Consider the following 49,098-nt stretch of genomic DNA (forward strand, 5'->3'; position numbering starts at 1 on the left):
ACATGCTCACCGACACGGCCGACGGCGGCGGACGCGACCAGGTGGTCCTGTCCACCCTGGTGGCCATCGGCGTGGTCGGCTTCGCGCTGGTCCGCCAGCGAGTGGGGCGGAACAGTACGCATGAAGTCACCCCGTCCTAGGGACCGGGCGCTGTAGGGCGACAGCCTGCCCTCGACCGGCGGCGGTGGTGCGCTCCCCCGCACCGCCGCCGCCCGATACGACCCGGACCGCTGATGCGGAACCGCACCCGGGACCGCTTTGCTTCCTGCGCATCGCGTGACGATCAGCGAGCAGGTCTTGCCCGAGTCCCCACTCTCCTAGGTTGCCCCGCATGTCATTCCTGTCGACTCGCCGCAAGGCCTCCCGCATCGTCCTGGAGCTTGACGACGTGCACCTTGGGAAGCTTCTCAAGTCGCTGCGCACCACGACGCGATCGGGCGCGATCGCGAGCACGGATCTGCGCGTGGTGCAGATCGCCGACCTCCTGAAGCACCACTCCCAGGACTGGGACCGCCACACGTTCCGTCTGGCGGTCCTGGCGCATTTCCTGGCGGATACGCCGGTGCCCTCGAGGTGGGCTGAGCGGGAGCCGGACAGCGCCACTGCCCTTGTCCTGCACGCCTGGTCCGAGGTCTTCCGGGCGCGTGCAACGGGGAATGCGGGAGGTGCCTCGCGAGCAAGCGCGAACTGCCTGCGCGCTGCGGATCTCGCCCCGCTGGACCCCACCCCGTGGATCGTCCTGCTGGAGCTGGCGCGCCTGGAGCGCCACCGCGCAGCTGAAACCTTCTACGTCTGGAACGAGCTACTGCTCCGCGACCGCTGGAACCGCGATGCCTACCTGAGCATGATGCGCTATCTGACTCCGGACGAGGCCGGTTCGCGACTGCAGGTACTGGAGTTCGTCGACTCCCTCCGGTCGCGCATGCCCGCCAATGCGCCCTGCGCGGCTACGGAACTCACCTCCCAAGTGCTGCACTATCAATCGATCCGGGCCCGGGGAGGAGTGGAGGGTCTCATGGCACGCACCTACTGGACCGATGTGTATGTCACAGCAGCGCTCGACCGTGCCTCGCAGCACTGGACACAGCCCTCGTTCCTCAGCCATGCAGCTGTGCTTGCCGACCTCAATACGCTCGCCTACGCGCTGATGTCCGCCGATCGCCACCGTGAGGCCCTTCCCGTCTTCCGGGCCATCGGCGGTGCGGTCACCACCTGGCCCTGGCGGTTCGAAGGAGATCCGCTGACCGCGTTCCAACGGGCGCAGGGCCGAGCCGAAGCCGGCCGGTGACACCATCCGGAGATCTTTGACGCTGCGGGTTCCTCACCGCCGTCCGAGCGGCCCGGCCGGCGCGCGTCATGTTCTCCACCAGCGGCTTCCCGATCGATCACGCCGTCGGCGGTGCTGCCGCGACACTGGCCGCCGGTTCCTGGCCGACAGCGGTGAGGTGCCGTACGTCATCGATTCGGTCCGTGAACGCGGTGTGCTGCCCTACCCGACCCGGGCCGACTTTCCCGTCTCCTGGCGTCCCACCTGGACATCACCGATGCCACCGTCGCACTGCTCGAGCGCACGGGCCGGCGCGCCCCTGGTCCGCACACAGTCCGCAGGACACCCGATCAGGACCGTCGCACCCCATCGCCCGCCATCACCAAATGGGCAGCTCAGCGACCTGCGGCACCCAACGCCGCAGGTCACCAACCAGGCCCATTACTAGGAGACCAAGAAGGCCTGACGAACGCCCCGTTCGCGTGGACCCGCCATCGGTGCACCATCGCAGGTCCACGGGCATTCCGAAGGGGTCCGGCCGGCAGCGGCCTGGCCCCTTCGGCTTCTCCCGTGCCGAGGGCTTCGCCGGCGGCCGCCACCCTAGCGACCGCCCACCAGACCTCCGTCGTCGTCCTCCCCCACCTCCAGCAGGCCCGCCGCCGCCCCCACGATCCGCGGATCGGGGCTGCCGACGACCTCCTCGTCCTTGCCGGTGTAGTCGAAGCGGGCGAGCACGCTGCGCATGGCCTCGACGCGGGCCCGTTTCTTGTCGTTGCTCTTGACCACCGTCCAGGGCGCGTGCTCCGTGTCCGTCTCGCGGAACATGGCGACCTTCGCGGCCGTGTAGTCGTCCCAGCGGTCCAGGGAGGCCAGGTCCATGGGGCTGAGCTTCCACTGCCGTACGGGGTCGACCTGACGGATGGTGAAGCGGGTGCGCTGTTCGCCCTGGGAGACCGAGAACCAGAACTTGATCAGGTCGACGCCGTCGTCCACGAGCATCCGCTCGAAGGCGGGCGCCTGGCGCATGAAGCGCCGGTACTCGTCCTCCGAGCAGAAGCCCATGACCCGTTCGACGCCCGCCCGGTTGTACCAGGAGCGGTCGAACAGCACGATCTCGCCCGCGGTCGGCAGGTGTTCGACGTAGCGCTGGAAGTACCACTGACCGCGCTCGCGCTCGGTCGGCTTCTCCAGGGCCACCACCCGGGCACCGCGCGGGTTGAGGTGCTCGGTGAAGCGTTTGATGGTGCCGCCCTTGCCGGCCGCGTCCCGTCCCTCGAAGACGATGACGAGCCGGCGGCCGGTCTCCTTGATCCAGCTCTGCAGCTTGAGCAGTTCGATCTGCTGGAGCCGCTTGTGCCAGTCGTACTCCTTGCGCTCCATGCGGTGCCCGTACGGGTAGTTCTCCCGCCAGGTGTCGATCGGGCTGCCGTCCGGGCGGATGAGCACCGGGTCGTCGGGGTCGGTGTAGTCGACCTTCAGATCGACCGGCAGGGGTGGCGTCGTCATCCCGATGTCCTTCGTGGGTCTCAGTGGAACTGCGGCACGATCAGATAGATCCCGTACGCCACCACGGCCGCACAGGCGAGGAAGCACAGGCCCGCCTGGGCGAGGCCGAGGGACGAGGTCCCGCCGCCGTCCTCGCGGGCCCCTTCGAAGCGGGCGAGGCCGAGGACGCCGAGGGCGAAGACGACGACCACGGCGACGGTGACGCCGACGCTCACCGCGGTGACCTGGCCGAGTGCGTTCCAGTCGAGGTTCATGATGCGAACTCCCCGTGTTTCAGGCGGCCGTGCCGACGCGGGCCGGCGGTTCGGTGCGGAGGGTGACTTCGTGGGCGTCGTTGACGTTGCTCGCGTGCACCGGGTTGCGGCGGGAGACGAGGACGATGCCGGTGGCGACGGCGGCCCCGACCAGCGCGACGACGACCGTGCCGAGGTTGCCGCCGTGCTTGACCACGCTCGCGGAGACACCGCCGACCAGCGCGGCCGAGGGCAGCGTGATCAGCCAGGCGGCGACCATGCGGCCCGCGACGCCCCAGCGGACCTCGGCGAGGCGCCGGCCGAGGCCCGCGCCGAGGATGGAGCCGGAGGCGACCTGGGTGGTGGACAGGGCGAAGCCGAGGTGGGCGGAGGTGAGGATGACGGTCGTGGAGGCCGTCTCGGCGGCGAAGCCCTGCGGGGACTGGATCTCGGTGAGGCCCTTGCCCATGGTGCGGATGATCCGCCAGCCGCCCAGATAGGTGCCGAGGCCGATGGCGAGACCGGCGGAGGCGATCACCCAGACCGGCGGGCCGGCGTCGTGGCCGAGGGCGCCGGCGGAGATCAGGGTCAGCGTGATGATGCCCATGGTCTTCTGTGCGTCGTTGGTGCCGTGGGCGAGCGAGACCAGCGAGGCCGACGCGATCTGGCCGAGGCGGAAGCCCTTGGTGACGGAGTCCTTGCGGCCGCGGGCGGTGAGCTTGTAGGCGAGGTAGGTGGCGATCAGGGCCGCGACTCCGGCCACGACCGGCGAGGCCACCGCCGGGATCAGCACCTTCTCGACGACCTTGTCGAAGTGCACGCCCTGGGATCCCGCGCCCACCCACACGGCGCCGATCAGCCCTCCGAACAGAGCGTGCGAGGAGCTGGAGGGCAGTCCGACCAGCCAGGTCAGCAGGTTCCACAGGATCGCCCCGACCAGCCCCGCGAAGATCATCCCCGGAGTGACGAGGGTGTCGTCCACGATGCCGCCGGAGATGGTCTTGGCGACCTCGGTGGACAGGAAGGCTCCGACGATGTTGAGCACTCCGCTGACGAGCACCGCTGTTCTCGGCTTGAGTGCGCCGGTGGCGATGGAGGTGGCCATCGCGTTGGCGGTGTCGTGGAATCCGTTGGTGAAGTCGAACGCCAGGGCCGTGACGACGACTACCGCCACGAGGAACGTGATGTGGTCCATTCCCTCAGGGGAACAAGCGCTTTCATACGGCAGGCGAACTCAAGGCAAAGCCCGTGCCAGAACCCGGCGCCCGGCCGGTGAGGGTCGTGCGATGCTGACGTGGTGAACCGTGAGGATCTGGTACGCCTGCGACAGGCCCGCGACCGTATGGACCGGGAGTACGCCGAGCCCCTCGACGTGGCCGCTCTCGCGGGCACCGCCCTGATGTCGCCGGGGCACTTCCAGCGCAGCTTCCGCGAGGCGTACGGCGAGACCCCGTACGGCTATCTCATGACGCGCCGCATCGAACGCGCCAAGACCCTGCTGCGGCGTGGCGACCTCACCGTCACGGAGGTCTGCATGGCGGTGGGCTGTACCTCGCTGGGCTCCTTCAGCGCCCGTTTCACCGAACTGGTGGGCGAGACGCCGAGTTCCTACCGGGCCCGCTCGCACGAGGAGAGCGCGGAGATCCCGCCGTGCGTGGTGCGCGCGTACACGCGTCCCAGACGGACATGAGGCCGTGAACGACCTTAGGTTGGACCCATGGACCTGAAACTGCACACCTGTTTCATCGCCGTCGACGACCACGACAAGGCGATCGCCTTCTACTGCGACGTCCTGGGCCTGGAGATCCGCAACGACGTCAAGTACGAGGGGATGCGGTGGACGACCGTGGGGTCGCCGCTGCAGCCGGACGTGTCGATCGTCCTGGAGCCGCCTGCCGCCAACCCCGACCTCTCCCCCGCCGACCGTGAGGCGATGGAGCAGCTGCTGGCCAAGGGCGTGCTGCGCGGGGTCAACTTCACCACCGAGGACTGCGACGCCCTCTTCGCCCGCGTCCAGGAGTCCGGCGCCGAGGTGCTCCAGGAGCCGACGGACATGCCGTACGGGGTCCGGGACTGCGCGTTCCGGGATCCGGCGGGGAACATGCTGCGGTTCATGGAGCGGAAGGGATGAACCGGCAGGTCCTGTGGACCTACGCGTTCATGGACCGGCCGATCGGATCCTTCTCGGCCGCCTGCGAGTTCTGGACGGCCGTCACGGGGTCGCGCCTTTCCGAACTCCGCGGCGAGAACAAGGAGTTCGCGACCCTTCTGCACGACGGGGCCGACGCCTGCGTCAAGGTGCAGGGGGTCGCCTCGGGGCCGGGCGGTGCTCATCTGGACTTCCCGGTGGCCGACGAACGCGAGTTCATGCGGTCGGCGGTGGCTCTCGGGGCCGAGGTGGTCGCCGATCACGGTGCGTGGGCCGTGCTGCGGTCTCCCGCGGGACAGCAGCTGTGCACCATGCCGTGGCGCGCGGAGGCGACGCGTCCGCCCGTCGTGCGGGGCAGCCGCCTCGACCAGGTCTGCCTCGACATCGCGCCTTCCGCGTACGAGGCCGAAGTCGCCTTCTGGAGCGCCCTGTTGCCCGAGTGGCAGTCACGGCCGGGCTCGCTCCCCGAGTTCCATGTGCTCACGCCGCCGGCGGGCCTCCCGATCCGCATCCTCCTCCAGCGTCTCGGCCAGGAACGCCCCGCCGGCGCCCATCCGGACCTGGCATGCGCCGACATCGAGGCGACCCGCGCCGCCCACGAACGCGTCGGAGCGCGGCTGGTCGCCCGCGGCACCCACTGGACGGTGATGCGGGACCCGGCGGGCGGCACGTACTGCCTCACAAGGCGGGACCCGGAGACGGGCGGGCTGCCCGCGCAGGGGGCTCGCGGTTCCTAGGGCCACGCACGAACGCACGCGGCGACCGTGGCCCCGTCCTCGTGCGGGCACGCGGTGGCCTTCAGCAGCGGGGCGGCCGGCTCTCCTGAGGGATCTGCCCGCTCCCAGCGGGCCGGCGGCGGCGGTTCCGCGGAGTCCTGCAGCCACAGGGTGAGCCCTCCCGCGACGGCCACAGCGATCATCCACACCACCACGGCCCACCGCCACGCACGGCGTCCCGATCCCCCCAACCCGCTTGTCATGGACCCACGTTATGGCCTCAACCGTGCGGCCCGCCCCCGCAGATAGCGCTGTTCGGGCAGGCTCAGCGTCCCGACGGCCGCCGACTCGTAGGCGGCGCGGGCCTGCTCGTACGCCCCGGCGCGCTCCAGAAGGTGGCCGCGGACCGCGTCGAGGCGGTGGCCCAAGCCGGGTTCCAGCAGGTCGAGTTCGGCGAGTCCGGCCTGCGGGCCGTGCACCATGGCGACGGCCACGGCGCGGTTGAGGCGTTCGACGGGGCCCGGGACCAGGCGGACCAGCACGTCGTAGAGGCCGAGGATCTCCTGCCAGTCGGTCGCCTGCGCGGACGGCGCCTCGTCGTGCACGGCGGCGATGGCCGCGCGCACCTGGTAGGGGCCGGCGCAGCCCCGGGACAGCGCCCGGGTGACCAGGGCGACGCCCTCCTCGATCGCGGCCCTGTCCCAGCGGGTGCGGTCCTGTTCGTCGAGGGAGACGAGCTCGCCGTGCGGTCCGGTGCGGGCGTCGCGGCGGGCGTCGGTGAGCAGCATCAGGGCCAGCAGACCGGCCACCTCGCCGTCCTGGGGCAGCAGGCGGTGGACGGTACGGGCCAGCCGGATCGCCTCGCCGGCCAGTTCACGGCGCTGCAGGGCCGCTCCGGACGTCGCCGTATAGCCCTCGTTGAAGATCAGGTAGAGCGTGTGCAGGACGGCGGGCAGGCGCTTCTCCCAGTGCTCCGGCCGTCCGAAGCGCAGGCCACGCACCTTCTGCTTGGCCCGGCTGATCCGCTGCGCCATCGTCGCCTCGGGCACCAGATACGCACGGGCGATCTCCGCCGTCGTCAGACCGCCGACCGCCCGCAGGGTGAGCGCGATCTGGGCGGGCGGGGTGAGGTCCGGGTGACAGCACAGGAACAGCAGCGTGAGGGGGTCGTCCTCACGGGGCGCCCGGTCCGGGCCGGTCGCGAGACGTGAGGTCAGCGCCGCCGCCTTCTCCTCCCGCGCCCGCCGCGCCTGCTCCGACCTCAGCACGTCCGTCAGCCTCCGCGAGGCCACCTTGATCAGCCAGCCGCGCGGGTTGTCCGGCACGCCCGCCGAGGGCCACTGCCCGGCCGCGGCCAGCAGTGCCTCCTGTACGGCGTCCTCGGCGGCGTCGAAATGCCCGTACCGCCTGACCAGCGCGCCGAGGACCTGCGGCGCGTGCAGGCGCAGCAGGTCCTCGACCTCGACGGTCGTGCCCATGGATGCTCAGACGTCCGCGGAGCCGCTGTCGATGGGCCGGATCACCACGGGGTAGTTGGTGGCCCCGGCGGGCATGGGGCACTGGATGATGCGCTCGGCGATCTCCGTGACCCGCTCCAGGCTCGCGCAGTCCAGGACCCAGTAGCCGGCCAGCAGCTCCTTGGTCTCGCTGTACGGGCCGTCGGTGATCACGGGCTTGCCGTCCTCGCCGAGGCCCACCAGCCTGGTCCTCGCCGGCTCGGTCAGGCCCTGTCCGTCGATCATCTCGCCGGTCTCGGCCAGATCGTCGTTGAGGGCACCCATGAAGGCGTACATGGCCTGGACCTCCTCCTGGCTCCAGGCCGGGGAGGTCGCACTGGCCTTGCCCTGCATGCCCTCGTAGTCCGCCTGTGTGCACTGCACCATGACCAGGTACTTCATGACTCTGCTCCTTCGGCTCGCGCCGCCCGTGGCAGCGGCTCTCACGGGGGACGTCGGAGCCGGGCCGGGATTCTCGACACGGGGCTCAGGAATTCTTCGCGGCGGGTTCTCCGGGCTCCTGGTCCGGTTGGGCGCCTTCGGCGGCGTACGCCTCGCACTCGGGGTTGCGACAGGGGCCCGGCACCCAGACCGGGACCCACGCGCCCAGGGTCTTGTGGCGCTTGACGACCGTGTCCACAGGCTGTCCGCACACCGGACAGACGTGTTCTGAGCTGTCCATGCCCTCAGCGTAGGCCGGTCGGCGCCGGCGCGCGTGGTTGCGGACGGGGACACCGTTGCCGAGCGTGGTCGTGGCGACGGTCGTGCCGCAGAGGCAGCGGCCGCCGAAGCGGCGGGTCAGCCGCGGGGCTCCCGCCACATCGGCCACATCTGCGGGCCGTTCGGCAGGTCGAGGGGGCGGCCGGTGAGCTGGAAGCCGAGGCGCTCGTACAGCGCGCGGCTGCGGGCGCTGCTCGCCTCCAGGTAGGCGGGCAGACCCACGCGGTCGCAGCGGTCGAGGACGTGCTGGACGAGCGCGCCGCCGATCCCCTCGCCCTGGCGCTCCGGAGCCACGCCGATCATCCACAGGTACTCGTGGGCGCGTCCGGCGGGGTGGATCTCCGCGGTCAGGCGGGCGATCAGCTCGATGCGCTCGTTCCCGGGATCGACGGCGGCGCGCAACTGGGCGGGCCCGTCGTCGGCCGCGTCCTGTTCGGCCTCGTGCTCTGCGGCGGGCACGGACAGCCACAACGCGCACGCGCTGCCGTCCTCCGTGACGTCGATCCAGCCCTCGTCGAGCACGATCCCGGTGAAGGCGGCCATCAGCCGGTGGTGGGTGGCACGGCGGTACTCGTCCCCGGGAAAGATCCAGCCGCTGACCGGATCGCCTTGGAAGGCCTCGTCCAGCAGCCGCACGACCAGCTCCCGGTCGCCCTCGTCCGCCGCCCGGATCGCCACACCCATGTGCCGCCCTTTCACCTCAACCGAGTTCGGCTGTACGGCTGTTGAGCCTATACGGCGGCTGTCCGGCGAGTGAGCCGGAGGGCGCCCGTGTCCCGGCACAGGCTGTGAGGCCCCGGAGGCGAACCGAGCCTTGAGAACGGAGGGCGCGGGCCCCGCACACCGTGGGGATGTGCGGGACCCGCCGGGCCGGAGCCTCGGCGGTCGCGCGGGGTCAGGAGCCGCGCGGCCGCCCCGGTGGGCTCCGGGGTCTGTGAGGGCCGGTGTCAGCCGGTGCGTCGTGTCACGAACTCCGCCAGCGCCAGCAGGCCGCCTGCCTCCTCCGGGTCGGGAACCGCACGGGCCAGCTCCTGCATGGCGCGGGCCATCCGGTCGGCGGCCTGGGCCTGGGCCCAGTCGCGCCCGCCGGCCTGTTCCACGGCGAGAGCCGTCCGCGCGAGTTCCTCCTCGTCCCCTTTCCCGTACGGCATGTCGTACAGCTCGGCCAGTGCCGAGGCCGCCGGGGTGCCCGAGGTGAGCGCGGCGACCACCGGCAGGGACTTCTTGCGTGCCATCAGGTCCGCGCCGACCGGTTTTCCGGTGCGGTGCGGGTCGCCCCATATGCCGATGACGTCGTCGATGAGCTGGAAGGCGAGCCCGGCCTGGCGGCCGAACGCGTCCAGTGCCTCGACGTCCTCGGCGGACGCCCCCGCGTACAGCGCGCCCAGGGCGCAGGCGCAGCCGAGCAGTGCGCCCGTCTTGGCCTCGGCCATGGTCAGCGCCTCGTCGAGGGTGACCTCGCCGGGGCCGCGCCGCTCCATCTCCGTGTCCGCGTGCTGGCCCGCGCACAGCTCGACCACGCAGGCGGCGAGCCGGGCCGCGGCCGGCCCGGACGCCGGGTGCGGGTCCTCGGCGAGCAGCCCGAAGGCCAGTGCCTGCAGGGCGTCCCCGGCGAGGATCGCGTCGGCGTCGCCGAACACGGTCCACGCGGTGGGCCGGTGCCGGCGGGTGGTGTCCCGGTCCATCACGTCGTCGTGCAGCAGCGTGAAGTTGTGCACCAGCTCCACCGCCGCTGCCGCCCGCCTGGCCACCTCGCGCGCGCCGGGGCCGCCGAGGGCGGCGGCCGCGGTGAGGACGAGCGCGGGACGGATCGCCTTGCCCGCGTTGCCCGCCGCCGGGGTGCCGTCCGCGTGCTCCCAGCCGAAGTGGTAGAGCGCGATCCGGCGCATGGAGCCGGGCAACGAGTCGATGGCGGCGCGCAGTTCGGGGTCGACGCGGGACCGGGTGCGCTCCAGGATCGCGGCCGCCTCGTGCCCGTCGAGCGGCTGCGCCCCCGTGGTGCGCTGCTTCGCCTCCGTCTTGAACTCGGCCATGGGATCTCCCTCGGTCAGTCCGCGGACGGTGGCGCTTCCGCTGTGGCTGGGCGCATACGACCGGGGTGTACCCGCCGCACAGGGCGGGGACACGGCTCCCAGGTGCAGAAACGTCACCGCCACCGGCCGATCTCGACGTTCTCCAGCACACCGAGCGCATCCGGCACAAGGACCGCGGCCGAGTAGTACGCCGTCACCAGGTACTTGATGATCGCCTGTTCGTTGATGCCCATGAAGCGCACGGACAGGCTCGGCTCGATCTCGTCCGGGATGCCGGCCTGCTGCAGTCCGATGACGCCCTGCTCGGCCTCGCCGGTACGCATGGCGATGATCGAGCTCGTACGGGCCTCGGAGACCGGGATCTTGTTGCACGGGTAGATCGGCACACCGCGCCAGGTCGGGATGCGGTTGCCGGCCACCTCGATCGTCTCGGGGACGAGACCGCGCTTGTTGAGCTCGCGGCCGATCGCGGAGATCGCGCGCGGGTGGGCGAGCAGCAGCTTGGTGCCGCGCCGCCGGCTGAGCAGCTCGTCCAGGTCGTCGGGGCTGGGCACCCCGTCGTGCGGCTGGAGCCGCTGGTCGTACTCGCAGTTGTGCAGCAGCCCGAACTCGCGGTTGTTGACCAGCTCGTGCTCCTGGCGCTCCTTCAGCGCCTCCACGGTGAGCCTGAGTTGCTGCTCGGTCTGGTTCATCGGCTGGTTGTAGAGGTCGGCCACGCGCGAGTGGATGCGCAGCACGGTCTGGGCGATGCTCAGTTCGTACTCGCGGGGCCTGGCCTCGTAGTCCACGAAGGTGTGCGGGATGTCCGGCTCGCCGCTGTGGCCTGCGGCGAGGTCGACGGCCTTCTCCCCGTACTTGTTGGTGTGCTGCTCCGGGATCGCGCGCTGCCGCTGGAGGTGCTCGCGCAGGGAGTCGCTGCGCTCCGCGACCAGTTCGACGTCCTGACGGGAGAGGGTCAGCACCGTGCACGCGGTGTCCGCGCGGGCCGTGTACTCCCAGATGGCGTCCGGGTCGAGCAGCGCCGCGTCACCGAAGTAGGCGCCGTCGGCGAGCACCCCGAGGACCGCGTCGTCGCCGTACGGGCCCGTGCCGACCTTCTCGACCCTGCCGTGCGCCAGCAGATACACCTCGTCGCTCCGGCTGCCGAACGAGGCGATCACACTGCCCGGCGCGAACTCCTGCTGCCGGCAGCGCTGAGCGAGCTCCGCGAGCACCTCCTCGTCCTCGTACGACCGCAGCGCGGGAAGTTCGCCCAGCTCCGCCGGGATGACCTCGACCCGGTCGCCGGTCTTCACGAACGTGATGCGGCCGTCCCCCACTGCGTAGGTCAGTCGCCGGTTGACCCGGTACGTACCGCCCTGGACGTTCACCCATGGCAGCGTGCGCAGCAGCCAGCGCGAGCTGATCTCCTGCATCTGGGGTGCCGACTTGGTCGTCGTGGCCAGGTTCCGTGCGGCAGCGGTGCCGAGGCTCTGCTGCGGCTTGCCCTGCTCCGAACGGACCTCTTCGCCTACCGACATATGAGAATTGCCCTCCCCGCTCTCGCAGCCGGCGCCGATGTGCGCCGCTGCGTCGATCTCCGCGGGCAAGCCTTCCATCACGGAACGTGTCGGTGCTATTACCCGAAAGAGCGGGAATGGATCACTGCCGACTGGGCACAAATGGGGATCCTGTCCAGCAGCCCGGCACGTACGGAATGGCCGGATCCACTCCCTCACCGCGAACACGATGTGTGACGGTGCCATCACTTTCGGTACAACCCCCTGGACAGGCGGTCGCGCCGGGCGGCCGTCGGCACGGGTAAGAAGGAGGCGGTCATGGCCTCACCCATGTCCGCGAGCAGTTTCCTCGACGGCCTCAGGGCGGAGGGCCTCACCGTCGTCGAGGTGGGCGACTGGGAACATCACAACCGCAACCACAAGGGCCCCTGGGGCCCGGTGTACGGCGTGATGATCCACCACACCGTCACCAGCGGCAGCGAACGCACCGTCGAGATCTGCCGTGACGGCTACGCCGGCCTGCCCGGCCCCCTCTGTCACGGCGTCATCACCAAGGACGGCACGGTCCATCTGGTCGGCTACGGCCGCGCCAACCACGCGGGGCTCGGGGACGACGACGTGCTGCGTGCGGTGATCGCCGAGAAGGCGCTCCCGCCGGACAACGAGGCGAACACCGACGGCAACCGTCACTTCTACGGCTTCGAGTGCGAGAACCTCGGCGACGGCGAGGACCCCTGGCCCGCGGCCCAGCTGGACGCCATCGAGAAGGCCGCGGCGGCGGTGTGCCGGCACCACGGCTGGACGGAACGGTCGGTGATCGGCCACTTGGAGTGGCAGCCGGGGAAGGTGGACCCGCGGGGGTTCACGATGGACTGGCTGAGGGGGCGGATCCGCGAACGGCTGAAGTGACAGGGCGGCACCCCGCCGGCGCGGGTGAGCGACACCCACCCCTGGCAGCAACTCCGGTCACAATGGAGTCGTGATCAGCCTCGGCAACCTGCACCCCCAGCTGCCCTCACCCCTGCAGGACATCGAGGACGACCGTTTCGCTCAGCGCGGCCTCCGCCTCCTCCTCAAGCGAGACGACCTCATCCACCCCGAGCTCATCGGCAACAAGTGGCGCAAGCTGGCGCCCAATCTCGCCGCCGCGGCCGGCCGCACCGTCGTCACCTTCGGCGGCGCGTACTCCAACCATCTGCGCGCGACGGCCGCCGCGGGCCGGCTCCTCGGGCTGCCGACCGTCGGCGTGGTCCGCGGCGAGGAGCTGGCCGACCGGCCCCTCAACCCCTCCCTTGCGCGATGCGCGGCCGACGGGATGCGGCTGCACTTCGTCGACAGGTCGACGTACCGCCGCAAGACCGAAGAGGACGTCCTCGCGCGCGTGCTGCGCACGGCCGGCGCGGAGGGCGCGTATGTCGTCCCGGAGGGCGGCAGCAACGCCGAAGCCGTGCGCGGCTGCCGGGCCCTGGGCGAGGAGCTGCGCGGGCGGGCAGATGTCGTCGGCATCGCGTGCGGTACCGGCGGAACGCTGGCCGGGCTGGCCGCGGGCCTGGCGCCCGGTCAGCGCGCGCTCGGCGTTCCCGTCCTCAAGGGCGGCTTCCTCTCCGCCGACATACAGGAACTCCAGGAGCGCGCTTTCGGCGGCCGGTGCGGCGCATGGGCCCTCGACGACCGCTTCCACTTCGGCGGCTACGCGCGCGTGCCCGGCGAACTCGACGCCTTCGCCGAGGACTTCGAGAAGCGTCACGGGGTGCCGGTCGAGCGTCTCTATGTCGCCAAGTTGCTGTATGGACTTGTCACCCTGGCGGACGAGGGAGCGTTCGCGCGCGGCACGACCGTCGCGGCCGTCGTCACCGGACGGCCCTTCCCTCAGGTCCCCTCGACCGTCTCCCGGTAGGCCGCCGCCTCCTCCAGGTCCAGTCTGCGCAGCAGCGTGCGCAGCATCTCGTCGTCGATGTAGCGGCCGTCCCGCAGCCTGACGAACATCGCGCGCTCGGCGCCGATCATCTCCCGGGACAGCCGGCGGTAGGTGTCGTCGACGGATTCGCCGGTGACGGGGTTGGTCTGGCCGAGCCGTTCCCAGACGGCGTCGCGGCGGCGCTCCAGGGCCTGCCGGAGACGGTCGGCGAGGGGTGGCGGGAGGGCGTTGCGCTCGTCGGTGAGGAGTTCGTCGAGGCGCTGCTCGGCGACCCGGGAGGCCTGCGCCTGGGCGTTGGCCTCGGCGAGGGTCTCGGCCTGTGCGTCCCGGCCGGGGAACTGCAGCAGACGGATCACCGGCGCCAGGGTGAGGCCCTGCACCACCAGGGTCCCGATGACCGTCGTGAAGGTCAGGAAGAGGATGAGGTTGCGCTGCGGGAAGGGGCCGCCGCCGTGCACGGTGAGCGGGATCGAGAAGGCGATCGCGAGGGAGACGACGCCGCGCATCGCGGCCCACGAGGTGACGATCGGCCCTCTCCAGGTGGGGTTTTCCTCGCGTTCCCTGATCCGCGCGGACAGCATGCGCGGCACGAACGTCCCCGGATACACCCACACGAACCGGGTCACGACGACCACCAGGAAGACGGCGACCGCGTACCAGGCGGCGTCCACACCCTCGTACTCGCCGAGGCCCTTGAGGACCACGGGCAGTTGCAGGCCGATGAGGGCGAACACCGCCGACTCCAGGACGAACGCGACCACCTTCCACACTGCCTCCTCCTGGAGGCGGGTGGCGAAGTCGACCTCCCACGCGCGGTGCCCGAGGTAGAGGGCGACGACCACGACCGCGAGGACGCCGGAGGCGTGCACCTGCTCGGCGACGGCGTAGGCGACGAACGGGATCAGCAGGGACATGGTGTTCTGCAGCAGCGCCTCCTTGATGTGCGTGCGCAGCCAGTGGATCGGGAGCATCAGCACCAGCCCGACCACCACGCCGCCGACCGCCGCCAGCAGGAACTCGCCGATCCCGCCGATCCAGGAGGCGCCCTCCCCGACGGCGGCCGCGACGGCCACCCGGTACGCGGTGATCGCGGTCGCGTCGTTCAGCAGGGACTCGCCCTGGAGGATCGTGGTGATCCGGGAGGGCAGCCCCACCCGGCGGGCGACCGCCGCCGCGGCGACCGCGTCCGTGGGCGCCACCACCGCGCCCAGCACCAGCGCCGCGGGCAGGGGCAGTCCCGGCACGACGAGATAGGCGACCCAGCCGACGACGAAGGTCGCGAACAGCACATAGCCGACCGACAGCAGCGCCACCGGCCGCATCGTCGCCCGCAGATCGAGGTACGAGCTCTCGACGGCCTCCTTGTGCAGCAGCGGGGGCAGCACCAGCGGCAGCACGATGTCCGGGTCGAGGGTGTAGTCCGGGACCCCGGGGACGTACGAGACGGCGAGCCCCACCGCGACGAGCAACAGCGGGGCCGGCACCGGGGTGCGCCGGGCCACCGCGGCGATCGCGGCGCTCCCCGCCACCAGCAACAGCAGTGGCATCACGTCCATCGTTCTCGCCCGCCCTCGTTTTTCCGCGCGGTCATCCGCACGCCCGTCGTAATCTGGCAATCATGAAACAGTGCACGCACTCCGACGCGCTGCCGGATCCGGAACCCGGTCCGGTGACCGAGACATGTCCGGAGTGTCTGGCAGCGGGCACGCACCCGGTACAGCTGCGGCTGTGTCTCACCTGCGGCCACGTCGGCTGCTGCGACTCCTCGCCCGGCCGGCATGCGACGGAGCACCACAAGGACTCCGGCCACCCGATCATGCGCACATTCGAGCCCGGCGAGAACTGGCGTTGGTGCTTCGTGGACCACGTTCTCGTGTGACCCTGGACAGCCGGGGGACGACCCGCGATCCGGACGGTTCGACCGTCTGACGTCTGGGTACGTCAACCCGGCGCGCGTTCTTCCCAATTGGAGCCGCAGACCCCTAGACACGGAGCGTGTCCACAGTTTTACTGTGAGTGACGGCAAGGGGTTGGGTCCCGGGGACGGGAAACTGGAGAGCGCGATAGCGTCACCGCTGAACACACATCGCGTTATCCCGGGGGGCGACCCTCGGCCCCGAGAAGCTTGTACCACCTTGGAGGTGAGGGTGTCCCAGATCGCAGGCGAGCCCGCGACCCAGGACTTCGTGGAAGTCCGGCTGCCGGCTGCGGGTGCCTACCTGTCGGTGCTGCGTACGGCGACTGCCGGCCTCGCGGCCCGTTTGGACTTCACCCTCGACGAGATCGAGGACCTTCGCATCGCGGTGGACGAGGCGTGCGCGATCCTGCTCCAGCAGGCCGTGCCCGGCTCGGTGCTGAGCTGCGTCTTCCGGCTCGTCGACGACTCGCTCGAGGTCACCGTCTCGGCCCCGACCACGGACGGCCACGCCCCCTCGCGGGACACCTTCGCCTGGACCGTCCTGTCCGCACTCGCGGGCAAGGTCTCCTCCGCCGTGGACGAGGACAAAACCGTTTCGATCAGCCTCTACAAACAGCGCGGCGCGGGACCCGGGCCGGCGTGAGGACAGGGGACGGGCCGGTGCGTGACGAAGAGCGCGGCACACGAGAGCTGCCGGCCGAGGGCGCAGACGGGTCCCGACGCATCGGGGACTCCGCCGACGGCATCGACGGCATCCCCGAGCAGGCCCGGCCGCATCCGGAGGACGAAGCCGACAGCGCAGCGGCGGTCGGCTTCCCGGACGACGGGCAGCGGGATCGGGAAGGTGCCGTGCAGAGCACGCCTCTGGACGGACGGAACGGGGTCACCCCGGTCCGAGCAGAGGCGAGGGCTCGGAGAAGGGCGACGGGCGGGACGATGAGCGAGCACGAGCGAAACGCCGAGGGCGAGGGGCAGGAAGCGCAGAGCGTGCAGCAGGCCACGCAGCACGACGCACAGGACCGCAGCGGGGCGCGCGCGATGTTCATCGAGCTGCGCAGCCTGAAGGACGGCAGCCCGGAGTACGCGGAGCTGCGCAACAAGCTGGTCCGTATGCACCTGCCGCTCGTCGAGCATCTCGCGCGTCGCTTCCGCAACCGCGGCGAGCCGCTGGACGACCTCACACAGGTCGCCACCATCGGCCTGATCAAGTCCGTCGACCGCTTCGACCCGGAGCGCGGCGTCGAGTTCTCGACGTACGCGACCCCGACGGTCGTCGGCGAGATCAAGCGGCACTTCCGCGACAAGGGCTGGGCGGTGCGGGTGCCCCGCCGCCTGCAGGAGCTGCGCCTGGCACTCACCACGGCGACCGCGGAGCTCTCCCAGCAGCACGGCCGCTCCCCGACGGTCCACGAGCTCGCCGAGAAGCTGGCGATCTCCGAGGAGGAGGTCCTGGAAGGCCTGGAGTCCGCCAACGCGTACTCCACACTGTCCCTGGACGTCCCCGACACGGACGACGAGTCCCCGGCGGTGGCCGACACCCTGGGCGCCGAGGACGAAGCCCTGGAGGGCGTCGAGTACCGCGAGTCGCTCAAGCCGCTCCTGGAGGACCTCCCGCCCCGGGAGAAGCGGATCCTGCTGCTGCGCTTCTTCGGCAACATGACCCAGTCGCAGATCGCCCAGGAAGTCGGCATCTCACAGATGCACGTGTCCCGTCTGCTGGCCCGCACACTGGCCCAGCTGCGGGAGAAGCTCCTGGTGGAGGAGTAGGACCCCGTCGCCCTGCGGCGACCGCGGCACCGCAGGACTACTGCTTGCCGCCCTGCGCACGGCCCGGACCCTTGATCCCGAGGGCCTGGGTCGTCGCCGGATTGACCAGCAGGACCAGCGCCGCGACGGCCACGACGGCCAGCGCGATACCCGCCGGGATCGCCACACTGTCGGCCTGGAGCAGGTTGTAGGCCACCGGCAGCGCCATGATCTGCGTGATCACCGCCGGGCCCCGGCTCCAGCTCTTCTGCTTGAGCAGCCCCCGCGCGGCCAGCAGCGGCAGCAGGGCGAGGATGACCAGGGTGATACCACCGGTGACGGCGGAGCGGCGGTCGTCCGGGGCACCCATGAGGCCCTCCACGAGCATCCAGACGCCTCCGACGGCCAGCGCGAACCCCTCCAGCGCGGCGAGCGCCGCGGCGTACGTCAGGCGGCGCGGGCGGGGGCCGGTGTTTTCCTCGGTGGCGGGGGTCTGCTCACTGGTCACCCCTGAAGGGTAGCCCTGGGGACATGCGCCTCCGTGGCGAGCCCGGGGGACGCGGACCGCCACGGCGGGGTTGAGACACCACCCCGTGGTGAGCCTCACTCCCCCACCTCTTACCTGATCCCTACCTCGACCTGTGCCCGGTACTTCCCAGTAGGTACGCTGCAACTCATGCGTGCACTTCTCGTGGCCAATCCGGCAGCAACCACCACAAGCGCACGTACGCGCGATGTCCTGATCCACGCCCTGGCGAGCGAGATGAAGCTCGAGACGGTCACCACCGAGTACCGCGGGCACGCACGCGACCTCGGCCGGCAGGCGGCGGAGAGCGAGGACATCGACCTGGTCGTGGCGCTCGGCGGCGACGGCACGGTCAACGAGGTGGTCAACGGCCTGCTGCACGCGGGCCCCGCCCCGGAGGGCGTCCCCCGTCTCGCCGTGGTCCCCGGCGGCTCCACCAACGTCTTCGCCCGCGCCCTGGGCCTGCCCAACGACGCCGTCGAGGCGACCGGCGCACTGCTGGACGCCCTGCGCGAGGGCAGCGAGCGCACGGTCGGCATGGGCCTGGCCGAAGGCACGCCGGGCACCGAGGACGAGGCGGTGCCCTCCCGCTGGTTCACGTTCTGCGCGGGCCTCGGCTTCGACGCGGGCGTGGTGGGGCGGGTCGAGCAGCAGCGCGAGCAGGGCCGGAAATCCACCCACGCCCTGTATCTGCGTCAGGTCGCACGCCAGTTCCTGCAGGAACCCAACCGGCGGCACGGGTCGATCACTCTGGAGCAGCCCGGCGAGGAGCCGGTGACCGATCTGGTCCTGTCGATAATCTGCAACACGTCACCGTGGACGTATCTGGGCAATCGTCCGGTGTACGCGGCACCTAAGGCCTCGTTCGATACCGGGCTCGACCTGCTGAGTCTCAGCCGTATGTCCACCCTCTCGGCTGCCCGGTATGCCACGCAGTTGCTCACTTCGTCCCCCGAGCGCGGCCCCCACGGCAAGAACGTGGTCTCCCTGCATGACCTGGACCGGTTCACCTTGCATTCGAAGGTGCCCCTGCCCCTCCAGATGGACGGCGACCACCTGGGGCTGCGTACGAGCGTGACGTTCACAGGCGTACGCCGTGCACTGCGTGTGATTGTGTGAGCAGAAAGGGCCGAAGTCCTTTCACTCGAACGTTTAGGCCAGGATCCACCCCATGGAAGTACGGCTGTGACCTAGTCGACACCGAGGAATCAAAAAAAACTTTCCGGAAGGGGTTGTATCCGCCGCTGAGGTTTGCGAGTCTCTACGTGGCGATCGGGACGGCCCGCAACACCGGCCTCCACAGATCACCGGAACCCCTCTTCAATTCACAGGACCTCGCCAGGGAACCTGGCGCTCGGCCCTTCACTTGTTGAGGGATTCGTGAAAGCGTTCACATTCACAAGCAACCTGCATGTAATACCAAGGAGAGGTAGCAGCCATGGACTGGCGTCACAACGCCGTTTGCCGCGAAGAAGACCCCGAGCTCTTCTTCCCCATCGGCAACACCGGTCCTGCGCTGCTGCAGATCGAGGAAGCCAAGGCCGTCTGCCGCCGCTGCCCCGTCATGGAGCAGTGCCTGCAGTGGGCGCTCGAGTCCGGCCAGGACTCCGGCGTCTGGGGTGGTCTCAGCGAGGACGAGCGTCGCGCCATGAAGCGCCGTGCCGCCCGCAACCGGGCCCGTCAGGCCTCCGCCTGACAACCCGCCCCGCAACAGCCTGAGCTTGGCGGCGCGTACAGCGAGTACGCATCTCCCGCCCCCGAGCCGCAGCGCGCAGTACCCCCGATGCGCAGCACAAGCTGGCAACGAGCATTTCAGCCCCGGACCTGGGAACGGTCCGGGGCTTCTTGCTGTGCACGGGTGTCCGCCGTACGGGGCTACTTGTGGGCCCGCACCGGAACGTCCAGGATCACCCGGGTCCCCCGCTCCGGTGCCGGGACCATGTCGAACGTGCCGCCCAACTCCCCCTCCACCAGGGTCCGTACGATCTGCAGACCCAGGTTGCCGGCGGTGTGCGGGTCGAAGCCCTCGGGCAGGCCGACGCCGTCGTCCTGGACGGTGACCAGCAGGCGGGCCTCCTTTGTCGTGCCACCGCGGACCGCGGAGACCTCGACCGTGCCGGTGTCGCCCTCGCGGAAGCCGTGTTCGAGAGCGTTCTGCAGGATTTCCGTCAGGACCATGGAGAGCGGGGTGGCCACTTCGGCGTCCAGGATGCCGAAGCGGCCGCTGCGCCGGCCGGCGACCTTGCCCGGTGAGATCTCGGCGACCATGGCCAGCACCCGGTCGGCGATCTCGTCGAACTCCACGCGCTCGTCCAGGTTCTGGGAGAGCGTCTCGTGCACGATCGCGATCGATCCCACGCGGCGGACGGCCTCCTCCAGGGCCTCCCGGCCGCGGTCGGACTCGATGCGCCGGGCCTGCAGGCGCAGCAGGGCGGCGACCGTCTGGAGGTTGTTCTTCACCCGGTGGTGGATCTCCCGGATGGTCGCGTCCTTGGTGATCAACTCGCGCTCGCGGCGGCGCAGTTCAGTGACGTCACGGAGCAGGACCAGCGAACCGATGCGGGTGCCCTTGGGCTTGAGCGGGATCGCGCGGAACTGGATGACCCCGTCCCTGGCCTCGATCTCGAACTCGCGGGGCGCCCAGCCGCTGGCCACCTTGGACAGCGCCTCGTCCACCGGCCCGCGGGTCGGGGCGAGTTCGGCGGTGGTCTTTCCGAGGTGCTGGCCGACGAGATCGGAGGCCAGGCCCATGCGGTGGTACGCCGACAGCGCGTTCGGGGAGGCGTACTGGACGAGGCCGTCCGCATCGAGGCGGATCAGTCCGTCGCCGACACGCGGCGCGGCATCCATGTCCATCTGCTGGTTCGCGAACGGGAAGGAGCCGGCCGCGATCATCTGCGCCAGGTCCGAGGCGCTCTGCAGATACGTCAGTTCGAGGCGGCTCGGGGTGCGCACGGTCAGGAGGTTGGTGTTGCGCGCGATGACACCGAGGACGCGACCGTCCCGTCGTACGGGGATCGACTCGACCCGGACGGGGACCTCCTCGCGCCACTCGGGGTCGCCCTCGCGCACGATCCGGCCCTCGTCCAGCGCCGCGTCCAGCATGGGGCGGCGGCCGCGTGGGACGAGGTGGCCGACCATGTCGTCCTGGTAGGAGGTGGGGCCGGTGTTGGGGCGCATCTGGGCGACGGAGACATAGCGCGTGCCGTCGCGGGTGGGGACCCACAGCACGAGGTCGGCGAAGGAGAGGTCGGACAGCAGCTGCCACTCCGAGACCAGCAGATGGAGCCACTCGAGGTCGGAGTCGTCGAGGGCGGTGTGCTGGCGGACCAGTTCGTTCATGGAGGGCACGGGTGTGAGCGTACCTGGGGGTATGTGCAGGGCCTAAATGTGGCCGGAGGTCCGTACGGGCCCTGAAAACACCCGCGGGCCGCGGCGCCTGGGAGGGACCCTCAGCCCTCCCGGCACCGCAGCCCGGAGCAATATCGGCCGCGGGGTGTGCGGTCCCGGATGGCCGAAGGATGAGGAGCCGGGGCAGTCAGGGCAGAGAGCTCCGGATCCTCCGTCCGTCTTCCTGTGCGGGGAAGACGGAAGCTCGTGCGTACACGCTCTTTACGCATTGTGGACTAGACCACTACCTGTGTCCATGCGTTGGAGCCTGTTTGTTGTTGTCAGTTCTGGGGCTGCCACGACTGGTCGGACGCCCTGGCATGCACCACGCAGCCTAACCCGTGTGGGTTCATGTGCGGGGCCAGATGGACATGGCAATTTCCGCGAGCGCCTCCAGCTCCTCACGGCTCGCGCCGTCCCGCGCCTGCTGGGACATGCCCTGGATGACGGCGCCGGCATGCCGGGCGAGTGCTCCGGTGTCGGTCCCGGCCGGCAGCTCGCCCGCCGCGACGCCGGTGCGGATACGGTCCTCGATCGCGGCGATGGTGGCGTTGCGCCGCCCGCGCAGGGACTCCTCCACCTCGGTGTTGGTGCAGTTGGTGGCCGCATGGGCGTACAGACAGCCGTGCGGATGGCCGTGGGCGGTGTACTCGACGGCGGCCTCGCGCAGCAGACGGGCGACGGCGGCGCGGGCGGTGGGCTCCTCGGCGAGGGCTCGCACGCCGAGCGAGCCGTATCGCGCGTCGTACTCCCGCACGACCTCCTCGAACAGCGCCTGCTTGTCGCCGAAGGCCGCGTACAGGCTCGGGGCGCCGATGCCCATGACCCGGGTGAGGTCGGAGACGGAGGTGGCCTCGTAACCGTGCTCCCAGAACGCCATGACCGCCTTCTCCAGCGCCGTGGCCCGGTCGAAGGAGCGGGGGCGGCCACGGGGCCTGACCTGGGGGCGGGAGTCCTCGGTGTGCACCATGGAGTGCATTTTATAGCGGGTGCTAGAGAAATGTCGGCGGGTTCGTGTACGGTCTTCTGTATCGATCATTAGGAAAATGATGAGGGGGGCGTCATGGGCGTACTCGGGGGCAGGACGGCGCTGGTCACGGGCGCGAGCAGGGGGATCGGACGGGCGATCGCCGAGCGGCTGGCGCAGGACGGGGCGCGGGTGGCCGTGCACTACGCCCACAGCGAGGCGGGCGCGAAGGAGACGGTCGCCTCGATCGAGGCGGCGGGCGGCAGGGCCTTCGCTCTCCGCGCCGAACTGGGCGTCCCGGGCGACGCGGAGGCCCTCTGGGAGGCCTTCGACCGGCAGGCGGACGGCGTGGACGTGCTGGTCAACAACGCCGGCGCGGCGACCTTCGCGAGCATCGGCGAGACGGACGAGGAGATGTACGAGCGTGCCCTGGCGGTCAACGCCCGGGCGCCCTTCTTCATCGTGAAGCACGGCCTGCACCGGCTGCGCGACGGAGGCCGCATCATCAACGTCACCGCGGCCACGGACCACGGCATACCCGCGATCGCCGCCACCCACATGGCCAAGGGAGCCGTGACGGCCCTGACCCGTTCGCTCGCGGTCGAGTTGGCGCCGCGCGGCATCACCGCCAACTCCGTCGCGCCGGGCTTCATCGACACGGATCTCACGGCCGGCGTGCTCTCCGACCCGGCTGTGCGGGCCCATGCCGAGGGCGTCTCCGCGTTCGGCCGCGTCGGAACGGCGGGCGAGGTGGCGGACGTGGTGGCGTTCCTGGCGTCACCGGATTCCCGCTGGGTCACCGGGCAGCACCTCGACGCGACCGGGGGCGCACATCTGGCCCTGTAGGACACGGGGGGCACCCGGCGGGACGCGGGCACCGCGGGGGCTCAGTGGGTCTCGGTCACCTTCGCCAGCGCGCGCGGGGCGTCCGGGTCCTGGCCGCGGGCGATGGTGATCTCGTGGGCCAGCAGCTGGAGCGGGATGATCTCCAGGATCGGCTGGACCTCCTCGGCCACGCCCTCGGTGGGCAGGACGAAGCCGGCGGAGGACTGCTCGACCTGGTTTCCGGGTCCGAGGACGAACAGGTCGGCGCCGCGGCCGCGCAGCCGGTCGAGGACGGGCTGGAGGGCCTCGCCGCCCTTGCCGTCGGTGACGACCGCGATGACCGGGGAGACGTTGTCGACCATGGCGAGGGGGCCGTGCAGGAGGTCGGCGCCGGAGTAGGAGAGGGCGGGGATGTAGCTGGTCTCCATGAGCTTGAGGGCGGCCTCCTTGGCCGTGGGGTAGCCGTAGCCGCGAGAGGTGATCACCATGCGTTCGGCGAAGCGGTAGCGGGCGGCGAGGGCGCGGACCTCGTCCTGCCGGGCCAGCAACTGCTCGGCGAGGTCCGGCAGTACCTTCGCGGGGGCGCCGTCACCGCCGCGCAGGCCTTCGACGAAGAGGTAGAGAGCGAGGAGGGAGGCCGTATAGGTCTTGGTCGCGGGGAGGGCCTTCTCCGGCCCGGCCATGATGTCGACGTGGTACTCGGAGACGCCGGCCAGCGGTGAGCCGGGGTTGTTGGTCACGGCGAGGGTGATCGCGCCCGCCTCGCGGGCGGCGCGGGTGGAGGCCACCAGGTCCGGGGAGCCGCCGGACTGGCTGACGGTGACGACGAGGACGTCGGTGAGGTCCGGGCGGGCGCCGTACGCGGTGGTGGTGGACATCGAGGTCAGGCCGCAGGGCAGGCCGAGGCGGATCTCCAGGAGGTACTTGGCGTAGAGGGCGGCATTGTCGGAGGTGCCGCGGGCGGTCAGCAGGACGAAGCGGGGTTTGCGGGCGGCGATCTCCTGGGCCACCTGCCGGATGCCGGGGGCGCCCTCCTCCAGGATGCGGCGCAGCACGGCGGGCTGCTCGGCCATCTCACGGGCCATGATCCGGCCCGGGACGTCGGTCCGGGGGTCCGGTGTCGCGGCGGTCATGGTGGGCTCCTTGCGGGTCGGTTGCGGAGTGCTGCGGGGTGCTGCGCAGGGCGGCGCCGCCCCCATTCCACGCCCCCACGGCGAATGGCGCCTGTCCTCCGCATGGAAAGACGATGACCCCCGCTCCACCTGGGCCACAAGGGGCAGCTCTGTTAGATTGGTCTAAACCACACAGCCCGTTCCGGGTGCCGGTTGAGCCCCCCTTCTCCAGACCGTTTTCTTCAGATCGGCAGGCCAGCGTGGAAGTTGTCATAGTTCCGGACGCCAAGTCGGGCGGCGAGCTCATCGCCGAGGCCATGGCGCAGCTTCTGAGGCGCAAGCCGGCGGCGCTGCTCGGTGTGGCCACCGGCTCCACCCCGCTGCCCGTCTACGAGGCGCTCGCGGCCAAGGTGCGCTCCGGTGCCGTGGACGCCTCTCGGGCGCGGATCGCGCAGCTCGACGAGTATGTGGGGCTGCCGGCCGAGCATCCGGAGTCGTACCGCTCGGTGCTCGGGCGCGAGGTGCTGGAGCCGCTCGGGATCGGGATGGACGCGTTCATGGGGCCCGACGGGACGGCCGAGGACGTGCAGTTGGCGTGCGCCGCGTACGACAGGGCGCTGGCCGAGGCCGGCGGGGTGGATCTGCAGTTGCTCGGGATCGGGACCGACGGGCACATCGGGTTCAATGAGCCGTGCTCCTCGCTGGCCTCGCGGACCCGGATCAAGACGCTGACCGAGCAGACCCGGGTGGACAATGCGCGGTTCTTCGACGGGGACATCGAGCAGGTGCCGCATCACGTGATCACTCAGGGGATCGGGACGATTCTGGAGGCACGGCATCTGGTGCTGCTGGCCACCGGCGAGGGGAAGGCCGACGCCGTCGCCGCCACAGTTGAGGGGCCGGTGGCTGCGGTGTGTCCTGCTTCGGCGTTGCAGTTGCATCCGCATGCGACGGTCGTTGTCGATGAGGGGGCGGCTTCCAAGCTGAAGTTTGCGGACTACTTCCGGTACACGTATGTCAACAAGCCGGAGTGGCAGGGGATTTAGGGCGGTTTCGTCTGCCGGGGGTCTGTGATCTTCGGGCTGCGGGTCGTGGTGGGTTGCTCGCGCCCACGCGGCGGAGCCGCACATCAATACAGCCCCGCGCCCCTGAAAACGTGCAGGCGCCGGCCCCTTGAAAGGACCGGCGCCTGACTCGTCGTAGTCGCTACACCCCCGCAATGACCTCCGCCGCCGCTCGCCCGCACACCCGTGCCGCGCCGTGCGTGGCGATGTGGAGGGCCCCTCGGGGGGTGGCCTGGGGAAGGCCCATCTCGACCACGATCGTGTCCGGGCGGGCCGACAGCAGGGTGTCGAGGGCGGATGTCATCCAGGGGTGGCGGTGCTCGTCGCGGACCACGGCCACGATGCGGCGGGGGCCGGCCGCGGCCAGGGCGCTGCGGGCCGCGTCCTCGCCGGCGAAGGTGCCCGTCTCCGTGCCGGGCAGGAGGCGGAAGAGTTCCGCCGCGACGCCCCAGGGGGTCTCGTCGCCGACCGCGATGTTGGCGACGGGGGTGAGGGCGGCGACGTAGGGCGGTTCGGTCAGCGGGGTGAAGGGCTCCGCCGCGGTCGTCCTCAGGGCGCGGCGGGCTGCGCGGAGGCCCACTTCGGTGTCGGGAGTGCGTTCCGTGTCCGCGGCTGCCGCGGCGGCGGTCCAGCGGGCCAGCGCCCGGACCCGTTCCGCCGCGTCCGCCAGGCGTTCCTCGGGGAGTTCGCCGGCGCGGACCGCGGAGACGAGGGCGTCGCGCAGGCGCCGTACCGTCTCGTCGTCGGCGAGGCCGCCGCCCACGCAGATCGCGTCGGCGCCGGCGGCCACGGCGAGGACGCTGCCGCGCTCGATGCCGTACGTACCGGCGATGGCCTGCATCTCCATGCCGTCGGTGACGATGAGGCCGTCGTAGCCGAGTTCACCGCGCAGCAACTCGGTGAGCGCGCGCGGCGAGAGGGTCGCCGGGTGGTCCGGGTCCAGGGCGGGGATCAGGATGTGCGCGCTCATCACCGCGCGGGTGCCGGCCCTGATCGCCGCGCGGAACGGGGCCAGTTCGCGGGAGTGGAGCACCGACGTGTCCACGTCGATGCGCGGGAGCGCGTGATGGGAGTCGACGGCGGTGTCGCCGTGGCCCGGGAAGTGCTTGGTGCAGGCGGCGACCCCGGCGGACTGCAGGCCGGTGACATAGGCGGCCGTGTGCCGGGCGACCAGGTCGGTGTCGGCGCCGAAGGAGCGGACGCCGATCACGGGGTTGGACGGGTTGGAGTTCACGTCGGCCGACGGGGCCCAGTTGAGGTTGACGCCGCAGGCGGCGAGGCGGCGGCCGAGTTCCGTGGCCACCTCCCGCGTCAGGTCCACGTCGTCCACGGCGCCCAGCGCGTTGTTGCCGGGGAAGGAGGAGCCGGTGCGGACCTCGAGCCGGGTGACGTCGCCGCCCTCCTCGTCGATGGCGACGAGGACGTCCTCGCGTTCGACGCGCAACTGGGCGGTGAGGGCCGCGAGTTGTTCGGGGGAAGCGATGTTGCGGCCGAAGAGGCCCACGGAGGCGAGTCCTTCACCGAGGCGGCGCAGCAGCCAGTCGGGGGCCGTCGTTCCCGTGAAGCCGGGCTGGAGGACGGTGAGGGCATCGCGCGTCAGGGTGTCTGTGCCGCTGGCGATTGTCGTCATCGGGTGGCGTTATCCCTTCACTGCGCCGGCGGTCAGGCCCGCGGCCATCTTGCGCTGGACGAGGAGGAACAGGGCGACGATCGGCACGGCCATCATCGTGGCTCCGGCCATCATCGGGGCGTATTCGGTGCCGTGCTTGGTGGTGAAGTTGCCGAGCCAGACGGTCGCGGTCTGGTTCTTCTGGCTGAGCAGCATCAGGGCGTAGAGGTACTCGTTCCAGGCCTGGATGAAGCCGTAGACCGAGGTGGCGACCATGCCGGGGGCGAGGAGGGGGAAGACCACCCGGATGAAGGCGCCGGTGCGGCTGCAGCCGTCGACCATCGCCGCCTCTTCCAGCTCCTTCGGGATGTTGACGATGAAGCCGCGCAGCGTCCACACCGTGAAGGGGAGGATGAAGGTCAGATACGTGATGATCAGTCCCGAGAGCTTGTCGTACTGCTCCAGGTCGTTGAGGAGCAGGAAGATCGGGATGATCATGGCGACCAGCGGGACCATCTGGACCGCGAGGATGCCGACGATCACGATCTTGCGGCCGCGGAAGGCGAACCGGGAGATGGCGAGCGCCGCCAGCAGGCCGACGACGATGCCGATCGCCACCACCGAGAGGGACACGATCAGGCTGCGGCCGACCGGGCCCCAGAAGTCCGCGATGGCCAGCGCCCGGCGGAAGTTGTCGAGGGTGAAGCCGGTCGGGAACAGGCTCGGGTCGGGGTCGATGGTGTCCTTGGCCGGCTTGATGGCCGTGTTGAGCATCCAGTAGACGGGGAAGCCGGCGGTGAGGAAGACCAGGAGGCCGAGGAGGTTCCAGCCGAGCTTGGACTTGCGGGGCAGCGAGCTGCTGCCCGGCGTCGCCACGGCGTTCATGATGGTCATTCGACCTCTCCGATCTTCAGCATCTGGCGCATGTACACGGCGACCACGCCGAGCAGCAGCACCACGGTGATCAGGGCGATCGCGGAGCCCTGCGCATAGTCGTTGACCACGAAGGCACGGTCGTACGAGTAGGTGGTCAGCAGCTGGAACTCCTGCTCGGGATGGCCGTTTCGCATCACGAAGACCTGCGGGAAGACGCCCATGTCCCAGATGACCGACAGGGTCGTGAGCATCACGATGATCGGCTTGAGGACGGGCAGGGTGACGTAACGGAAGACGCCCCAGGAGCCGGCGCCGTCGAGGCGGGCCGCCTCCTCCAGTTCGGCGGGGACCTGGGTGAGGCCGGCGCTGAGGGTGATGACGACGAAGGGAACGGCTCCCCAGACCACCAGGAGCATGATCACGGCGAGGCCCTGCGGGCCGCTGGCGAACCAGTTGTGGCCGATCATCTCGACGCCGGGCAATTTGCTGAGCAGGGCGTTGAGGATGCCGTAGTCGGCGTCGAACAGCCACTTGAAGACGGTGGTGGCGACGATGATCGGCATGCCCCAACTGGCCACCAGCACGATGTTGACCAGCGTCTTCATCCAGCCGGAGACCCGCTGCAGAAGCAGGGCGATCAGCATGCCCAGCACCATCGTGAAAACGACGGAACCGGCCGCGAAGACGATCGTGCGCAGCACGACCTGCCAGAACTCGCCGTCGCCCAGCACCCCGGTGAAGTTGTCGAACCCGACCCACTCGGCCGGCAGGAAGCCCCACAGCTGGGACTGGCCGAACTTCTGGAAGGAGAGGGTGACCAGGCGGACCAGCGGATAGCCGAGTACCAGGCCCAGGATCAGCAGACAGGGGGCGAGCAGCAGCCATGGGGTGGCGGCGCCGCCCGAAGTCCGGGCTCTGCGTGGGTTCTTGGCGACCGGCGGCGGTGGCGGCGCCTGCCGCGGTGGCGGCACCTTGGCAGGGGTGGTCGTGTCTGCGGCACTCATCGCGCGCTCCTCAGCGGTCCCTCAGGTCGTACGGAGAGCGGGGTTCCGCCCGGGCGGAACCCCGCTTGCAGGTCACTTGGTGTTGATGACCTTGTCGATCGCGGCGTCCGCGTCCTTGGCGGCGGCCTCGACCGACTTCTTGCCGGTGCCGATGTCCTGGAGCATGGTCTGCAGGACCTGCGCCTTCTCGACCTGGCCCCAGCCGGGTGCCATCGGGACGAACCAGTTGGACTCGGCCGCGGTGGCCGGGACCGCCGTCGCGGGGTCGTTCTTCAGGGTCGCGAGGTCGGTCTTGTTGTTGGGCAGGTTGCCCTTGGCCATCAGGCCCTTCTGACCGGCGGGGCCGGTGAACGCGTTGATCCACTCGGCGGCGACGGCCTGCGCCTTGGACTTGACCGGGACGGCGAGGTCGGAGCCGCCCAGGAACACCGGGAGGTTCTTGCCGGACGGGCCGGGGACCACGAAGTTCTCGAGGTTGTCCTTGAGCTTGCCGGTCTTGTCGTTCTTCGGGTCTGCGGAGGTCGCGCCCTCCCAGGCGGCACCGAAGATCATGCCGGACTTGCCCTGGCCGTAGACGATGTAACGGTCGGACTCGTCCTTGGTCTTGTCGCCGTGCATGTACTTGTCGACGACGTTCTTGAACTCGGTGAGGCCCTTGACCGACTCGGGCGAGGAGAGGCTGGCCTTCCACTGGCCGCCCTCCTCCTTGGCGATGGAGCCACCGGCGTCGTAGACGAAGGACATGGCCGCGTACCAGTCACGGGTGGGCTGGTACCAGGCGGAGAACTTGTTCCCCTCCTTCTTCTGCACCTTGTCGAGGTCCGCGGTGAGCTCGGCGTACGTCTTCGGCGTGGACTTGACGCCCGCCGAGGCGAAGACGTCCTTGCGCCAGTTGCCGACCCGGCCGCCCGCGTAGTACGGCACGCCGTAGGTCTTGCCGCCGTACGTCACCGAGGCCTTGAGACCGTCCAGCCAGGCGGCGGAGTTGCTGAACTTCGCCGGGTCCAGGGGGGCGAAGGCGCCCTTGACCATGTAGCCCAGCATCTCGGTGTTGCCCATCTCGACCACGTCGGGGGCCTTGTCGGTGGCGAGGACCGCGTCCAGCTTGGTGTTCTTGTCCGGCCAGCCGTAGTACTCGTGGTTGATCTTGATACCGGGGTGCTTCTTCTGGACGGCCGCGTCGGCGGCCTTCACCAGGTTCGGCCAGTTGTTCTGGGCGTCGACGGTGAGCCAGACAGTCAGCTCCTTGGCGTCCGCGCCGCTGTTGGAAGAACCCTTGCCGTCGCTGCTGCCACACGCCGCGATGGAGACCATCATGCCCGCGATACCGATCGCGGCTATGAGCTTGCGCTTCACGCCACCCTCCTCAGGGATGCCCACACCTCCCCGCTCATACGCCGGGACCTGAACCAATGGTGTAGACCAGTACCGGGAGCTTGGACCAGACCACGAAGCCTGTCAAGAGTCCTCGAAACGGCTCTGACCAGCCGTTATGCGAGCTACATATGCAAGAACCTTTAAGTAAGAAGGCAGCGAAATCAGCCGCGCCGGAGTACTCTCGTCCGCTAGACCACTTGGCCCTCCGTGGACTAGACCAAAAGAGCTGGCGACGGTATACAGAAGGGATCACGAAGTGACCCGCATCCGGAGCCGGGAAGGCAGAGCATGAGCAGCGACGTCAGCAGTGCGGAGACCGACGGCGGGGCAGGGGTCCGTACCGCTCGCGTGCCCAAGTACTACCGCCTGAAGAAACATCTGCTCGACATGACGGAGACGCAGTCCCCCGGCACTCCGGTACCGCCCGAGCGCACCCTCGCCGCCGAGTTCGACACCTCGCGCACGACGGTGCGGCAGGCGCTCCAGGAGCTGGTCGTCGAGGGCCGCCTCGAACGCATCCAGGGCAAGGGCACCTTCGTCGCCAAGCCGAAGGTGTCCCAGGCGCTCCAACTCACCTCGTACACCGAGGACATGCGCGCCCAGGGCCTGGAGCCCACCTCCCAGCTGCTGGACATCGGCTACATCACCGCCGACGACCGCCTCGCCGAGCTCCTCGACATCACGGCCGGCGGCCGGGTGCTCCGTATCGAACGCCTCCGCATGGCCAACGCCGAGCCGATGGCCATCGAGACGACCCACCTGAGCGCGAAGCGCTTCCCGGCGCTGCGCCGCTCGCTGGTCAAGTACACGTCCCTCTACACGGCGTTGGCCGAGGTCTACGACGTCCATCTCGCCGAGGCCGAGGAGACCATCGAGACCTCACTGGCCACCCCGCGCGAGGCGGGCCTGCTCGGCACGGACGTGGGCCTGCCGATGCTGATGCTCTCCCGGCACTCGTACGACAAGACGGGCGAGCCGGTGGAGTGGGTGCGGTCGGTGTACCGGGGGGACCGCTACAAGTTCGTGGCCCGCCTGAAGCGCCCGGCGGACTGAGCGCCCCACAGGGGCGCGGGGCTGTATCGATATGCGGCTCCGCCACGAATGGGGGTCCCCCCACTCGAGCGAAGCCGAGAGTGGGGGAGCGACCAGCCGCAACGGCGCCGCGGATAAGAAGCAACCCCACGGCACCCCCAACGGAGCGCTACCGCACGCGGTGTAGCGCAACTGCCGCTCCTGTTCTACGGTCCTCCCGACTCCGTCTGGACGGGAGGACCGCCTCGTGCGTACCGCGAACGTCCGCTCCATCGTCATCTGGACCCTCGTCGCCCTGGTCGGAGCGGCGGGCTGGTCCGTGCTCGCGCTCTCCCGGGGCGAGAACGTCTCGGCCGCCTGGATGGTCGCCGCCGCCCTCGGCACCTACGCGATCGCCTACCGCTTCTACGCGAAGTTCATCGCGTACAGGGTGCTCAAGGTCGACGGCACCCGGGCCACCCCGGCCGAACGCCTCGACAACGGCATCGACTTCCACCCCACCGACCGCCGCGTCCTGCTCGGCCACCACTTCGCGGCGATCGCCGGCGCCGGGCCCCTGGTCGGGCCGGTGCTGGCCGCGCAGATGGGCTATCTGCCCGGCACGATCTGGATCATCGCCGGCGTCGTCTTCGCGGGCGCGGTCCAGGACATGGTGGTGCTGTTCTTCTCCACGCGCCGCGACGGGCGTTCGCTCGGTCAGATGGCCCGCGAGGAGATCGGACCCTTCGGGGGAGCGGCCGCGCTGATCGCCGCCTTCGCCATCATGATCATCCTGCTCGGGGTGCTGGCGCTGGTCATCGTCAACGCGCTCGCGGCCTCGCCGTGGGGCACCTTCTCCATCGCGATGACCATCCCGATCGCCCTGCTGATGGGCTTCTACCTGCGGGTGCTTCGCCCCGGCCGGGTCGCCGAGGTCTCCCTGATCGGTGTGGCCCTGCTGCTGCTCGCACTGGTCGCGGGCCGCTGGGTCGCCGAGTCCTCGTGGGCCGGCACCTTCACCCTCGCGCCCTCGACCCTGGTCGTCTGGCTGGTGGCGTACGGCTTCGTCGCCTCGATCCTGCCCGTGTGGATGCTGCTCGCGCCCCGCGACTACCTGTCCACCTTCATGAAGATCGGCACCATCGCGCTGCTCGCGCTGGGCGTGGTCGTCGCGCTGCCGACGCTGAAGATGGACGCGGTGACGGACTTCGCCTCGCGCGGAGACGGCCCGGTCTTCGCCGGGTCCCTGTTCCCGTTCGTCTTCATCACCATCGCCTGCGGCGCCCTGTCGGGCTTCCACTCGCTCATCTCCTCCGGCACGACGCCGAAGATGATCCAGAAGGAGACGCAGGTCCGGATGATCGGCTACGGCTCCATGCTGATGGAGTCGTCGGTCGCGATCATGGCGCTGGTCGCGGCGAGCATCATCGACCCGGGGCTGTACTTCGCGATGAACGCACCGTCCGGCGCGATCGGCACCACCGTGCAGAACGCCTCGCAGGTGGTGACCGGTTGGGGCTATCACATCTCCCCCGCCGACCTCGCCCAGGCCGCGAAGAACGTCGAGGAGTCGACCCTGCTCTCCCGTACCGGCGGCGCGCCCACGCTCGCCATCGGTGTCTCGGAGATCTTCTCCAAGGTCACCGGCGGGAGCCTGAGGGCCGTCTGGTACCACTTCGCGATCATGTTCGAGGCGCTGTTCATCCTGACCGCGCTGGACGCCGGTACGCGGGTGGGCCGGTTCATGCTCCAGGACATGCTGGGCAACGTCGTCCGGCCGTTCAGGAACGTGAGCTGGAAGCCGGGCCTGGTCATCACCAGCGCGGCCGTGTGCGCGCTGTGGGGGTACTTCCTCTGGGTGGGCGTGCACGAGCCCCTCGGCGGCATCAACCAGCTGTTCCCGATCTTCGGCATCTCCAACCAGCTGCTGGCGGCGGTCGCCCTGGCCGTCTGCACGACCCTGCTGGTGAAGTCGGGGCGGGCCACAAGTGGGCCTGGATCACCGGGATTCCGCTGGCCTGGGACGCGACCGTGACCTTGACGGCCAGCTACCAGAAGGTGTTCTCCAGCGACCCCAAGGTCGGCTTCTTCAAGCAGCGGTCCGTGTTCCAGGACGCGATCGACGCCGGGAAGGTGCTGCCGCCCGCCAAGACCATGGACGACATGCACACCGTGGTCACCAACTCCACGGTGGACGGCGTCCTTGCGGCGGTCCTGGCGGTCCTGATCGTCGTGGTGATCGCGGACGCCCTGCGGGTCTGCGTCCGGCACATCCGCCGACCGGCGCTCTCCTCGCTGAGCGAGTCGCCGTACGTCGAGTCGAGGATCACCGCCCCCGCGGGGCTGATCGCGACGCGGGAGGAGAAGGAGGAGGAGCGCCGTGCGGTCGTCGGTACTGCTGCGCCGGGCGATTAGGGGGGTGCGCTGGTATGTGCGGGAGCTGACGGACGAGTCGGCGTACGACCGTTATGTCGCGCATCTGCGCAAGACCCGTCCGGGCGCGCAGGTGCCGTCCCGGCGTGAGTTCGAGCGGATGCGGACGGACCGTCAGGAGGCGGATCCACGGCAGGGTTTCCGCTGCTGCTGACAGCGATGTCGCACCGATGTCGGACCTTCACGGAATCGACGTACCGATATGCGGACGAGGTCTTCCGCACTGGTGACACCGTGACCTAGATTGCCTGCGCGTTACACAGGTGATCAGTGAGGGGACGGAGTCGCGGTATGTCTGAAACGCCAGAAGCGAGACCCCCGGTGGTGACACCGGTCCGCGTCGTCATCGCCATCTGCCTCGTCGCGCCCTTCGTGGCGATGCTGTGGGTCGGCTCCTACGCCAAGACCGACCCGGCGCTCGGCGGTATCCCGTTCTTCTACTGGTACCAGATGCTGTGGGTGCTGATCTCCACGGCGCTGACCATGACCGCGTACCAGCTGTGGCAGCGTGACCAGCGGGCCCGCCGGGGAGGCAGCAAGTGAAGACCGGCGTGAACGGCGTCGCGCTCGGCGTCTTCATCTTCTTCTTCCTGGCCGTCACGGTCATGGGCTTCCTGGCCGCGCGCTGGCGCAAGGCCGAGAACGAGCAGAGCCTCGACGAATGGGGCCTGGGCGGGCGGTCGTTCGGCACCTGGATCACCTGGTTCCTGCTCGGCGGCGACCTGTACACGGCGTACACCTTCGTCGCCGTACCCGCGGCGATCTACGCGGCGGGCGCGGCCGGCTTCTTCGCGGTGCCCTACACGATCCTGGTGTACCCCCTGATCTTCACGTTCCTGCCCCGGCTGTGGTCGGTCTCGCACCGGCACGGGTACGTGACCACCTCGGACTTCGTGCGCGGCCGCTTCGGCTCGAAGGGGCTGTCGCTGGCGGTGGCCGTGACCGGCATCCTGGCGACGATGCCGTACATCGCGCTGCAGCTGGTGGGCATCCAGGCCGTCCTCGACGTCATGGGGATCGGCGGCAGCGCGGGCTCCAACTGGTTCGTGAAGGACCTGCCGTTGCTGATCGCCTTCGGTGTGCTGGCGGCGTACACGTACTCCTCGGGTCTGCGCGCCCCCGCGCTGATCGCGTTCGTCAAGGACGCGCTGATCTACATCGTCATCGCCGTCGCGATCATCTACATCCCGATCAAGCTGGGCGGGTTCGACCACATCTTCGCCAAGGCGGGCGAGGCCTTCAGCGCGACCAACCCGGCGACGGGGAAGCCGCGCGGGGCGCTGGTCCCGGCCGAGGCGAACCAGTGGACGTACGCCACGCTGGCGCTGGGCTCCGCGCTCGCGCTGTTCATGTACCCGCACTCGATCACCGCGACGCTGTCCTCGAAGAGCCGTGACGTGATCCGCCGCAACACCACCATCCTTCCGCTGTACTCGCTGATGCTGGGCCTGCTCGCGCTGCTCGGCTTCATGGCGATCGCGGCCGGGGTCAAGGTCACCAACGGTCAACTGGCCATTCCGCAGCTGTTCGAGAACATGTTCCCGAGCTGGTTCGCGGGCGTGGCCTTCGCCGCGATCGGCATCGGCGCGCTCGTCCCCGCGGCGATCATGTCCATCGCGGCCGCGAACCTCTTCACCCGCAACATCTACAAGGACTTCATCAAGCCCGACGCGACGGCGGAGCAGGAGACCAAGGTCTCCAAGATCGTCTCGCTGCTGGTGAAGGTGGGTGCCCTGGTCTTCGTCCTGACGATGGACAAGACGGTCGCGATCAACTTCCAGCTGCTGGGCGGCATCTGGATCCTGCAGACCTTCCCGGCCCTGGTCGGCGGCCTGTTCACGCGCTGGTTCCACCGCTGGGCGCTGCTCGCGGGCTGGGCGGTCGGCATGGTCTACGGCACGCTCGCCGCCTACGGTGTCGCCTCCCCGACCAACCCGGGCCAGAAGCACTTCGGCGGCTCCAACGCGAACATCCCGGGCCTCGGCGAGATGGGCTACATCGGCCTGACGGCGTTCGTCCTGAACGCGGTGGTCGCGGTGGTGCTCACCTTCGTCCTGAAGGCCCTGAAGGCCCCCGAGGGCGTCGACGAGACGAAGCCGGGGGACTACACGGCGGACGCGGGCGACCCGGGCGTCCAGGTGGAGCTGCCCCCGGCGACGGCGGGCGCGTCCCACTAGCGGTTACGGCGATCAGCGGCCGTCGGGGAAATCCGGCGGCCCGTTGTCGTACCGCACGGCGGTCAGTCCCTCGTGCGCTTGGCCATCTCGCCCCAGAACAGGTCCAGTTCCTGTACCCGCATGCCCACCCAGTGCGGGGTCTTCCCGCGCAGGCCTCGGGGAAAGAGGCGGCGCACCCGCCCGGGCAGCAGGGCTTGCTGCTGGCGGCAGAACGGCTCGCGGATCTCTCCCCGGGGGACACAGCCCCGGGGCGGGTACGGGCAGAGCTGGAACTTGCAGTCGGGCAGACAGGTGCTGCCGGGGGTGAGCGGAACCGAGGTACCGGCCTGCAGATCGGGCCGCAGCGGGTAGCGGTTCGTGCGGATGCAGGGCGGGAGCGGCATGCCGTGCGGCTCCGCGCGGGCCAGGCGCTCCTCGACCTCGTCGGGGTGTCCGTCGCGTTCGATGAGGTTCAGCATGACCAGAATGTCGGCGACGAGGTACTGGGCTCGCGCGTCGAGGCTGCTCCAGCCCACGGAGGGCGGGATCCAAAGGTTGTGCTTGCGATACCCGGCGGGGTTGCCGTTGCGGGAGCCGATGTTGTCCGCCACGCCCTTCTCGTCGACCCAGAGGAAACGCTCGGGCTGCCCGGTCTCCAGGGCGAGGGCCACCAGGTCGGCCGCCTCGGCGACGAACGGATGGACGAGCGGCAGGGCAGGCACGCCGTTCGCGCCGGAAGCACGGTTCACCGTGCCGGCCGTCGACAGCCAACGCTGTACGGTCTGCACCGCGGTCATCCCGCCGATCGCCCGCGACGGCTCGCGTGCCCCGACGGGGCCGCCGTCCCGCTCACGGAGGCCGGCGCTGTCCGGGAGCTCCCACAGGCCCAGCGCTTGAACCAGGCTGAGCTGCGCATACCAGCACCGGGACTGCTGCAGCACGGTCTCCGCCAGCCGGATCAGGTCGGCGCGGTTGCCCGAGTGGGCGTCAGGGTGGCGTTTGCGCCGGTTGGCAGCGTATTTGAAGCCCTGGGCCAGCGCGGCCTCCAGGGCGAGCGGGAGGTCCGGGGTGCCGCCGGTGTATTTCGGGTCGAGGTGGCGCAGCCACTTGACGATGCGTTCCTGGGTCTCGTCGCGGTGGTCCTCGTCGACGGAGCCGAGGAGCATGGGAAGCATCCAGGCCCGCATCACGAACTCCCGGAAAAGAGCCACCCGTTTGTCACGGTACTTTCTGTTGATAACCCTTCGTCTGCTCTGCAGCTCTTTGATGCGTTCGGCCGACACGGCCCGCGAGGGCCCGCGGGCGGCTCTCGCCTGCCCCATCGCCACGGCCCACATCGCCAACCGCTCCCCCTTCCCGGCTTTCAGAGCACTGACCTTGGCGTCGTACTCCTTCACGGGGTCGCTGTTGAACCCACTCCGCTCGCGGAGCATGCCGAACGCGGCATTGCCGCCGGTGCCGATCTCCTGCGCGACGGCCAGGCGTAGCGGGTAGGAGGGCTCCGCGATGCCCATCTCGAAGAGCTTCTCGTACAACGGCACGGTGTCCGTTCCGTCGCAGACGGCCCGCAGTGCCGCGCCGAGCCGCCTCACCAGCCTGAGCTTCGCGTCCTCGAGGCTGCGTCGGTCCCCCTTGACGCGGGGCCAGCCTTCGCGCACCTTGGCGACGATGTCCTCCAGCAGTCTCGGGTTCTCCTCCACACTCTCGATTTCTATGGCCGCGGCGTAGAGATCCAGGGCCTTCGGATCCTCCGTGCGGAGATTCGCGGCCACGAGGAGCCGGTGGGCCAGAGTGCGCCCCCGCACAGGTGACTGCCGCACCAACTCCTCGAACCCCTTCTTCACTTCGGCCTGAATGCTGCCGCCCGTGGCCGTCAGCTCTGCCGCCCGCCGACGGGACAGCAGCACCAGAGCGATGAGCAGTTCCCGGCTGGGCCCGCGCGGCTGCAGTGCCTGCTCGACCAGCTCTCCGGCACCTCGCTCCCCAAGGTGGTGCAGTACGCGGAAGCCGAAGTAGGCCTGAAGGATGCTGTGCGGGAAACGGACCTTCTTCTCGGAGCCCTCCACCAGCCTGAGCCTGTGCGCGTTGCCCACGATCCGGGCGAGCACGGCGTGGCACTGGTCCGCGTTCCCTTCGCGCAGACGCCTGCCCTCCTCGGCACCGAGCCTGTCGCAGAGCGTGTTCCAGATCCGCCGTCGGTGCCACTCGGACAAGGCGTTCTGGCGCTTGCCGTACCGGTCGAAGCGGCGGCTCCTCGTCCACACGTGCTCCGCCCAGGTTCTCGCGTGCCGCGCCCTACCGGGATGCATGTCCTGGTCGAGCAATTCGTCGAAGCCGACCTCCAGTTCGTCCTGGAGCAGTCCGATGCACGCCAGGGCGGAGACCACTTCGACGGTGTCCCGGCGCTCCTGCGATGTCAGCGCCACCTCCTCGCGCAGCCGGCCCTCGCACAGGGCCTGATCCCATTTCTCCAGCAGCCACAGCCGGAGCGTGCTGCGATCCCGGCTGCGCGTGTCCAGCCGCTGGGGATCGTCGCGCGGCCGGTCACGCTCCAGGGCGCCCAGGCAGTGCAGTTCGCGCGCGATCTGCAGGTAGATGGGTGATTCGGTCACCTCCGCCGTCTCCACGATCCAGTCCACCCGGCGCTCGTCCGTGCCCGGTACCTGCCCTTCGAGGAACCGGAGGGCCTCCTCCTCGCTCAGCGGTTCCAGCTCGACGATCGCGGCGGGGGTGCTCTCCAGCGGACTGTGCGGCCGGGAGGCGATGACCAGGGGCAGCTTCTCGTCATAGGCGCGCTGGATGGCCTGACGGATGATGTTGTCGCGGTGCTGCTGGAGTTCGCCGTCGAGGAGCGCCTCTTCCAGCCCGTCGGCTATCACCACCGGCTTGTCGTCGGCCAGCAGTTGCTGCCAGACCCGCTCGGTCTTGCCGCGCGCCAGAACGCCCTGGGGCGCCTCGTCGGCGAAGCGCTGCTTGGCCATGCGCTCGAAGTTGAGGTCGGTCCCGCCGTCCGCGTCCCTCAGCCTGATCGGCACGGGCACGGCGTTCAGCCGGGCGAGCAGTTCGGTGAGCCGTACAAGGACGGCGGTCTTGCCCGCGCCGACACCTCCGACGAGGAGATAGGGCCTGCGCGTGTCACGCTCCCGCAGCCGTTCGGCGATGACCTGGACAACCTCCTCGCGGCCGACGATCTCGGCGGTGTCCTGCCCGGCGGTGGGCATCAGTCCCCGGGGATCCCCACGCGCCTTCGCCAGGTAACGCCGCTTGGTCCAGCTGTACCACCAGAACAGGAAGAGCGCGGCGGCGAGTGAAGCGGTGAGCACGGGACCGACGAACAGCAGGACGGCGTCGAACCCCTTGCTCTGCCGCAGGTGCTCGAACCCGGTCGACGTATGCGCGAACCAGATGTACACACCCTCCCCGCACCAGGCGAGGACCGCGAGCAGGGCGGTCAGCCACACGATCCTGGTCACGTTGGCGTAGGAGAACCATCTGCGCCATTTCCTGGGGCGGGCGGTGCCCCCGCGGGCCTTTGGACGCAACGCTCTTCGTGGCCGCGTCCTGCTGGGCGAGTGACGGGCGACCGACATCGTGCGTTCTCCCTCCGAGAGCGGTTCTCGGGATCGGAGGCCCACGCCGACGCCTGTACCTCCTTCCATTGGAAGCACTCCCCCAACGCCCCGCAACCCGGGGTCGGGTCACGAGACCCCCTGTGGAAAACCCGAGGCCCGTTGTCCTACCCGTCCGGCAGACTCGGGCCATGGACATCGTGATCCGGCAGGCGGAGCCCGACGAGTACGAGACTCTCGGCGAGATCACCGCCCAGGCCTACCTCGGCGACGGGCTGCTCGACTTCGCAGGCAGCGACTGGTACCTCGGCGAGCTGAAGGACGTCGCCAAACGGGCGGCCCACGCGCAGGTCCTGGTGGCCGTGGAGCGCGACCGCCTCCTCGGGGGCGTGACCTTCGTGCCGTCCGGCGGTCCCCTTTCCGAGATAGCCGGGCCTTCGGAGAGCGAGATACGGATGCTCGCCGTCGCCCCGGCCGCCCGCCGCCGTGGCATCGGCGAGGCCCTCGTGCGCGCCTGCATCGACCGGTCCAGGGCCACGCCCGGCCGCACCGGCCTCGTCCTGTCGACCCAGGGCTCGATGCGTGCCGCCCACCGGATCTACGAACGCCTCGGCTTCGTCCGCGTCCCCGAGCGCGACTGGCATCCGGTTCCGGGGAACGAGGACATCCTGCTCCTCACCTATGAGTTGACACTCTGACACGCTCCGAAGTCGGCGCGACACAACATATGGGGGTGCTGTCCTCACCCGGCACAAGATGTATGCTCATGCTCGCTGTCGTCGCAGGGGAATCCGGTGCGAATCCGGAACTGTCCCGCAACGGTGTACCCATACGTGTTCGCACACATATGGGCGTCAGTCCGAGGACCTGCCGACAGTGCGCCCGGCCGCCGTGGCCCGGGTGCTGTGACGTCCGGGCCTCGTGGAGTGGGCCGGTGGACGCGACGCCGTGTGCGCTCGTGACTGCCCCCTGCCCTCCGCAAGGCCCCCGTGCCGAGCGAGGGAGAGCCTCACGTGACCATCGCGCCAGCAGACCCGGTTTCAGCCAGCGCCGCCGTGGCCGAGGACGGCCTGGGAGCCGCGCTGCTGCGGACCCTGACCGGGCTGACCGCCGACCTTCCCGACGCCGACCCCGGCCGGGTCGCCGCCGCCGCGCTGCGCGGCCGGTCCGCCCGTGCGGACGAGACGGAGCTGCGCGAACTGGCCACGGAGGCGGCCGCCGGCCTCATCTCCGAGGACCCCGCCTACTCGCAGCTGGCCGCCCGGCTGCTGACGATCGGCATCGCCGCGGAGGCAGCCTCCCAGGGCGTCAGGTCCTTCACCGAGTCCGTCGCCGTCGGCCACCGCGAGGGCCTCGTCGCCGACCGCACGGCGGAGTTCGTACGGGTCCACGCCGACCGCCTCGACGCCCTCATCGACCCTCAGGCCGATGACCGTTTCGGCTACTTCGGCCTGCGCACCCTGCACAGCCGCTATCTGCTCCGGCACCCCATCACCCGCCAGGTCATCGAGACGCCGCAGCACTTCATGCTGAGGGTGGCGAGCGGCCTGGCCGAGGACGACACCACACGCGCACTCGAGGAAGTCGAGGCCCTCTACCGGCTCATGAGCCGCCTCGACTACCTCCCGTCCTCCCCCACCCTCTTCAACTCCGGCACCCGGCACCCCCAGATGTCGTCCTGCTACCTCCTCGACTCCCCGCTGGACGAGCTGGACTCCATCTACGACCGCTACCACCAGGTCGCCCGCCTCTCGAAGCACGCCGGCGGCATCGGCCTGTCGTACAGCCGCATCCGCGCCCGCGGCTCCCTCATCCGCGGCACCAACGGCCACTCCAACGGCATCGTCCCGTTCCTGAAGACCCTCGACGCCTCGGTCGCCGCCGTGAACCAGGGCGGCCGGCGCAAGGGCGCGGCCGCCGTCTACCTGGAGACCTGGCACTCCGACATCGAGGAGTTCCTGGAGCTGCGCGACAACACCGGTGAGGACGCCCGCCGTACGCACAACCTGAACCTCGCGCACTGGGTCCCGGACGAGTTCATGCGCCGCGTGAACGCCGACGGGCAGTGGTCCCTGTTCTCCCCGGCGGACGTGCCGGAGCTGGTGGACCTGTGGGGTGAGGAGTTCGACGCCGCCTACCGCAAGGCAGAGGAGGCGGGGCTCGCGAAGAAGACCATCCCCGCCCGTGACCTCTACGGCCGCATGATGCGCGCCCTCGCGCAGACCGGCAACGGCTGGATGACCTTCAAGGACGCCGCCAACCGGACCGCCAACCAGACCGCCGAGCCGGGCCATGTCGTCCACTCCTCCAACCTCTGCACCGAGATCCTGGAGGTCACGGACGACGGCGAGACGGCGGTCTGCAACCTGGGTTCGGTCAACCTCGGCGCGTTCGTGGTCGGTCAGGACATCGACTGGGAGCGGCTGGACGAGACGGTCCGCACGGCCGTGACCTTCCTGGACCGCGTGGTCGACATCAACTTCTACCCCACCGAGCAGGCGGGCCGTTCGAACGCCCGCTGGCGCCCCGTGGGCCTGGGCGCGATGGGTCTCCAGGACGTCTTCTTCAAGCTCCGCCTGCCCTTCGACTCCCCCGAGGCCAAGGCCCTGTCCACCCGGATCGCCGAGCGCATCATGCTCGCCGCGTACGAAGCCTCCGCCGACCTCGCCGAGCGGAGCGGCCCGCTGCCGGCCTGGGAGAAGACCCGTACGGCCCGCGGTGTCCTGCACCCCGACCACTACGACACCGAACTCACCTGGCCGGAGCGCTGGGCGGCCCTCCGGGAACGCGTCGCCGCCGTCGGCATGCGCAACTCGCTCCTCCTCGCGATCGCCCCCACCGCCACCATCGCGTCGATCGCGGGCGTGTACGAGTGCATCGAGCCGCAGGTCTCCAACCTCTTCAAGCGCGAGACCCTCTCCGGCGAGTTCCTCCAGGTCAACTCCTACCTGGTGAAGGACCTCAAGGAGCTCGGCGTCTGGGACGCCCGCACCCGCGAGGCGCTGCGCGAGTCGAACGGCTCGGTGCAGGACTTCGCCTGGATCCCGGCCGATGTACGCGCCCTGTACCGCACGGCGTGGGAGATCCCGCAGCGCGGGCTCATCGACATGGCCGCCGCCCGCACCCCGTTCCTGGACCAGTCCCAGTCCCTGAACCTGTTCCTGGAGACGCCGACCATCGGCAAGCTCTCCTCGATGTACGCGTACGCCTGGAAGCAGGGTCTGAAGACGACGTACTACCTGCGCTCCCGCCCGGCGACCCGGATCGCCCGGGCCGCCCAGGCGACCATCCCCGTGCAGCAAGCAGCCGACCCCGAAGCGGTCGCCTGCTCCCTGGAAAACCCCGAGTCCTGCGAGGCCTGCCAGTAATGACCACCCGTAACGCCAATCTCCTCGACCCGGGCTTCGAACTGACCCTGCGCCCCATGCGCTACCCGGACTTCTACGAGCGCTACCGGGACGCCATCAAGAACACCTGGACCGTGGAGGAGGTCGACCTCCACTCGGACGTGGCCGACCTCGCGAAGCTCACGCCCGCCGAGCAGCACCTGATCGGCCGCCTGGTCGCCTTCTTCGCGACGGGCGACTCAATCGTGGCGAACAACCTGGTCCTGACCCTGTACAAGCACATCAACTCCCCGGAGGCGCGGCTCTATCTGAGCCGCCAGCTGTTCGAGGAGGCCGTGCACGTCCAGTTCTATCTGACCCTCCTGGACACCTACCTGCCCGACCCGGAGGACCGCGCCGCCGCCTTCGCCGCCGTCGAGAACATCCCCTCCATCCGCGAGAAGGCCCAGTTCTGCTTCAAGTGGATGGACTCGGTGGACAGCCTTGACCGCCTGGAGTCCACGTCCGACCGCCGCCGCTTCCTGCTCAACCTGATCTGCTTCGCCGCCTGCATCGAGGGCCTGTTCTTCTACGGTGCTTTCGCGTACGTCTACTGGTTCCGCAGCCGCGGCCTGCTGCACGGCCTGGCCACCGGCACCAACTGGGTCTTCCGCGACGAGACGATGCACATGAGCTTCGCGTTCGACGTCGTCGACACCGTCCGCAAGGAGGAGCCGGAGCTCTTCGACGACCAGCTCGAGCAGCAGGTGACGGACATGCTGCGGGAGGCCGTCGAGGCGGAGCTGCAGTTCGGGCGCGACCTGTGCGGGGACGGTCTGCCCGGCATGAACACCGAGTCGATGCGCCAGTACCTGGAGTGCGTCGCCGACCAGCGCCTCACCCGCCTCGGCTTCGCCCCGGTGTACGGCTCCGAGAACCCCTTCTCCTTCATGGAGTTGCAGGGCGTCCAGGAACTGACCAACTTCTTCGAGCGCCGTCCTTCGGCGTACCAGGTGGCGGTGGAGGGCACGGTCGACCTGGACGAGGACTTCTGACGGTCCCGGCTGTGATATGCCGGGAGGGTGATCAGCCGTCTTTCCCTGGATGAGCAACTCGACTCCCTGCGTGCGGCGTTGACCCGCAACAGCGTCCTGACCGAGGTGCTGGAGCGGACCGCGACGATGGCGCTGCCCGGCTGGTATCTCACCGCCGGGTGCGTCTTCCAGACCGTCTGGAACGTCGTCACCGACCGTCCGCCCACCGCCGGCATCAAGGACTACGACGTCTTCTACTTCGACGCCGACGACCTGTCCTGGGAGGCCGAGGACGCCGTGATCAAGGCCGGCCGGGAGATCTTCGCGGATCTCCCGGCCGAGGTCGAGATCCGCAACGAGGCACGCGTGCACCTCTGGTACGAGGACAGGTTCGGGGTGCCGTGCCCGCCGTACGACTCCACGGAGGCGGCGATCGACAGCTTCGCCGCCACGACCTGCTGCCTGGGCGTACGGCTGGAGGCCGGCGGCCGGTGGCGGGTCTACGCACCGCACGGCCTCTCCGACGTCTTCAACCTCGTCGTGCGGCCGAACCCCGTGCTCGCACCGCGTTCCGTATACGAAGCGAAGACCGCGCGCTGGCGCGAGCAATGGCCGGAACTGACCGTGCTGGACTGGCCCCACCGGGACTCGCCCATGGAGCGTCCATAGGGCCTCCATCGGACGGCCATGGACCTCCCACGGAGCGGCAAAGTTCTTCCGGCCCATCTGTTCCGGGCTCCTCGCCTCCCGCTACTTTCTGGCCGTCCTGCCATGTACACACAACACCGGCGCAGGACGTTTCAAGTGTCATGCCCATGACGGCATCGCGCCCCGCCGCCGCTACGCGCGTCACAGGCCTGCCACCAGCGTCGAGAACCCCACTCCAACGACGGAGGCAGTACCCCCATGCGTGAAAAGCCCAGACGGAGCCTGCGAAGACTCCTGGCCACCGCCATACCGGCCCTCGCTCTCGGTCTCGCCGGCCTCGTGGCCGCCCCCGCGCACGCGGCACCCGTGGCCGCGCACCCCACCCGGACCACCCAGAACGCCAAGGCCCTCACCTCCCCCGAGCGGCAGACGTTCCACTCGACCGGCAAGGCCGGCCAGAAGGTGCCGACCCAGCACCTGTGCGCCACCGCCGCCCCCGGCCACGCGTCCTGCTTCGCCCAGCGCCGTACCGACATCAAGCAGCGGCTGGCCTCCGCGGTCGCCGCCGCCGCGCCCTCCGGCCTCTCCCCGGCCAATCTGCACAGCGCCTACAACCTGCCCTCGACGGGCGGCTCCGGCCTGACGGTTGCCGTGGTGGACGCCTACAACGACCCCAACGCCGAGTCGGACCTGGCCACTTACCGCTCGACGTACGGCCTGTCCTCCTGCACCAAGGCCAACGGCTGCTTCAAGCAGGTCAGCCAGACCGGCTCCACGACCTCGCTGCCCACCAACGACACCGGCTGGGCGGGTGAGGAGGCGCTGGACCTCGACATGGTCAGCGCGGTCTGCCCGAACTGCAACATCATCCTCGTCGAGGCCAACTCCGCGAACGACACCGACCTCGGCATCGCCGAGAACGAGGCCGTGTCGCTCGGCGCCAAGTTCGTCTCCAACAGCTGGGGCGGCTCCGAGTCCTCCTCCCAGACGAGCGAGGACACCTCGTACTTCAAGCACCCGGGTGTCGCGATCACCGTCTCCGCCGGCGACTCCGCCTACGGCGCCGAGTACCCGGCGACCTCGCAGTACGTGACGGCGGTCGGCGGTACGGCCCTGTCCACGTCCTCCAACTCCCGCGGCTGGACCGAGTCGGTGTGGCACACCAGCTCCACCGAGGGCACCGGCTCCGGCTGCTCCGCGTACGACCCGAAGCCGAGCTGGCAGACGGACACCGGCTGCGGCAAGCGCATGGAGGCCGACGTCTCCGCGGTCGCCGACCCGGCCACCGGTGTCGCGGTCTACGACACCTACGGCGGATCCGGCTGGGCGGTCTACGGCGGCACCAGCGCCAGCGCGCCGATCATCGCCGGCGTGTACGCGCTGGCCGGCACCCCCGGCTCCGGCGACTACCCGGCGAAGTACCCGTACTCCCACACCGGCAACCTGTACGACGTCACCAGCGGCAACAACGGCTCCTGCTCGACGTCCTACTTCTGCACCGCCAGGACCGGCTACGACGGCCCGACCGGCTGGGGCACCCCGAACGGCACCACCGCCTTCACCTCGGGCAGCACCTCCGGCAACACGGTGACCGTCACCAACCCGGGCAGCCAGTCGACGACGACCGGCAGCTCGGTCAGCCTGCAGATCAGCGCGAGCGACAGCGCGGGGGCGACCCTGACCTACAGCGCGAGCGGCCTGCCGACCGGGCTGTCCATCAGCAGCTCGACCGGCTTGATCTCGGGTACGGCGTCCACCGCGGGCACCTACCAGGTCACCGTCACCGCCAAGGACTCCACCGGCGCCTCCGGCTCGACCTCCTTCAGCTGGACGGTCGGTTCCAGCGGCGGCACCTGCTCCTCCACGCAGCTCCTCGGCAACCCCGGCTTCGAGTCGGGCAACACCACCTGGACCGCGTCCAGCGGGGTCATCACCAACTCCAGCAGTGAGTCGGCGCACGCCGGTTCGTACTACGCCTGGCTGGACGGCTACGGCTCCTCGCACACCGACACGCTGTCCCAGTCGGTGACCGTGCCGAGCGGCTGCAAGGCGACCTTCACCTTCTACCTGCACATCGACACCGCGGAGACCGGCTCCACCGCGTACGACAAGCTGACGGTCAGCGCCGGTTCGACCACCCTGGCGACGTACTCGAACGTCAACGCCGCCTCCGGGTACGCCCAGAAGTCCATCGACCTGTCCTCGTACGCCGGCTCGACCGTCACCCTGAAGTTCAGCGGTGTCGAGGACTCCTCGCTCCAGACCAGCTTCGTCGTCGACGACACCGCCGTCACGACCAGCTGATCCCGATCGATCCTGTGTGACCCCGGGCCCCGGTCGCCGCCTTCGCGGCCGGGGTTCAGGTGTGGATCCGGACGCAGGGCTCACACGTCACAGGAGAGAGGAGGCCCCCCCATGCGCCGAACGATCCGCCACACGACCCTCGCCCTCGCGGCACTCACCCTCGCCCTGGCCGGCTGCGGCAACCAGACCGACAGCGGCAAGGGCGGCGACAGCAACAGCGTGTCGTCCTCCCCCACACCCAGGAAGAGCCCGCCGCCGAGTCCCTCGGGCGGCTGTACGACGGCGTCGACGCTCGGTGCCGCCGACAGCGGCCGCACGGTCTGTCTGACGGTGGGCGACACCGTCCGGATCAGCCTGGACGGAACCGCGAAGCGGCCCTGGAAGCCGGTCACCGCGAGCGGGTCCGTCCTGCAGGCCGCCAACAGCGGCTTCGTCCTGCAGCCCGGCGACGCGAGCGCCGCCTTCAAGGCCGTGGCGGACGGGAAGAGCCGGCTGGAGTCCACGCGGCCGCTGTGCGCCGCGCAGTCCGGCCGGGTCTCGTGCCTGGGGATTCAGGAGTGGTGGGTCACCGTGGTGGTGAAGTAGCGCTGCCGGCGGGCCGGACGCCCCACGGGGACGCGGCCCTCGGCCTCCCGGCGGGCCTGCTCGGCCTCGCGGATCTGCCGGTCGATGCGCCGGTCGCGCGCGATACCGAGCACGGACGGGAGGACCAGGAGAACGAAGAGGGCGAGAACGGTCAGCATTCCGATCAGTCCTTCGAGGTGTGCCGTATCCATGGACACCACTGTCGCGCCGATAGCTCCTGACAAACAGTGGCAGGACTGCCGTGGACCCTCGAAAAACTGCCAATGCCGAGGCACACTGGTGGCATGCTGCAGAACGTCGCCGCCGTCGTCCTGGACGGCGTGAACCCCTTCGAACTGGCCGTCGTCTGCGAGGTGTTCGGCACCGACCGCAGCGACGACGGACTGCCCGTCTACGACTTCGCGGTCGCCTCGGCCGAGGGCCCGGTGCTGAGCACGCGCGCGGGCTTCTCCATGAACGTCGAGCACGGTCTGGAGCGGCTGGAGGAGGCCGACCTCATCGCCGTGCCGGCCGGTGCCTGCTTCGAGACCCGGGAGTTCCCGCCCGAGCTCCTTGACGCGCTGCGGCGCGCGGCCGGCCGCGGCGCCCGGATCCTCAGCGTCTGCTCCGGAGTCTTCGTCGTCGCCGCGGCCGGGCTGCTCGACGGCCGGCGCTGTGCCGTGCACTGGCATCACGCGGAGGAGCTGGCGCGGGCGTACCCGCGGCTGACGGTCGAACCCGACGTCCTGTACGTGGACGAGGACCCGGTGATCACCTCGGCGGGCACCGCGGCCGGCATCGACGCCTGTCTGCACATCGTCCGCAAGGAACAGGGCCCGGAGGTCGCCAACAAGATCGCCCGGCGGATGGTGGTGCCGCCGCACCGGGACGGCGGGCAGGCCCAGTACATCGAGCGCCCGCTGCCCCCCTCGCACGGCGACACGGTCGCCGAGGTGCTGGTGTGGATGGAGCGGCACCTCGACGAGGAGGTCACGGTCGAGCAGCTCGCCGACCGCGCCCACATGTCGCCGCGCACCTTCGCCCGCCGCTTCCAGCAGGAGACGGGGACGACTCCCTACCGGTGGATCCTGCGGCAACGCGTGCTGCTGGCCCAGCGGTTGCTGGAGGGCACGGACGAGACGGTGGACGCGATCGCGGGCCGGGCGGGATTCGGCAACGCGGCGGCGCTGCGCCACCAGTTCGTCCAGGCGATCGGAACGACCCCGAACGCCTACCGGCGCACCTTCAGGGGACCCGAGGCGGCCGCCTGACCCTTGCCGGGGCGCCTCAGTCGTTCGCGACGACGGGGTAGCGCGGCTCGTTCTCGGCCATCTGCCGCAGCGCGTCCTTGCGCTCACGCTTGGACAGGCGGTCGATGTACAGGTAGCCGTACAGGTGGTCGGTCTCGTGCTGCAGGCAGCGGGCGAAGTAGCCGGTGCCGCGGACCTTGATCGGGTTGCCCTTCTCGTCCTGGCCGGTCACCTCGGCGTAGTCGGGACGGGCCAGCGGTGCGTACGCGGTGGGCACGGACAGGCAGCCCTCGTTGCTGTCGTCCAGGCGGCGCCGCTCGGCGGGCAGGTCGACCAGCTTGGGGTTGCAGACGACACCGACGTGCCGGACGCCCTCGTCGTCACCGCAGTCGTAGACGAACACCTTCAGGTCGACGCCGATCTGGTTGGCGGCCAGGCCCACGCCTTCGGCGGTGCGCTGCGAGGCGAACATGTCCGCGACCAGCTGCTGCAGCTCCTCGCCGAACTCGGTGACGTCCTTGCACTCCTTGTGCAGCACCGGGTTCCCGACGACGGTGATGGGCCGCGAGGTCCCGGCCGCCCGCCAGGCGTTCTCGCGCTCCTCGGTCTCCTCCGTGTCGATGACGAAGCCGTCGTCGTCCACGGGAAGCACGCCCACGTGCTGCTGATCGGTGTCCTGCTGCGCCATGACCGACGTATGCCTTCCTCAGAAAAACAGGGGTGTGATGCGCATACAGGGTACGGGGAACGCGCCCCGACAGGGGCGCGGGACTGCGTCGATATGCGGCTCCGCCGCGATGGGGGTCCCCCCGCTCGAGCGAAGCCGAGAGTGGGGGAGCGACCAGCCACAAC

The 49,098-nt window shown here is 70.0% G+C and carries 46 protein-coding genes, 1 pseudogene and 1 riboswitch; of the genes and pseudogenes, 25 read left to right on the top strand and 22 right to left on the bottom strand.

Translation table 11 applies throughout. The features are described 5' to 3' along the window. Nucleotides 1-331 precede the first annotated feature (331 nt). On the top strand, nt 332-1,288 hold the full coding sequence (locus ACWC1K_RS45255) for a hypothetical protein (protein ID WP_450839445.1): 957 nt from the start codon (nt 332-334) through the stop codon (nt 1,286-1,288). Nucleotides 1,289-1,867: 579 nt separating this feature from the next. On the opposite strand, the gene ppk2 is transcribed toward ACWC1K_RS45255, so the two are convergent. The 3 genes from ppk2 to ACWC1K_RS45270 are packed head-to-tail and all read right to left on the bottom strand — an operon-like array spanning nt 1,868 to nt 4,201. Then, complete coding sequence (gene ppk2, locus ACWC1K_RS45260; RefSeq protein WP_450839447.1) at nt 1,868-2,773, bottom strand: polyphosphate kinase 2; 906 nt, start codon at nt 2,771-2,773, stop codon at nt 1,868-1,870. 20 nt (nt 2,774-2,793) lie between these two features. After that, on the bottom strand, nt 2,794-3,027 hold the full coding sequence (locus ACWC1K_RS45265; RefSeq protein ID WP_344405333.1) for a hypothetical protein: 234 nt from the start codon (nt 3,025-3,027) through the stop codon (nt 2,794-2,796). Between the two features lie 19 nt (nt 3,028-3,046). Beyond that, nucleotides 3,047-4,201, bottom strand: coding sequence for an anion permease (locus ACWC1K_RS45270; RefSeq protein ID WP_450839448.1), 1,155 nt, complete (start codon nt 4,199-4,201; stop codon nt 3,047-3,049). Between the two features lie 102 nt (nt 4,202-4,303). Here ACWC1K_RS45270 and ACWC1K_RS45275 point away from each other — a divergent pair, with 102 nt between their 5' ends. From ACWC1K_RS45275 to ACWC1K_RS45285, 3 genes are read left to right on the top strand one after another with little or no spacing between them, the layout of a single operon-like run. Continuing rightward, entirely contained in the window at nt 4,304-4,696 is a 393-nt protein-coding gene (locus tag ACWC1K_RS45275; protein ID WP_115913281.1) for a helix-turn-helix domain-containing protein, read from the top strand. Nucleotides 4,697-4,723: 27 nt separating this feature from the next. After that, complete coding sequence (locus ACWC1K_RS45280) at nt 4,724-5,137, top strand: VOC family protein (RefSeq protein WP_450839449.1); 414 nt, start codon at nt 4,724-4,726, stop codon at nt 5,135-5,137. Next, nucleotides 5,134-5,892: a VOC family protein gene (locus tag ACWC1K_RS45285; protein ID WP_450839450.1), complete on the top strand. Its 759-nt coding sequence runs from the start codon at nt 5,134-5,136 to the stop codon at nt 5,890-5,892. Before ACWC1K_RS45280 ends, ACWC1K_RS45285 begins: the two co-directional genes overlap by 4 nt. On the opposite strand, the gene ACWC1K_RS45290 is transcribed toward ACWC1K_RS45285, so the two are convergent. The 7 genes from ACWC1K_RS45290 to ACWC1K_RS45320 form a co-directional block, all read right to left on the bottom strand. Beyond that, nucleotides 5,889-6,134 (bottom strand): hypothetical protein, encoded by a 246-nt coding sequence (locus ACWC1K_RS45290; protein ID WP_450839451.1) that lies wholly within the window; start codon nt 6,132-6,134, stop codon nt 5,889-5,891. The genes ACWC1K_RS45285 and ACWC1K_RS45290 overlap by 4 nt on opposite strands. A gap of 9 nt (nt 6,135-6,143) precedes the next feature. Further along, on the bottom strand, nt 6,144-7,349 hold the full coding sequence (locus ACWC1K_RS45295; protein WP_450839453.1) for an RNA polymerase sigma factor: 1,206 nt from the start codon (nt 7,347-7,349) through the stop codon (nt 6,144-6,146). 6 nt (nt 7,350-7,355) lie between these two features. Next, nucleotides 7,356-7,769, bottom strand: coding sequence for a YciI family protein (locus ACWC1K_RS45300; RefSeq protein WP_450839455.1), 414 nt, complete (start codon nt 7,767-7,769; stop codon nt 7,356-7,358). Between the two features lie 85 nt (nt 7,770-7,854). After that, complete coding sequence (locus ACWC1K_RS45305; protein ID WP_450839456.1) at nt 7,855-8,049, bottom strand: hypothetical protein; 195 nt, start codon at nt 8,047-8,049, stop codon at nt 7,855-7,857. A 116-nt stretch (nt 8,050-8,165) separates the two neighbouring features. After that, a complete protein-coding gene (locus ACWC1K_RS45310) occupies nt 8,166-8,771 on the bottom strand; it encodes a GNAT family N-acetyltransferase (RefSeq protein ID WP_450839457.1) in 606 nt (201 codons plus the stop codon). Between the two features lie 263 nt (nt 8,772-9,034). After that, nucleotides 9,035-10,120 (bottom strand): family 2 encapsulin nanocompartment cargo protein polyprenyl transferase, encoded by a 1,086-nt coding sequence (locus ACWC1K_RS45315; RefSeq protein ID WP_450839459.1) that lies wholly within the window; start codon nt 10,118-10,120, stop codon nt 9,035-9,037. Between the two features lie 113 nt (nt 10,121-10,233). Then, the gene (locus ACWC1K_RS45320; RefSeq protein WP_450839506.1) at nt 10,234-11,640 is read right to left on the bottom strand and encodes a family 2B encapsulin nanocompartment shell protein; all 1,407 of its coding nucleotides are present in this window, start codon (nt 11,638-11,640) and stop codon (nt 10,234-10,236) included. 297 nt (nt 11,641-11,937) lie between these two features. On the opposite strand from ACWC1K_RS45320, the gene ACWC1K_RS45325 reads away from it, so the two are divergent. Both ACWC1K_RS45325 and ACWC1K_RS45330 read left to right on the top strand, forming a co-directional pair. After that, on the top strand, nt 11,938-12,528 hold the full coding sequence (locus ACWC1K_RS45325; protein ID WP_450839461.1) for an N-acetylmuramoyl-L-alanine amidase: 591 nt from the start codon (nt 11,938-11,940) through the stop codon (nt 12,526-12,528). A gap of 70 nt (nt 12,529-12,598) precedes the next feature. Beyond that, nucleotides 12,599-13,516 (top strand): 1-aminocyclopropane-1-carboxylate deaminase/D-cysteine desulfhydrase, encoded by a 918-nt coding sequence (locus ACWC1K_RS45330; protein ID WP_450839462.1) that lies wholly within the window; start codon nt 12,599-12,601, stop codon nt 13,514-13,516. Here ACWC1K_RS45330 and ACWC1K_RS45335 read toward each other — a convergent pair. Further along, nucleotides 13,489-15,093: a Na+/H+ antiporter gene (locus tag ACWC1K_RS45335; protein ID WP_450839464.1), complete on the bottom strand. Its 1,605-nt coding sequence runs from the start codon at nt 15,091-15,093 to the stop codon at nt 13,489-13,491. The two genes, ACWC1K_RS45330 and ACWC1K_RS45335, sit on opposite strands and share 28 nt — an antisense overlap. A gap of 62 nt (nt 15,094-15,155) precedes the next feature. Here ACWC1K_RS45335 and ACWC1K_RS45340 point away from each other — a divergent pair, with 62 nt between their 5' ends. From ACWC1K_RS45340 to ACWC1K_RS45350, 3 genes are all read left to right on the top strand, one after another. Beyond that, complete coding sequence (locus ACWC1K_RS45340) at nt 15,156-15,416, top strand: UBP-type zinc finger domain-containing protein (RefSeq protein WP_450839466.1); 261 nt, start codon at nt 15,156-15,158, stop codon at nt 15,414-15,416. Between the two features lie 268 nt (nt 15,417-15,684). Beyond that, entirely contained in the window at nt 15,685-16,098 is a 414-nt protein-coding gene (locus ACWC1K_RS45345) for an ATP-binding protein (protein WP_004925829.1), read from the top strand. Continuing rightward, nucleotides 16,095-17,222, top strand: coding sequence for an RNA polymerase sigma factor SigF (locus ACWC1K_RS45350; RefSeq protein ID WP_450839467.1), 1,128 nt, complete (start codon nt 16,095-16,097; stop codon nt 17,220-17,222). The genes ACWC1K_RS45345 and ACWC1K_RS45350 overlap by 4 nt, the downstream gene beginning before the upstream one ends. A 37-nt stretch (nt 17,223-17,259) precedes the next feature. Here the strand turns inward: ACWC1K_RS45350 and ACWC1K_RS45355 are convergent, their stop codons facing one another. Next, nucleotides 17,260-17,709 carry a hypothetical protein gene (locus ACWC1K_RS45355; RefSeq protein ID WP_450839469.1) on the bottom strand — a complete coding sequence of 150 codons (450 nt, stop codon included), beginning with the start codon at nt 17,707-17,709 and terminating at the stop codon, nt 17,260-17,262. A 168-nt stretch (nt 17,710-17,877) separates the two neighbouring features. On the opposite strand from ACWC1K_RS45355, the gene ACWC1K_RS45360 reads away from it, so the two are divergent. Next, complete coding sequence (locus tag ACWC1K_RS45360; RefSeq protein WP_450839470.1) at nt 17,878-18,846, top strand: diacylglycerol/lipid kinase family protein; 969 nt, start codon at nt 17,878-17,880, stop codon at nt 18,844-18,846. Between the two features lie 319 nt (nt 18,847-19,165). Next, on the top strand, nt 19,166-19,423 hold the full coding sequence (locus ACWC1K_RS45365; protein WP_016639615.1) for a WhiB family transcriptional regulator: 258 nt from the start codon (nt 19,166-19,168) through the stop codon (nt 19,421-19,423). 179 nt (nt 19,424-19,602) lie between these two features. Here ACWC1K_RS45365 and ACWC1K_RS45370 read toward each other — a convergent pair whose 3' ends face one another. Together ACWC1K_RS45370 and ACWC1K_RS45375 are read right to left on the bottom strand one after the other, a co-directional pair. After that, a complete protein-coding gene (locus ACWC1K_RS45370) occupies nt 19,603-21,069 on the bottom strand; it encodes a sensor histidine kinase (RefSeq protein WP_450839507.1) in 1,467 nt (488 codons plus the stop codon). A gap of 397 nt (nt 21,070-21,466) precedes the next feature. Beyond that, nucleotides 21,467-22,096, bottom strand: coding sequence for a TetR/AcrR family transcriptional regulator (locus ACWC1K_RS45375; protein ID WP_450839471.1), 630 nt, complete (start codon nt 22,094-22,096; stop codon nt 21,467-21,469). An 84-nt stretch (nt 22,097-22,180) separates the two neighbouring features. Here ACWC1K_RS45375 and ACWC1K_RS45380 point away from each other — a divergent pair, with 84 nt between their 5' ends. After that, entirely contained in the window at nt 22,181-22,930 is a 750-nt protein-coding gene (locus ACWC1K_RS45380) for an SDR family oxidoreductase (RefSeq protein ID WP_450839473.1), read from the top strand. Nucleotides 22,931-22,971: 41 nt separating this feature from the next. Here ACWC1K_RS45380 and ACWC1K_RS45385 read toward each other — a convergent pair whose 3' ends face one another. Next, a complete protein-coding gene (locus ACWC1K_RS45385; RefSeq protein WP_450839474.1) occupies nt 22,972-24,042 on the bottom strand; it encodes an SIS domain-containing protein in 1,071 nt (356 codons plus the stop codon). A 239-nt stretch (nt 24,043-24,281) separates the two neighbouring features. Between ACWC1K_RS45385 and nagB the strand changes: the two genes are divergently transcribed. After that, on the top strand, nt 24,282-25,067 hold the full coding sequence (gene nagB, locus ACWC1K_RS45390) for a glucosamine-6-phosphate deaminase (RefSeq protein WP_450839509.1): 786 nt from the start codon (nt 24,282-24,284) through the stop codon (nt 25,065-25,067). Between the two features lie 160 nt (nt 25,068-25,227). Here nagB and ACWC1K_RS45395 read toward each other — a convergent pair whose 3' ends face one another. From ACWC1K_RS45395 to ACWC1K_RS45410, 4 genes are all read right to left on the bottom strand, one after another. Further along, the gene (locus ACWC1K_RS45395) at nt 25,228-26,715 is read right to left on the bottom strand and encodes a glycoside hydrolase family 3 protein (RefSeq protein WP_450839476.1); all 1,488 of its coding nucleotides are present in this window, start codon (nt 26,713-26,715) and stop codon (nt 25,228-25,230) included. Between the two features lie 9 nt (nt 26,716-26,724). Continuing rightward, nucleotides 26,725-27,588, bottom strand: coding sequence for a carbohydrate ABC transporter permease (locus ACWC1K_RS45400; protein ID WP_450839477.1), 864 nt, complete (start codon nt 27,586-27,588; stop codon nt 26,725-26,727). Continuing rightward, the gene (locus tag ACWC1K_RS45405; RefSeq protein WP_450839479.1) at nt 27,585-28,574 is read right to left on the bottom strand and encodes a carbohydrate ABC transporter permease; all 990 of its coding nucleotides are present in this window, start codon (nt 28,572-28,574) and stop codon (nt 27,585-27,587) included. Before ACWC1K_RS45405 ends, ACWC1K_RS45400 begins: the two co-directional genes overlap by 4 nt. 72 nt (nt 28,575-28,646) lie before the next feature. Continuing rightward, a complete protein-coding gene (locus ACWC1K_RS45410; protein WP_450839481.1) occupies nt 28,647-29,930 on the bottom strand; it encodes an extracellular solute-binding protein in 1,284 nt (427 codons plus the stop codon). 309 nt (nt 29,931-30,239) lie between these two features. Here ACWC1K_RS45410 and ACWC1K_RS45415 point away from each other — a divergent pair, with 309 nt between their 5' ends. From ACWC1K_RS45415 to mctP, 5 genes and pseudogenes are all read left to right on the top strand, one after another. Beyond that, nucleotides 30,240-31,004, top strand: coding sequence for a GntR family transcriptional regulator (locus ACWC1K_RS45415; protein ID WP_450839483.1), 765 nt, complete (start codon nt 30,240-30,242; stop codon nt 31,002-31,004). 226 nt (nt 31,005-31,230) lie between these two features. Continuing rightward, a pseudogene (locus ACWC1K_RS45420) lies at nt 31,231-33,377 on the top strand (carbon starvation CstA family protein). After that, nucleotides 33,343-33,549: a YbdD/YjiX family protein gene (locus ACWC1K_RS45425; RefSeq protein WP_450839484.1), complete on the top strand. Its 207-nt coding sequence runs from the start codon at nt 33,343-33,345 to the stop codon at nt 33,547-33,549. Before ACWC1K_RS45420 ends, ACWC1K_RS45425 begins: the two are co-directional and overlap by 35 nt. A 137-nt stretch (nt 33,550-33,686) precedes the next feature. Then, nucleotides 33,687-33,938, top strand: a complete 252-nt coding sequence (locus tag ACWC1K_RS45430) for a DUF3311 domain-containing protein (protein WP_450839486.1) — start codon at nt 33,687-33,689, stop codon at nt 33,936-33,938. Further along, a complete protein-coding gene (gene mctP, locus ACWC1K_RS45435; RefSeq protein ID WP_450839487.1) occupies nt 33,935-35,572 on the top strand; it encodes a monocarboxylate uptake permease MctP in 1,638 nt (545 codons plus the stop codon). Before ACWC1K_RS45430 ends, mctP begins: the two co-directional genes overlap by 4 nt. Before the next feature lie 62 nt (nt 35,573-35,634). Here the strand turns inward: mctP and ACWC1K_RS45440 are convergent, their stop codons facing one another. Further along, the gene (locus ACWC1K_RS45440) at nt 35,635-39,024 is read right to left on the bottom strand and encodes an ATP-binding protein (RefSeq protein WP_450839489.1); all 3,390 of its coding nucleotides are present in this window, start codon (nt 39,022-39,024) and stop codon (nt 35,635-35,637) included. A 287-nt stretch (nt 39,025-39,311) separates the two neighbouring features. On the opposite strand from ACWC1K_RS45440, the gene ACWC1K_RS45445 reads away from it, so the two are divergent. The 6 genes from ACWC1K_RS45445 to ACWC1K_RS45470 all read left to right on the top strand — a co-directional run bounded on the left by ACWC1K_RS45445 (nt 39,312) and on the right by ACWC1K_RS45470 (nt 47,017). Beyond that, nucleotides 39,312-39,818: a GNAT family N-acetyltransferase gene (locus ACWC1K_RS45445; protein WP_450839491.1), complete on the top strand. Its 507-nt coding sequence runs from the start codon at nt 39,312-39,314 to the stop codon at nt 39,816-39,818. 62 nt (nt 39,819-39,880) lie between these two features. Beyond that, a riboswitch (cobalamin riboswitch) is annotated at nt 39,881-40,009 on the top strand. A 124-nt stretch (nt 40,010-40,133) separates the two neighbouring features. After that, nucleotides 40,134-42,488: a ribonucleoside-diphosphate reductase subunit alpha gene (locus tag ACWC1K_RS45450; RefSeq protein WP_450839493.1), complete on the top strand. Its 2,355-nt coding sequence runs from the start codon at nt 40,134-40,136 to the stop codon at nt 42,486-42,488. Beyond that, nucleotides 42,488-43,501 carry a ribonucleotide-diphosphate reductase subunit beta gene (locus tag ACWC1K_RS45455; RefSeq protein ID WP_450839495.1) on the top strand — a complete coding sequence of 338 codons (1,014 nt, stop codon included), beginning with the start codon at nt 42,488-42,490 and terminating at the stop codon, nt 43,499-43,501. Before ACWC1K_RS45450 ends, ACWC1K_RS45455 begins: the two co-directional genes overlap by 1 nt. A 27-nt stretch (nt 43,502-43,528) precedes the next feature. Then, entirely contained in the window at nt 43,529-44,149 is a 621-nt protein-coding gene (locus tag ACWC1K_RS45460; protein WP_450839497.1) for a nucleotidyltransferase family protein, read from the top strand. Between the two features lie 237 nt (nt 44,150-44,386). Beyond that, nucleotides 44,387-46,432, top strand: coding sequence for a putative Ig domain-containing protein (locus ACWC1K_RS45465; RefSeq protein WP_450839499.1), 2,046 nt, complete (start codon nt 44,387-44,389; stop codon nt 46,430-46,432). 111 nt (nt 46,433-46,543) lie between these two features. Beyond that, a complete protein-coding gene (locus ACWC1K_RS45470) occupies nt 46,544-47,017 on the top strand; it encodes a hypothetical protein (RefSeq protein ID WP_450839500.1) in 474 nt (157 codons plus the stop codon). On the opposite strand, the gene ACWC1K_RS45475 is transcribed toward ACWC1K_RS45470, so the two are convergent. Beyond that, nucleotides 46,984-47,208: a hypothetical protein gene (locus ACWC1K_RS45475; protein ID WP_450839502.1), complete on the bottom strand. Its 225-nt coding sequence runs from the start codon at nt 47,206-47,208 to the stop codon at nt 46,984-46,986. The two genes, ACWC1K_RS45470 and ACWC1K_RS45475, sit on opposite strands and share 34 nt — an antisense overlap. A 93-nt stretch (nt 47,209-47,301) precedes the next feature. Here ACWC1K_RS45475 and ACWC1K_RS45480 point away from each other — a divergent pair, with 93 nt between their 5' ends. After that, complete coding sequence (locus tag ACWC1K_RS45480; protein ID WP_450839503.1) at nt 47,302-48,267, top strand: GlxA family transcriptional regulator; 966 nt, start codon at nt 47,302-47,304, stop codon at nt 48,265-48,267. Nucleotides 48,268-48,283: 16 nt separating this feature from the next. Here ACWC1K_RS45480 and def read toward each other — a convergent pair whose 3' ends face one another. Next, entirely contained in the window at nt 48,284-48,934 is a 651-nt protein-coding gene (gene def / locus ACWC1K_RS45485; RefSeq protein WP_450839505.1) for a peptide deformylase, read from the bottom strand. Between the last annotated feature and the right edge of the window lie 164 nt (nt 48,935-49,098).

The organism is Streptomyces sp. NPDC001492 (assembly GCF_053597275.1).

Bases quoted from the DNA above. Each gene is read 5' to 3' on its own strand.
- ACWC1K_RS45305 (WP_450839456.1), bottom strand. From the start codon at position 8,049: ATGGACAGCTCAGAACACGTCTGTCCGGTGTGCGGACAGCCTGTGGAC.
- ACWC1K_RS45370 (WP_450839507.1), bottom strand. From the start codon at position 21,069: ATGAACGAACTGGTCCGCCAGCACACCGCCCTCGACGACTCCGACCTC.
- ACWC1K_RS45255 (WP_450839445.1), top strand. From the start codon at position 332: ATGTCATTCCTGTCGACTCGCCGCAAGGCCTCCCGCATCGTCCTGGAG.
- ACWC1K_RS45380 (WP_450839473.1), top strand. From the start codon at position 22,181: ATGGGCGTACTCGGGGGCAGGACGGCGCTGGTCACGGGCGCGAGCAGG.
- ACWC1K_RS45270 (WP_450839448.1), bottom strand. From the start codon at position 4,201: ATGGACCACATCACGTTCCTCGTGGCGGTAGTCGTCGTCACGGCCCTG.
- ACWC1K_RS45280 (WP_450839449.1), top strand. From the start codon at position 4,724: ATGGACCTGAAACTGCACACCTGTTTCATCGCCGTCGACGACCACGAC.
- ACWC1K_RS45400 (WP_450839477.1), bottom strand. From the start codon at position 27,588: ATGACCATCATGAACGCCGTGGCGACGCCGGGCAGCAGCTCGCTGCCC.
- ACWC1K_RS45310 (WP_450839457.1), bottom strand. From the start codon at position 8,771: ATGGGTGTGGCGATCCGGGCGGCGGACGAGGGCGACCGGGAGCTGGTC.
- ACWC1K_RS45465 (WP_450839499.1), top strand. From the start codon at position 44,387: ATGCGTGAAAAGCCCAGACGGAGCCTGCGAAGACTCCTGGCCACCGCC.
- ACWC1K_RS45445 (WP_450839491.1), top strand. From the start codon at position 39,312: ATGGACATCGTGATCCGGCAGGCGGAGCCCGACGAGTACGAGACTCTC.
- ACWC1K_RS45395 (WP_450839476.1), bottom strand. From the start codon at position 26,715: ATGACGACAATCGCCAGCGGCACAGACACCCTGACGCGCGATGCCCTC.
- ACWC1K_RS45375 (WP_450839471.1), bottom strand. From the start codon at position 22,096: ATGCACTCCATGGTGCACACCGAGGACTCCCGCCCCCAGGTCAGGCCC.
- ACWC1K_RS45265 (WP_344405333.1), bottom strand. From the start codon at position 3,027: ATGAACCTCGACTGGAACGCACTCGGCCAGGTCACCGCGGTGAGCGTC.
- ACWC1K_RS45300 (WP_450839455.1), bottom strand. From the start codon at position 7,769: ATGAAGTACCTGGTCATGGTGCAGTGCACACAGGCGGACTACGAGGGC.
- def (WP_450839505.1), bottom strand. From the start codon at position 48,934: ATGGCGCAGCAGGACACCGATCAGCAGCACGTGGGCGTGCTTCCCGTG.
- ACWC1K_RS45285 (WP_450839450.1), top strand. From the start codon at position 5,134: ATGAACCGGCAGGTCCTGTGGACCTACGCGTTCATGGACCGGCCGATC.
- ACWC1K_RS45335 (WP_450839464.1), bottom strand. From the start codon at position 15,093: ATGGACGTGATGCCACTGCTGTTGCTGGTGGCGGGGAGCGCCGCGATC.
- ACWC1K_RS45430 (WP_450839486.1), top strand. From the start codon at position 33,687: ATGTCTGAAACGCCAGAAGCGAGACCCCCGGTGGTGACACCGGTCCGC.
- ACWC1K_RS45475 (WP_450839502.1), bottom strand. From the start codon at position 47,208: ATGGATACGGCACACCTCGAAGGACTGATCGGAATGCTGACCGTTCTC.
- ACWC1K_RS45365 (WP_016639615.1), top strand. From the start codon at position 19,166: ATGGACTGGCGTCACAACGCCGTTTGCCGCGAAGAAGACCCCGAGCTC.
- ACWC1K_RS45470 (WP_450839500.1), top strand. From the start codon at position 46,544: ATGCGCCGAACGATCCGCCACACGACCCTCGCCCTCGCGGCACTCACC.
- ACWC1K_RS45290 (WP_450839451.1), bottom strand. From the start codon at position 6,134: ATGACAAGCGGGTTGGGGGGATCGGGACGCCGTGCGTGGCGGTGGGCC.
- ACWC1K_RS45325 (WP_450839461.1), top strand. From the start codon at position 11,938: ATGGCCTCACCCATGTCCGCGAGCAGTTTCCTCGACGGCCTCAGGGCG.
- ppk2 (WP_450839447.1), bottom strand. From the start codon at position 2,773: ATGACGACGCCACCCCTGCCGGTCGATCTGAAGGTCGACTACACCGAC.
- ACWC1K_RS45405 (WP_450839479.1), bottom strand. From the start codon at position 28,574: ATGAGTGCCGCAGACACGACCACCCCTGCCAAGGTGCCGCCACCGCGG.
- ACWC1K_RS45415 (WP_450839483.1), top strand. From the start codon at position 30,240: ATGAGCAGCGACGTCAGCAGTGCGGAGACCGACGGCGGGGCAGGGGTC.
- ACWC1K_RS45295 (WP_450839453.1), bottom strand. From the start codon at position 7,349: ATGGGCACGACCGTCGAGGTCGAGGACCTGCTGCGCCTGCACGCGCCG.
- ACWC1K_RS45320 (WP_450839506.1), bottom strand. From the start codon at position 11,640: ATGTCGGTAGGCGAAGAGGTCCGTTCGGAGCAGGGCAAGCCGCAGCAG.
- ACWC1K_RS45360 (WP_450839470.1), top strand. From the start codon at position 17,878: ATGCGTGCACTTCTCGTGGCCAATCCGGCAGCAACCACCACAAGCGCA.
- ACWC1K_RS45340 (WP_450839466.1), top strand. From the start codon at position 15,156: ATGAAACAGTGCACGCACTCCGACGCGCTGCCGGATCCGGAACCCGGT.
- ACWC1K_RS45385 (WP_450839474.1), bottom strand. From the start codon at position 24,042: ATGACCGCCGCGACACCGGACCCCCGGACCGACGTCCCGGGCCGGATC.
- ACWC1K_RS45480 (WP_450839503.1), top strand. From the start codon at position 47,302: ATGCTGCAGAACGTCGCCGCCGTCGTCCTGGACGGCGTGAACCCCTTC.
- ACWC1K_RS45455 (WP_450839495.1), top strand. From the start codon at position 42,488: ATGACCACCCGTAACGCCAATCTCCTCGACCCGGGCTTCGAACTGACC.
- ACWC1K_RS45315 (WP_450839459.1), bottom strand. From the start codon at position 10,120: ATGGCCGAGTTCAAGACGGAGGCGAAGCAGCGCACCACGGGGGCGCAG.